At 41.4% G+C, this 57,671-nt stretch carries 44 protein-coding genes (1 of these 44 running past the window's edge); 32 read left to right on the top strand and 12 right to left on the bottom strand.

Features of this window, described 5'->3' with window-relative positions; all coding sequences use genetic code 11:
- From PBF_RS16155 to PBF_RS16130, 6 genes are all read left to right on the top strand, one after another.
- On the top strand, positions 1-920 hold the 3' portion of the coding sequence (locus PBF_RS16155; RefSeq protein WP_051488908.1) for a M20 family metallopeptidase. It extends 232 nt beyond the left edge of the window; only the last 920 of its 1,152 coding nucleotides appear in the window; its start codon lies off the left edge, out of view; its stop codon occupies positions 918-920.
- A 5-nt stretch (positions 921-925) separates the two neighbouring features.
- The gene (locus PBF_RS16150; RefSeq protein ID WP_035330983.1) at positions 926-1,354 is read left to right on the top strand and encodes a tripartite tricarboxylate transporter TctB family protein; all 429 of its coding nucleotides are present in this window, start codon (positions 926-928) and stop codon (positions 1,352-1,354) included.
- 19 nt (positions 1,355-1,373) lie between these two features.
- Positions 1,374-2,882 carry a tripartite tricarboxylate transporter permease gene (locus PBF_RS16145; protein ID WP_035330982.1) on the top strand — a complete coding sequence of 503 codons (1,509 nt, stop codon included), beginning with the start codon at positions 1,374-1,376 and terminating at the stop codon, positions 2,880-2,882.
- A gap of 48 nt (positions 2,883-2,930) precedes the next feature.
- On the top strand, positions 2,931-3,923 hold the full coding sequence (locus tag PBF_RS16140) for a Bug family tripartite tricarboxylate transporter substrate binding protein (RefSeq protein ID WP_035330980.1): 993 nt from the start codon (positions 2,931-2,933) through the stop codon (positions 3,921-3,923).
- Between the two features lie 94 nt (positions 3,924-4,017).
- Complete coding sequence (gene nfsA / locus PBF_RS16135) at positions 4,018-4,761, top strand: oxygen-insensitive NADPH nitroreductase (RefSeq protein WP_035330979.1); 744 nt, start codon at positions 4,018-4,020, stop codon at positions 4,759-4,761.
- 68 nt (positions 4,762-4,829) lie between these two features.
- A complete protein-coding gene (locus PBF_RS16130) occupies positions 4,830-6,242 on the top strand; it encodes a hypothetical protein (RefSeq protein ID WP_035330978.1) in 1,413 nt (470 codons plus the stop codon).
- A 35-nt stretch (positions 6,243-6,277) separates the two neighbouring features.
- On the opposite strand, the gene PBF_RS16125 is transcribed toward PBF_RS16130, so the two are convergent.
- Positions 6,278-6,550 (bottom strand): transposase, encoded by a 273-nt coding sequence (locus tag PBF_RS16125; RefSeq protein WP_035330976.1) that lies wholly within the window; start codon positions 6,548-6,550, stop codon positions 6,278-6,280.
- A 54-nt stretch (positions 6,551-6,604) separates the two neighbouring features.
- Here PBF_RS16125 and PBF_RS26825 point away from each other — a divergent pair, with 54 nt between their 5' ends.
- The 5 genes from PBF_RS26825 (at position 6,605) to PBF_RS26175 (ending at position 9,914) form a co-directional block, all read left to right on the top strand.
- Entirely contained in the window at positions 6,605-6,772 is a 168-nt protein-coding gene (locus PBF_RS26825; RefSeq protein WP_235192276.1) for a hypothetical protein, read from the top strand.
- 341 nt (positions 6,773-7,113) lie between these two features.
- Complete coding sequence (locus PBF_RS24965; protein WP_051488907.1) at positions 7,114-8,205, top strand: transglutaminase domain-containing protein; 1,092 nt, start codon at positions 7,114-7,116, stop codon at positions 8,203-8,205.
- A 224-nt stretch (positions 8,206-8,429) separates the two neighbouring features.
- On the top strand, positions 8,430-8,729 hold the full coding sequence (locus PBF_RS16115) for a hypothetical protein (RefSeq protein WP_035330974.1): 300 nt from the start codon (positions 8,430-8,432) through the stop codon (positions 8,727-8,729).
- A gap of 467 nt (positions 8,730-9,196) precedes the next feature.
- The gene (locus PBF_RS16110; RefSeq protein WP_035330973.1) at positions 9,197-9,649 is read left to right on the top strand and encodes a hypothetical protein; all 453 of its coding nucleotides are present in this window, start codon (positions 9,197-9,199) and stop codon (positions 9,647-9,649) included.
- A gap of 118 nt (positions 9,650-9,767) precedes the next feature.
- On the top strand, positions 9,768-9,914 hold the full coding sequence (locus tag PBF_RS26175; RefSeq protein ID WP_160169264.1) for a hypothetical protein: 147 nt from the start codon (positions 9,768-9,770) through the stop codon (positions 9,912-9,914).
- A 69-nt stretch (positions 9,915-9,983) separates the two neighbouring features.
- Here the strand turns inward: PBF_RS26175 and PBF_RS16105 are convergent, their stop codons facing one another.
- Positions 9,984-10,814 carry a hypothetical protein gene (locus PBF_RS16105; protein ID WP_035330971.1) on the bottom strand — a complete coding sequence of 277 codons (831 nt, stop codon included), beginning with the start codon at positions 10,812-10,814 and terminating at the stop codon, positions 9,984-9,986.
- A gap of 225 nt (positions 10,815-11,039) precedes the next feature.
- On the opposite strand from PBF_RS16105, the gene PBF_RS16100 reads away from it, so the two are divergent.
- The 3 genes from PBF_RS16100 (at position 11,040) to PBF_RS16090 (ending at position 17,534) form a co-directional block, all read left to right on the top strand.
- Positions 11,040-13,166 (top strand): ATP-binding protein, encoded by a 2,127-nt coding sequence (locus PBF_RS16100; protein ID WP_035330970.1) that lies wholly within the window; start codon positions 11,040-11,042, stop codon positions 13,164-13,166.
- A 369-nt stretch (positions 13,167-13,535) separates the two neighbouring features.
- On the top strand, positions 13,536-15,299 hold the full coding sequence (locus PBF_RS16095) for a methyl-accepting chemotaxis protein (protein WP_051488906.1): 1,764 nt from the start codon (positions 13,536-13,538) through the stop codon (positions 15,297-15,299).
- 618 nt (positions 15,300-15,917) lie between these two features.
- Complete coding sequence (locus PBF_RS16090; protein ID WP_035330969.1) at positions 15,918-17,534, top strand: M20/M25/M40 family metallo-hydrolase; 1,617 nt, start codon at positions 15,918-15,920, stop codon at positions 17,532-17,534.
- A gap of 166 nt (positions 17,535-17,700) precedes the next feature.
- Here the strand turns inward: PBF_RS16090 and PBF_RS16085 are convergent, their stop codons facing one another.
- On the bottom strand, positions 17,701-19,425 hold the full coding sequence (locus PBF_RS16085; protein ID WP_051488905.1) for a sigma-54 interaction domain-containing protein: 1,725 nt from the start codon (positions 19,423-19,425) through the stop codon (positions 17,701-17,703).
- Between the two features lie 224 nt (positions 19,426-19,649).
- On the opposite strand from PBF_RS16085, the gene PBF_RS16080 reads away from it, so the two are divergent.
- From PBF_RS16080 to PBF_RS16070, 3 genes are all read left to right on the top strand, one after another.
- Positions 19,650-20,531 carry a carbon-nitrogen hydrolase family protein gene (locus PBF_RS16080; protein WP_035330967.1) on the top strand — a complete coding sequence of 294 codons (882 nt, stop codon included), beginning with the start codon at positions 19,650-19,652 and terminating at the stop codon, positions 20,529-20,531.
- A 99-nt stretch (positions 20,532-20,630) separates the two neighbouring features.
- The gene (locus tag PBF_RS16075; protein ID WP_051488904.1) at positions 20,631-22,751 is read left to right on the top strand and encodes a hydantoinase/oxoprolinase family protein; all 2,121 of its coding nucleotides are present in this window, start codon (positions 20,631-20,633) and stop codon (positions 22,749-22,751) included.
- 75 nt (positions 22,752-22,826) lie between these two features.
- Positions 22,827-24,581 (top strand): hydantoinase B/oxoprolinase family protein, encoded by a 1,755-nt coding sequence (locus PBF_RS16070; protein ID WP_035330965.1) that lies wholly within the window; start codon positions 22,827-22,829, stop codon positions 24,579-24,581.
- Positions 24,582-25,147: 566 nt separating this feature from the next.
- Here the strand turns inward: PBF_RS16070 and PBF_RS16065 are convergent.
- Together PBF_RS16065 and PBF_RS16060 are read right to left on the bottom strand one after the other, a co-directional pair.
- Positions 25,148-26,287, bottom strand: coding sequence for a hypothetical protein (locus PBF_RS16065; protein ID WP_035330964.1), 1,140 nt, complete (start codon positions 26,285-26,287; stop codon positions 25,148-25,150).
- An 11-nt stretch (positions 26,288-26,298) separates the two neighbouring features.
- Complete coding sequence (locus tag PBF_RS16060) at positions 26,299-27,966, bottom strand: hypothetical protein (protein WP_035330963.1); 1,668 nt, start codon at positions 27,964-27,966, stop codon at positions 26,299-26,301.
- A 553-nt stretch (positions 27,967-28,519) separates the two neighbouring features.
- Here PBF_RS16060 and PBF_RS24960 point away from each other — a divergent pair.
- Positions 28,520-30,937, top strand: a complete 2,418-nt coding sequence (locus PBF_RS24960) for a PAS domain S-box protein (protein ID WP_430515287.1) — start codon at positions 28,520-28,522, stop codon at positions 30,935-30,937.
- A 286-nt stretch (positions 30,938-31,223) separates the two neighbouring features.
- Positions 31,224-32,924 (top strand): methyl-accepting chemotaxis protein, encoded by a 1,701-nt coding sequence (locus PBF_RS16050; protein WP_035330961.1) that lies wholly within the window; start codon positions 31,224-31,226, stop codon positions 32,922-32,924.
- A gap of 139 nt (positions 32,925-33,063) precedes the next feature.
- Here PBF_RS16050 and PBF_RS25510 read toward each other — a convergent pair whose 3' ends face one another.
- Positions 33,064-34,479: a PPC domain-containing protein gene (locus PBF_RS25510; RefSeq protein WP_081757294.1), complete on the bottom strand. Its 1,416-nt coding sequence runs from the start codon at positions 34,477-34,479 to the stop codon at positions 33,064-33,066.
- Between the two features lie 468 nt (positions 34,480-34,947).
- Here PBF_RS25510 and pgsB point away from each other — a divergent pair, with 468 nt between their 5' ends.
- The 6 genes from pgsB to PBF_RS16015 all read left to right on the top strand — a co-directional run bounded on the left by pgsB (position 34,948) and on the right by PBF_RS16015 (position 40,329).
- On the top strand, positions 34,948-36,129 hold the full coding sequence (gene pgsB / locus PBF_RS16035) for a poly-gamma-glutamate synthase PgsB (RefSeq protein WP_035330960.1): 1,182 nt from the start codon (positions 34,948-34,950) through the stop codon (positions 36,127-36,129).
- Between the two features lie 15 nt (positions 36,130-36,144).
- Positions 36,145-36,594 carry a poly-gamma-glutamate biosynthesis protein PgsC gene (pgsC, locus tag PBF_RS16030; protein ID WP_035330958.1) on the top strand — a complete coding sequence of 150 codons (450 nt, stop codon included), beginning with the start codon at positions 36,145-36,147 and terminating at the stop codon, positions 36,592-36,594.
- A gap of 13 nt (positions 36,595-36,607) precedes the next feature.
- Positions 36,608-37,798, top strand: coding sequence for a CapA family protein (locus tag PBF_RS16025; RefSeq protein ID WP_035330956.1), 1,191 nt, complete (start codon positions 36,608-36,610; stop codon positions 37,796-37,798).
- Between the two features lie 24 nt (positions 37,799-37,822).
- Positions 37,823-39,403: a gamma-glutamyltransferase family protein gene (locus PBF_RS16020; RefSeq protein WP_035330954.1), complete on the top strand. Its 1,581-nt coding sequence runs from the start codon at positions 37,823-37,825 to the stop codon at positions 39,401-39,403.
- A 4-nt stretch (positions 39,404-39,407) separates the two neighbouring features.
- A complete protein-coding gene (locus tag PBF_RS26535; RefSeq protein ID WP_200870058.1) occupies positions 39,408-39,557 on the top strand; it encodes a CapE family protein in 150 nt (49 codons plus the stop codon).
- Between the two features lie 61 nt (positions 39,558-39,618).
- Positions 39,619-40,329, top strand: coding sequence for a poly-gamma-glutamate hydrolase family protein (locus PBF_RS16015; RefSeq protein WP_035330953.1), 711 nt, complete (start codon positions 39,619-39,621; stop codon positions 40,327-40,329).
- Between the two features lie 298 nt (positions 40,330-40,627).
- Here the strand turns inward: PBF_RS16015 and PBF_RS16010 are convergent, their stop codons facing one another.
- The 3 genes from PBF_RS16010 to PBF_RS24955 all read right to left on the bottom strand — a co-directional run bounded on the left by PBF_RS16010 (position 40,628) and on the right by PBF_RS24955 (position 44,549).
- The gene (locus PBF_RS16010; RefSeq protein ID WP_035330952.1) at positions 40,628-41,836 is read right to left on the bottom strand and encodes a C40 family peptidase; all 1,209 of its coding nucleotides are present in this window, start codon (positions 41,834-41,836) and stop codon (positions 40,628-40,630) included.
- A gap of 1,201 nt (positions 41,837-43,037) precedes the next feature.
- The gene (locus PBF_RS16005; RefSeq protein ID WP_035330950.1) at positions 43,038-43,244 is read right to left on the bottom strand and encodes a hypothetical protein; all 207 of its coding nucleotides are present in this window, start codon (positions 43,242-43,244) and stop codon (positions 43,038-43,040) included.
- A gap of 168 nt (positions 43,245-43,412) precedes the next feature.
- Positions 43,413-44,549 (bottom strand): diguanylate cyclase, encoded by a 1,137-nt coding sequence (locus tag PBF_RS24955; RefSeq protein ID WP_051488902.1) that lies wholly within the window; start codon positions 44,547-44,549, stop codon positions 43,413-43,415.
- 319 nt (positions 44,550-44,868) lie between these two features.
- On the opposite strand from PBF_RS24955, the gene PBF_RS15995 reads away from it, so the two are divergent.
- The 3 genes from PBF_RS15995 (at position 44,869) to PBF_RS15985 (ending at position 48,853) form a co-directional block, all read left to right on the top strand.
- Positions 44,869-46,095, top strand: a complete 1,227-nt coding sequence (locus tag PBF_RS15995; RefSeq protein ID WP_035330949.1) for an ATP-binding protein — start codon at positions 44,869-44,871, stop codon at positions 46,093-46,095.
- A gap of 241 nt (positions 46,096-46,336) precedes the next feature.
- The gene (locus PBF_RS24950) at positions 46,337-47,791 is read left to right on the top strand and encodes a serine hydrolase (protein ID WP_051488901.1); all 1,455 of its coding nucleotides are present in this window, start codon (positions 46,337-46,339) and stop codon (positions 47,789-47,791) included.
- 111 nt (positions 47,792-47,902) lie between these two features.
- Complete coding sequence (locus tag PBF_RS15985) at positions 47,903-48,853, top strand: DUF3298 and DUF4163 domain-containing protein (RefSeq protein WP_035330948.1); 951 nt, start codon at positions 47,903-47,905, stop codon at positions 48,851-48,853.
- A 41-nt stretch (positions 48,854-48,894) separates the two neighbouring features.
- Here the strand turns inward: PBF_RS15985 and PBF_RS15980 are convergent, their stop codons facing one another.
- The 3 genes from PBF_RS15980 to PBF_RS15975 all read right to left on the bottom strand — a co-directional run bounded on the left by PBF_RS15980 (position 48,895) and on the right by PBF_RS15975 (position 52,322).
- Complete coding sequence (locus PBF_RS15980; protein ID WP_035330947.1) at positions 48,895-50,004, bottom strand: acyltransferase; 1,110 nt, start codon at positions 50,002-50,004, stop codon at positions 48,895-48,897.
- A 160-nt stretch (positions 50,005-50,164) separates the two neighbouring features.
- Positions 50,165-50,314: a hypothetical protein gene (locus PBF_RS26170; RefSeq protein WP_160169263.1), complete on the bottom strand. Its 150-nt coding sequence runs from the start codon at positions 50,312-50,314 to the stop codon at positions 50,165-50,167.
- A gap of 142 nt (positions 50,315-50,456) precedes the next feature.
- Entirely contained in the window at positions 50,457-52,322 is a 1,866-nt protein-coding gene (locus tag PBF_RS15975) for an LTA synthase family protein (RefSeq protein ID WP_035330946.1), read from the bottom strand.
- A 210-nt stretch (positions 52,323-52,532) separates the two neighbouring features.
- On the opposite strand from PBF_RS15975, the gene PBF_RS15970 reads away from it, so the two are divergent.
- The 4 genes from PBF_RS15970 (at position 52,533) to PBF_RS15955 (ending at position 57,341) form a co-directional block, all read left to right on the top strand.
- Complete coding sequence (locus PBF_RS15970) at positions 52,533-54,386, top strand: bifunctional metallophosphatase/5'-nucleotidase (protein WP_035330945.1); 1,854 nt, start codon at positions 52,533-52,535, stop codon at positions 54,384-54,386.
- A 132-nt stretch (positions 54,387-54,518) separates the two neighbouring features.
- Positions 54,519-55,313 carry a DUF4309 domain-containing protein gene (locus PBF_RS15965; protein ID WP_035330944.1) on the top strand — a complete coding sequence of 265 codons (795 nt, stop codon included), beginning with the start codon at positions 54,519-54,521 and terminating at the stop codon, positions 55,311-55,313.
- Between the two features lie 146 nt (positions 55,314-55,459).
- Positions 55,460-56,122, top strand: a complete 663-nt coding sequence (locus PBF_RS15960; RefSeq protein WP_035330943.1) for a hypothetical protein — start codon at positions 55,460-55,462, stop codon at positions 56,120-56,122.
- A gap of 13 nt (positions 56,123-56,135) precedes the next feature.
- On the top strand, positions 56,136-57,341 hold the full coding sequence (locus PBF_RS15955; protein ID WP_152539690.1) for an efflux RND transporter periplasmic adaptor subunit: 1,206 nt from the start codon (positions 56,136-56,138) through the stop codon (positions 57,339-57,341).
- Positions 57,342-57,671 lie beyond the last annotated feature (330 nt).

The following is a 57,671-nucleotide window of genomic DNA, read 5'->3' as shown; positions in this document are numbered from 1 at the left end:
TGTTAAGCCATTTGGACACCGTTTATCCGAGGGGGACAATCGAACGCATGCCCTTTCAAGTAGAAGGGAAAAAGGCAAGAGGTCCGGGAGTCATCGACATAAAAGCCAGTTATGTTATGGTGTATCACCTTTTTGAATTATTATTGCAGCAAATGAATCTAAAAGACTATCAAATCGTCTGGCTCTTAACATCGGATGAAGAAGTGGGAAGTCCAACTGGAAAGCTTGCAGTAAAGCGGGAGGCAGCCAGGAGTGAAGCGGTACTGGTTCTCGAACCTGCAGCAGACAATAGAGCCCTGAAGACGGCAAGAAAAGGCGGCGGCAAATTTACAATTGAGGTGAACGGAATATCTGCTCACGCCGGCCTTAACCCGCAAGACGGTGCGAATGCAATTGAGGAGTTAGCTTTTCAGATTACAAAAATCATAAGTTTAGCTGACTGGTCAAAAGGCACTACCATAAACACAGGAGAAATAAAGGGCGGAAGCTTATTTAATGTCGTTGCGGATTATGCCCGTGCCGAGATTGATGTTCGGATTGAAGAAAGGGATGAAATCCAAAGAATTCAGCAGGCCTTTGATCAGCTAAGAGTCAGAAATCCACGAACCAGGTTAAACGTTACGGGATCTATTTATCGGCCTCCTCTGATTAAAACGGAATTGACAGGCCGGCTGTTCAAAATGGCTGAAAGGATTGGCCGGGATTTGGATGTCTCGGTTGAAGAAGCGATGGTTGGAGGCGGAAGCGATGGAAATTATGCAGCAGAGACCGGGGCACCCGTTCTGGACGGTTTAGGAGGATATGGCGGAGGTGCCCATTCTCCCGATGAATTTTTATGGATTGAATCGCTGGCTGAGAGGACATCCATTTTGTACGGCCTGATTCAGGAATTGATCCAATTGGATGGAACTTGGAGGTGACTGTAGTGAAAAAAGAAGGCTTTGTGAATGTCATCATGCTGCTCTTAAGCTTTTTTATGCTCTATATGGTGGGGAAACTGCCTGAGCCAAATGCAACACAAGAGCTGGGACCCGGCTTTTATCCAAAGCTAATTATATACATGATTATCGTGTTTAACGTGCTGCAGCTTGTGATGCTGTTTTTAACAAAAGTGAAGGCATCAGATGAAGCATCTGAATTTCAGTTTAGCAGATTTTTCATCATGATTGCTATCATGACTGGATATGTTTTGAGCCTTTCGTATATCGACTATAAGATTGGAACATTTCTTTTAATTTTCTCTTTAATGCTTTTGCTGGGTGTTAAAAGCTATAAGTTATTGCTCTCTGTCTCAGTCATATCTGTTGGTACCATTTATTTGCTCTTTGAAGTATTGCTGAATGTTCATATTTAAAAGAAGGGAGGTTGGTTAAATGGAACAAGTACTCGCACAAGTCTTTGAGATGCAAACTTTGGTCCTCGTATTTGCCGGTGTTTTCCTGGGAGTAGTCTTCAGTGCCATTCCGGGTCTAACTGCTACAATGGGGATCGCCTTATTGATTCCCTATACCTTTAGCTTACCGCAAGTACCTGCCATTAGTATGCTGCTGGGAATTTATATTGGAGGTATGTATGGCGGATCCATCACAGCCATCTTGATCCGGACGCCAGGTACTCCTTCGGCAGCAGCTACCCTTTTGGATGGGTATCCGATGGCTGCAAAAGGACAAGCGGGAAAAGCGCTCAATTATGCAACAATTGGATCTTTTGTCGGCGGTATTATTAGCTGCATAATCTTAATCTTGATTGCTCCGCAGCTTGCAGCTTTCGGATTGAAATTCGGGCCTGCAGAATTTTTTGCCCTTGCCGTCTTCGGTCTAAGTATTGTTGGAACCATATCAGGTAAAAACGTGGTGAAGGGCTTAATCGTGGCAGGTGTCGGCCTTTTTATTGCAACCATCGGAATGGACCCCATCGGCGGTGTAGCACGATTCACCTTCGGAAGTATAAATTTAACAAGCGGAGTTTCCTTTATCCCTGCACTAATCGGTCTTTTTGCTGTATCACAGGTTATAAAAGAGATTGAAGAAAAGGCAACAGGTCACAATAAAAAGAAAATTAAGTACAAGCGGGAGCGGATTTCACTAAAGGAAACATTCTCTTACTGGAAGGAGTTTCTGCGCGCCTCTGTAATTGGGACTTTTATCGGCATTATTCCTGGTACCGGTACATCCATTGCAACATTTTTAAGCTACAACGAATCCAAGCGATTTGCTAAACCGGAAAGACGCAAGGAATACGGGAAAGGGATTCCAGAGGGTGTTATTGCTACAGAAACCTCTAATAACGCAGTTACTGGAGGGGCATTAATCCCGCTTTTGACTTTGGGGATTCCTGGTGATGTGGTAACAGCCGTTATTTTAGGAGGACTTCTAATTCAAGGTGTTACTCCAGGTCCGCTCTTATTTCAAAACAATGGGCCTCTAGTGTACAGCCTGTTTATCACTTTAATTATTGCTAACATTTTCATGCTTTTAATTGGCCTTTTTGCAGTCAGGTTTGTTGGGAAAATTGTTGATGTTCCTAAGAATGTATTGCTTCCTATTGTTGTCACTCTATGTTTTATCGGAAGCTATTCTCTTTCTAACAATTTATTTGATGTATGGGTGGCACTTGCGTTCGGAGTGATCGGATACTTGCTGGAAAAATTCAATTATCCATTACCTCCTCTGATCCTTGGAATTATCCTTGGGCCAATCATTGAGTCCAATCTGCGGAGAACGATTATCGAGTCAAGCGGCGATCTTTCCGTATTCTTTACAAGACCAATCTCTGCTGTCTTTTTAACGATTGCTATCGTGAGCTTCCTGTATCCTCTTTTCAAGGATTTATGGAGAAAGCTGAAAGGCAAAGAAAGCATAGAAGAGGATATACCGGCTTAGGGGTCACTGGTTAAATACCAATCTATATAAAATAAGGGGGAAAAATTGATGAAACTAGTTATGAAAAAGTTAGCAGCTGTAGGATTTGCAGCCATGCTGGCAGCGGGGTGTTCAAACAGCAGTGCTTCCACTGATGAAAAAGCAGCAAGCTTTCCGGAGCGTGATATTGAAATCATTGTTCCTTACGCACCGGGAGGAACAACGGATACCGCTTCTCGTGCCTTAACATCTGTCATTTCAGAATACCTGCCGAATGACTACAATGTAAACGTAGTCAATAAAGAAGGCGGAGCAGGTGTAATCGGGACAACTGAAGTTTTCAATGCAAAGCCTGACGGCTATAAGATCGGGATGACAACAGTAGGGCCAATGACGATTAAGCCGCATACAGACAATACAGCTTATTCACCTGAAACGGTAGAACCGATTATTCAAGTTGTAGCGACTCCAAACGTTCTCGTTGTCAAAAAAGATGCCCCATGGCAAACATATGAAGAATGGCTGGAATATGTTAAAGCGAACCCTGGTAAATTCACTTATTCCACAACAGGTGCTGGATTGACACAGCATATTACAATGGAAGCTTTTTCTGCACAAACAGGAGTTAAACTGAAGCATGTTCCTTATGAAGGTGGTGCGCCTGCGTTGGCTGCTTTATTGGGTGGTCATGTTCAAGGTGCGGTTATTCAGACAGTAGAAGCCATGCCTCAAATTGAGTCAGGAGAAATTCGTGCTCTTGTAAATACCGGATCATTTAAATCAAGTGGCTTGGAAGATGTTCCATTATTAACTGAAAAGGATGTTGATGTGGCTTCTGATGTATGGACAGGGCTAATTGCACCGCCAGACACGCCAGAAGATGTCATCAAGGTTCTGCATGACTCGTTTAAAAAGGCTTTAGAGGATCAAAAAGTAATTGATACATTTGCAAAGCTTGGTGTGGAACCTAGTTATGCTAGTCCGGATGAGTTTGCTGAAATCATGAAGAAAGATTATGACCTTAATGAAGAAATATTAAAGGCAGCGGGGATTATTGAGTAATTAGTAAATGTTGACGGTAAGGAGAAAGAGCTGCTTTAGCTTTTTCTCCTTTAAATGTTATGGGAAGTAATCCACAGGCAGGAGGAGACATGAAGTGAACACTTTAATAGATGTAATGGAAAACCATCGTTCCGTTCGGAAGTTTATGGAAAAGGATATAAGTCAGGAATTATTGAGCCGTATTTTCGAAGCCAGTCAATGGGCGTCCACCTCGAATCATTTACAAGCCTATACGGTCATTGCCGTGAGAGAAGCAGATAAGAAAAGGAGGCTTTCGGAGCTATGCGGAAATCAGCAGCATATCCTGGACAGTCCTGTCTTTTTAATTTTTTGTGCTGATTTGAACCGGATCAAGATCAGTCATGACATGGAAGATAAACCTATTCACTTTCATGCGGTTGAACCTCTTTTAGTCGCAACTGTCGATACTGCACTGTTTGGGCAAAATGTTCTCTTGGCTTCTGAATCATTAGGGCTTGGCGGCGTATTTATTGGAGGAATCAGAAATAAGCCGGAAGAGGTAAGCCGCTTATTATCCATGCCTGATTATGTTTATCCCGTATTTGGCATGTGTTTGGGCTATCCTGATGAGGAAAAAATTAATGAGCAGAAGCCCAGGCTGCCCTTAAGTGCAATCCTCCATGAAGAAAAATATGATAATGAAAAGCTTCCGGAATTAATCAGTGAATATAACGAAAAAATGAAGCGTTATTATGAGGCACGAACAACAGGAAAACGGAGCCAGACCTGGACGGATTATGTATCTGAAATGTATAAGGGGCCCCGCAGACAACATATGAGTACGTTTTTGAAGGAGAAGAAGTGGGGGTTTGATTAATAAATCAATAGATTTGATATAGGGATGTTTTTTGTATATGGGACAGTGTGTTTAGAAAGGAGTTTACTGTGAAAGGACTAGCGACGGTGTCGGCCCAACAGGAACCTCAAAGTTCCATTAAGAGCGGGGAAAAGGTACAAGGAATTTTAATTGGCTTTCTTGCCATTGGCTTTATTCTTCTGCAGGTTTTTCCCGGTGATGCTGTTAATCTTTTCGTAAGCATGATTTCACTTGCAGTGATGATCTGGGTCTTGCCTGGAGTTAGGGGCTCAACCTTATTTATCAGCGTTTTTCTTTTAATTAGTGCTGTTTTTCTCATGATCTATCATCATGTCCCAGCTGAAGAATGGCTTAAATCGATTCGAATTAATATTACGCTGGTCGCCATTTTTCTCGTAGTCCCTCTACTTGGAATTCCTGTAAAAACAGGCGGATATGTGGAGGCTTTAAAAATCGTGCTGTACAAAAAAATGAATGAGCCGTATTTCTTTTATTTTGGCACAAGTTTTTTAACCCACATTCTTGGTGTCGTCTTAAACATCGGATCTGTATCCATCGTGAATCAATTAACAGCTGCTTCTAATATAAAAAGCCCACGTCTTGTAGCAAATGCTATTAACAGGGGATTTGTCACTACTATTTTTTGGTCGCCATATTTCTCGGCAATGGCACTGGTACTGAGCCAGCTGCCAATCAAATGGACCTCGATTGTTATGTACTCGATCGGGCTTGCGATTATAGGGATGTTGGTTAGCTTGCTGCTTGACAGGAAGCAAATAAATGCAAGCAAGCCAGTTGAAGCAAAAACGGTAAACGAGTGGGACGAAGCGCAATACACCTATGCCAGAAAAAAAGTAACGGAGTTATTTACGTATTTGATTGTAATAACAGCGGCAGTTCTGCTTTTGGAGTTTCTCACCGGGTATTCGATCGTTTTGATGATCTGCTTTGTTTCATTGCTATTCCCTCTCTTTTGGTGTGTTTTTTCCAAAGAAGGAACTCATTATATGCATGAATTTAAAAATCATGTGTATATTGGTATCCCCCGGATGAAAAAAGAGATTGTCCTATTTTTAATAGCCGGCTTTTTTAGCGGTGCTTTTATACATGCTGACTTGAGCAATAGGCTGGTCTCCTTCATTCAAACTGTTTTTGGTTCATTCCATTTGGGAACTTCCTTCTTCCTGGCATCAATTGTTTTTATGACAGCTTTAATTGGAATTCATCCAATCGTGGTTGTCACTATCTATGTGACCAGTCTTACACCTGAACTTATCGGGTTAAGCCCCGAATACTTTGCTATACTGCTGCTCGCCAGCTGGGGGATAACCAATACAGTGGCACCTGCCACGGCTGTAAACAACCTATTGGCGAATTTATTAAAAGTCGATTTGTTTGAGCTTTCAATACGCTGGAATATAAAATACGTTATTATTATGCTGATTATTATTCCTTTTTATCTGGAATTACTTGGGATTTGAGCGAAAGAATCTAGCTGGTTTAAGCTAGGTTCTTTTTATGAGTCTTTAAACCTGCTTCGAGCGGCCTTGATATCATCAGAAAACAACTTCAACACATAATCAGCATCCGTTGTTCTGTACTTCCAGTTGTAGTACCCGACATAGCTGACTCCTGACCGTTTCATGGAGGCAGAAATATCTTCATTGCCCTCTTTAATGAGGAGATGTACATGATTATTCATCATGCACCAGGCATAAATAAACAATTCACAGTTCTTTTTATATTTTTCAGATGTCGTCCTTAAAGTAACTGTTGAGAAGGGAGACAATAGAATCCTTCCTTTATTTCATAACATAGTGATTCTACCCAGGGGGTTATAATTGTGAAGAAGACATTAATAATTTTCGCCATACTATTTTCATTTATTGTTAGCCTGTCTCAACCTGCAAAAGCTGCAGAGAATGATGCTGTTTTTTGCGAACAGTATAAGGTGTTAAAAAAATATGGTGGGATGGAATTGAGCTTAAGTCTGGGCAAATTGGGAGATTAATCGTTAATAAAGATACCCCTTTATTTAAGCTTAATGGAGAAAAACGAGTAATTGAACGCGCTTTAAAGGCTGGAGAGTTTTACCGCATTTATGCCTTCAAACCAGGGCTTTTAAGTGTTGGCGGGGGCTTTTTCGTTGATCGCGATACAAAAGTAAAATACGAGACTCCCAGTAAAACAAAGTTAAATGCAGTTAAATGCATTAGCAAAGGGAAGGTTAGTAACGAAGTAAATACGGAAGGTGATGATTGCCGTAATAAGTCTATCATCCTGACCCCTCGTTATACCGATAAAACGGCAGTAATTAGTGTAGATGATGAAGAACAACTTAAAGCTTATTATTTGGATAAGCCCAAACAGGGGGAACAGCCTGCTGTTATTGAAATTGATACTCCCTATAATACAGATGTTCAGTTTGAAAGTGAAAATCCTAAAATTGCCCAAATTACTAAAGATGGATTGTTAAAAGGTATTTCTGAGGGGAAAACAAATATTACCATTACTTCCAATGATGGTAAGTGCCGGAAAAAAGCTCCAGTCATTGTTAAGCCGCTGTTTGAAGTACAGAAGAATAGTAACAGCAGTACAATTAATATTACAGGTTATAACGGCTCATTCAAAAGGATGGAAATAGTCGCCAGCAAAGGTAATAAGACCGTTAAGTACTTGTGGACTCCCAGTTATTTAGGTGAATGTAGACCCGATCCATGGCTGCCGTTTAATAAGCCAAAATGTAATAGCGAAAGTAAGGCTTGGGTCTCAAATTTTTTCGGTCTTGAAAGAAAATACAGCAAGAAAATAGATTTGTCTTTGGGGGAAGGTCATTACAAGATTGATATTTACAATGTTGATACAGAAACCAGAGTCCCAAAACAAGTGTTTAGTACAACCACTCAGACAACCGAAAAAGTGTATCTTCTGCCTAATGGAAAGGATATACCTAGTGAGAATAAAGAAATTGTGAACCTTGCTAAAGATATTACAAAAGGTATTACCGATGATTATCAAAAGGCAAAGGCAATTCATGATTGGGTTAGTCAAAATATTAGTTACGATTATGAAAGATTTCGGAATAAAACTGCAGGTCCTTATCAATCTGCTCTAACAGTGTTAAACACAAGGATAGCAGTCTGTGAAGGTTATTCAAATTTAACAGCCTCCTTACTCCGTTCCTTAGGTATCAAAACTAAAGTAGTTGCAGGTCTGGGAGGTTCAATCTATAGTCCCGGTTACGAACAGTTTGAGGATAGTCCTGGAATAAATATTCACGACTCTGCATTTGATGATTCAAGACATGCCTGGAACGAGGCATATGTTAACAATAGATGGGTTATTATGGATACTACATGGTCAAGCGGTAATGGAAATAAAATCTATTTTGACATGACTGAATCAGAATTTCGTAAGGATCATATTAAATTTTATACTTACTGAATTATTAAGCGCTCTGCCAAGTGTGCAGGAGGCGAGGCTTTCTGTTTGTTCTGCCTGATATTTCAATCAAACGTTTGATTGAAATATCAGGGAAGTAGTTTTAGTGTGCTTAAAGTATAACTGCCGGGTAAGGTGAAACAGGAGAACCGTCCCTTTGTGCCCCCGAGATTGTCACATTTATCTTAAGGAATTTGTTGTATACTATAGAAAAGGAGGTGTGAACAATGAATGAAGCTAAAATGGAGAGTATGCTTGCCCAATTAATAAAAATGGCTGGAAGTCTTCAATCTGATATGCAGGAAGTAAAAAAAGAACAACATGAGATGAAAAGAGAACAGCAAGAGATGAAGACGGAACAGCAAGAAATGAAAAAAAAGCTGCAGGAGCTGGAAACTAAAAGTGATCAGCGTCATCAAGAGGTATTAGAGCACTTCAAAATCCTTGAAAGAGACCAGGATTTTATATGGGAGAAGACAGCAAGAAATGAAAGAGATATTGGCAATATCAAAAGACAGCTTACGTGAGCAATTAAGCTCCTTTTGAAATTTAAACCCACACCCACCCTAGTCTATATTTTCCCCTTTTTTCTTCGTTGGTAATGGCTCACATATTCCCTGGTTTGCAAAACACCCCGCTAACAATTTCAAACATAAGGTGAAGCACTGTAGATGCAGGCATCTGGAGTGCTTTTCTGTGTTGTGCATATCCAGGTGCTTTCTCTTTTAATTGACTCCAAAAAGCACCGAAAAGTCATTATACCGGTCTAATATGGTGATTTTCCTGTATTTAAATGTTCCTTACAGGGTCTGAAAGTTAAGAGAACTGGAAGATTAATAGAGCTTATTTGGTATAATTGTAATATATAGGTATAAAGGCATAGTTATAAGGAACTAGATAAAGTATTACTTCTGAAAAATTAAGTTTATTCTTTATTTTGAGAAGCTTTTTCAAAGATAAGCCCCATTATATTATCTATTAGGAGTGACAAATCATGTCTAATGAGGATTTCCTGTTAAAGTTAAATGCTGAGCAGTTACTTATGCGAGTCATTAGATATAACAAGCTTGTACACCTTCAGGCGCCGGAAATCATCAGAGCGTCTGAGCTGCAGCTGATTCTTGAATCCTTATGCAAAGCAGTAGATGCTACGAAGGCATATCCAGTCGAAATGGATAAAACCAGTCATAAGGATTTTATTAAAAAGCCCATCTTAAAGAAATGGGTGAGATATAATGAAGAATTTTTTAAGAATGCTGATGAAAATACAATGGAAACCATAAGATATGCCGTCAATGAAAGTTTAACAAACAGAGCAGATGAAATATTTAGTATCAGAGAATTCAATAAAGAACAGGATGAGCTGGAAGAATTACATAGCCGGAGGGGAGTTGCAGACATAGAGCAATATAAACTAAAGAAAATGTTTAAAAGCATCGAAATTTGATGGTCAGGTACAGGAAGTTCCTGCCCTATGCCAAATTCAACCATTAGTTTATATTTTCGGGATAGGTATAAAGAACTATTGATGCTGCAAAAAGCAGCCAGATAGGAGGCCAGGCAGTATGCAGAACAAGAGACAATACGAATTCATCATTATCTTGATGTATGTATTAAACTTTGGAATAGTGTTTTCTTTAGGAGCTGCTATCTGGATTACTACTTACCATCCGGAGTATCTAAAGGTGTTGGAAATGATACACTTCAAATAAAACAAGGGGACAGCTCTTCCGTTCCCCTGTTCGTTTATTAAATACCTGTTCAGAGATACTCTCTAATTTTTACTCCACAAACACACCGCCGGCCAGACCGGATAGGAGCATCACATCGGATACTTTTTCAGCTGAGACGCCTTGATCCTCTGCAGTAGTTCCATCTCCATAAAAGGCGTTCAGTGCGTCCAAAAACCATTCGGGTCCTTCCGTAATTACGAATTTGCCTGAGGAATTGAAGGTATCAATTGCCTGTGAAACCATCAAATATTTCTCATCATCTGATAGCTGTACCCAGTCTTCGCCGTCTGCTGTTGAAAAATCAGTGTCCGGGTAGGAGGCAGTTTCCGCAAATGTTTCAGTATCTGTGCTTTCCGTCTCTGTGGTGCCGGAATCATCGGCAGCTTCTTCAGTATTTGATTCGGTCACAGCATCAGTATCCTGTTCAGCAGCCTCTTCTGCGGCAATTTCGGCTTCATCCTTATAAGGCTCCCCGTTTTTTGAAATAGCATAGACAGAAGAGCCATATTCGATTGAATATTCATTCTCGCTCGTGTAGTCAGAAAGTTCAAGGGTGCGGATGTTGCAAGTATAATCTTCTCCGCAATCTAAATCCCCGGCTGCATTATCGGATTCCGTTTCGAGGAATGAGATGATTTTTTCGAAGACTTCCTTTTGCTCTTTATAAGTCATATCATCGTAGGTGTCTTCCACTGTTAAATGGAGATCATAAAGTACATTTGCCCCATCATTTTCAATTTCAGTTACGAATCCAAAAGCTAGGATTTTACTGAGTTCCTCTGAATCTGCCATACGATCGATCATCTCTTCGATCCTTTGTTCGTCAGCTGAACAGGCAGATAGGAATAAAATGACTGATAAGATTAATAACTTTTTCAATGCTGTCTCCCCCTGAAGTATGTATCTTTTATATAGGGCTATTACCCTAGATAAATATACTAGACTTTTACTGGGGATAGTTTACAAATTTTCATTTGGCTAAAATTGGCTATTAGGCCCGCGTTTTTACAGCAATATCATCCGAGAATTGGAAAACAAAGGCGTCTAAACCATAGCAAACAGCTATGCTATAATTACAATAAAAAGCCGAGGGGGTATGTTCATATGCTGACCCTGTCCAATCATACTTTTCATCCGAGAGTTGCTTTATCCAATAATGTGGAAATCGCCAATGGTTCACATATTTTATACACCTTTTCGGATCAGGAGAAATATATTCATAACATTGTCTCATTTTTATCAGCAGGGCTGGAGCTTGGCCATGGTGTTATTTTCATAGAGGAAAAGGGGACGCTTGCTGCTGTGGTGGAGCGGTTGCGTGAAAAGGGTTTTTCAGAGGAAATGCTGGATGGAATCGTATTTGCTGAAAGCGACCTCTTTTACGGAACGAATGCGGACTTGAATTTAAACAACATTGTCAGCACGTTCTCGGGGTTAGTCGATCCCTATATCAGCAATAGAATACCGCTCAGAACATGGGCAAAAGTTAAGTGGAAGGAAAATCAGTGCTGTCTGCTCGAGAATTTGCGGAGGTTCGAATTGGAAGCGGATTCTTTTGTGGGCAGTGTGAAGGCTTTTTCAGTCTGTGCCTATGATGGCGGGGCTTTGCCGGCAAATATTCAGCTTGAACTTATGAAAAGCCATCCTTATGTGATGACCGACCTGGAGCTGTTTCCTTCCAGCCTGTATCAGAAGGATATCCAAATTCCTTCTTTTTTTATCGAGGAAAAGCAAGCAGAAACTATTAAATCCTTGAAAGAAGAATTTCAGCATATTCATGCTCATTATAAGAATTTGATAGAAGAAATGCCGGATGCTGTATTTGTTTCTGCTGCAGAGGAGATAGTATACGCCAACAAAGCCGCCGGCATCCTGCTGGGCTGTACTCCTGATGAGATTACAGGAAAGGATATGTATGATCTTTTTGATTGGGATCAGGATGTAAGTGAAAATCGCCTGGGAGAAAGCAGGCCGTTAACTGAAACAAAGACTCAGCATACATCAGGTCAAAAAATAGATGTTGAGATTATGAGTTTTCCATTTGTTTTCGAGAACGTGGGCAAAAAAGCTGTGATCTCACTGGTCCGGGATATCACCGGCCGAAAAGAAATGGAAAAGGACCTGAAGGAAGCAAAGCTGAATGCTGAAAAATCCAATCATCTGAAAACGGTTTTTCTGTCACAAATCAGCCATGATCTCAGGACTCCGCTAAATTCGATTCAAGGGTTCACTCAGATTATGCTCATGGAGAATCAGGAAGAAAAGGATAGCAGGCGGCTGCAGCGCATTTTGGATGCGTCCCATCACCTTTTGGAATTAATCGATGAATTGCTGGATTTTACGGCGATAGAGACAGGCAATATTAATATGAAGCAGGAAAGAATTCAGTTAAAGCCGTTTATTGAGGACTGCATCGGTTCGCTGGCGGTGAATCCCCACGTTAGCATTGAAATCGGGCCGATTGATGAAAAGCTATCCGTTACAGCTGATTCACTGCGCTTAAGGCAAGTTCTGAATAATTTGCTTGCAAATGCCCTGAAATATAACCGTCCTGGCGGGTATGTGCATGTATATACTGAGGTGGAAGGTGCCGATGTTAAGATAAATATTGCGGACACTGGCGTCGGCATCGCCCTTGATCAGCTTAGGGTGATTTTTGAACCTTTTTACCGTGCCAATAAAGATATGGATAAATGGAAAGGAAGCGGTCTCGGCCTTGCCATTGTCGCCAATCTTGTCGAAAAAATGAACGGGACGTATGGAGTACGAAGCAAAGAAGGTGTCGGGACCACGTTCTGGGTGAGCTTTAAAGCAAATGAGCTGCCTGAGAAAACCGCTGCTCATGAGCCGTTTGCCAACACTATGGATGAATATGAAAAAACCGTGCTATATATCGAAGATCATCATGGAAACATTGAATTAGTCAGAGAAATGCTCAATCTGATCGGAGACATTAAGTTTATGGCCGAGAGAAATGGAGAAAGCGGCTTCCTGAGAGCGGTGGAAATGAAGCCTGACATCATCCTGCTGGATCTCGGCCTTCGGGATATGAATGGACTTGAAGTCCTGAATCGGCTTGGGGAAAATGAAGCGACAAAAGATATTCCTGTGATCATCCTGAGCGCAGATGCTCTTTCAGCAAGCACAGAGAGGGCAGCTCAGCTGGGGTGCAGGGATTACATCACCAAGCCGGTCGATTTTGAGAAATTGAAAAGGGCAATCTTAGCATAGGGCTGAGGCGGATAGTCAGCATTATTAATGCAATGCCGGTGCCTCAGATCTTACCTTATGGGCAGATCTGCTATAAAAAGCCAGTTCCTGTATCAATAGCAGGTGCTGGCTTTTTTCGTATAGTTTCTTAACCGGAAAGCTGAACTGAACCCATTTGAGAGCAATCCTTATTTTCAATCAAACGTTTGATTGAATATCTTTAAAGCTTTGCGGCTTCTCTTGTTTTAAAGGTGACTGTTTTCTGTCTTCGTTTTTCCGCGCCTCCAGCCTGGGTTTCTTCTAATTTTCTAAATTTTATTAATTTAAAGCATTAATGAGTCGATATAATAATAGAAACCTAAAACAAACAGAAGAAAAGGGGGACAGAAAGTGAGGAAATTTAAACACAAGCTATTGCTGGTATTCCTGGCGGTTTTTGTGATATTGGCAGGTACAGTTAGCTCGTATAATATCATAGCTGCCATCAATAGCAACAGCATCCAGTTAGAGAACTTCAAAGAAAATTTGATCAAAGATTATGATGCCAATGTCAGAAACCAGGTGGAGTCTGCTTATTCGCTTTTGAATTATGCGTATGAAAAATACCAATCAGGTGAATTATCAGAAGCTGAAGCGAAATCACTTGGCGGAGAGCTGATCAAAGAACTCAGATATGGAGAAGCGGGTTATTTTTGGATTGATGATACGGAGGGCAATCTTGTAGCACATCCTATCACACCAGATGCTGAAGGATCAAACCGGCTGGAAATCCAGGACCCTGACGGCACTTATTTAATAAAAAATATCCTTTCAGCAGCTGAAAATGATGGATTTTCCGAGTATATGTGGGAAAAGCCGGGAACAGAGGGACTGGTGAAAAAGCGTGTTTACTCCAAACTGTTTGAGCCATGGGACTATGTAGTCAGTACAGGAAACTATCTGGATGATATAGATTCCATAGTAGCGGAAACAGAGCAGTATTTTAAACAGGAAATGATGAAAAATGTAAGAAACCAACTCATTATTATTGGCATTTTATTGATTGTGGCTGGCTCTGTCGCTTATATATTCAGTAATCGGGTGTCCAAACAGATTGAAGCGATTTCAGCACATGTCAAAAGAATTGCTAATAATGACCTCTCAGCTGAAGACCTTGCTATTTCAGCAAAGGATGAAATCGGCCAATTAACCACGGGTGTTAATGGCATGGCAGCAAATCTCAGAAAGGTCATTCAAGATGTCGTAAAAGCATCCGACGAAGTAAGCAGCCATAGCGGAGAGCTGAATCAGTCTTCAAATGAGGTGACAGAGGGAACGAGCCAGGTGGCCTCTACAATGCAGGAATTATCATCCGGTTCTGAGACGCAGGCGAGTTCAGCTTCAGATTTATCCGAGGCTATGAATGAATTTGTTGAGTACATAAAGACAGCCAATGAAAACAGCGGGCAGGTTTCGAACCTGTCAGAAGAGGTCCTGCATTTCACAGTGGAAGGAAACGAGGCAATGGCCACATCCATTCAGCAAATGAACGCAATTGACCATATTGTTAAAAGGGCTGTTGAAAAAGTCCAGGGGCTTGATATACAGTCACAGGAAATCGCAAAGCTCATTTCCGTTATTAAGGAAATTGCTGATCAAACCAACCTTCTAGCTTTAAATGCTGCTATTGAGGCGGCCCGGGCAGGAGAACACGGAAAAGGATTTTCGGTAGTAGCGGAAGAAGTGCGTAAACTCGCTGAGCAGGTATCTCATTCTGTCTCAGATATTACAAATATCGTAACCGGGATAAAAAATGAATCTAATGAGGTTGTCACATCACTTCAAAAAGGATACGAGGAAGTCCAAAAAGGAACAGAACAAATGAAAGTGACAGAAAGAACCTTCCAGCATATTGATGGATCTGTCACCGATATGGTTAGCCGTTTGCAGGCTGTTACACAGCAGCTCTCGCAAATTACCGAAAACAGCTCGAGGGTCAGCCAATCAATCGAAGACATTGCAGCCATTTCAGAAGAATCTGCTGCCGGAATTGAGCAGATTGCAGCATCCATCCAGCAAACAAACAGCTCTATGGAAGAAGTAACAGGAAGCTCCAGGAGATTGTCTGAATTGGCTGATGAGCTTAATGATATGGTGAAGGTATTTAAAATATAAGCGGGTGGACAGTGCCTGCCCACTAGCCTTGCATGACTGTTTTTCATTTGAATAAATTCAAAAATTTTACATCATAATTTGTAAACAATAAGAAAAAAGGGAAAAGGACTTTTAGTGACCTTGTTCCCTTTTTTTCTTATTAATAATTTCCTGGTTTACTCCTTACTTTTTAATGCTTTTTCTTTCACCAATGCGACATTACCATATGATGGTGGCTTCTTCTCTAGAGGAATAGGGACTTCTATCTTCCTTTTGACTTTCTTTTTTTCTTTATTCGCAATGCTTTCTTAAAAGCACTTACAGACTGAAAAAGATAAATTTGTAAAAGACGGAAGAATTCCCAAGGTGTCTTTTCTGACTTGGTTTGCAATTTAGATTCTATTTTTATGCTTAGGACCGTCCCTGTGTTTACTAATAGATTATAATGAGTTAATAATGATGGTATATACTGTTTTAATTAATAACAATGTTTCCCAGCAATAAAAGGATGCGAGCTGTATTTTCCTTAATTTAAGTAATCTTTAAAAAGGAAGTAAGTGCCCAATAATCAGTAGGACGTGAAGTGAAGGACATGGAAGTATATTTTATTCATCATTATAAGACAAAGGAGTCTTTTGCATGACACATACATTTTCATTTCAATCACCAAAGCAGCTGAAGGATACTTTATGCGATCTGGTATCTATCCCAAGTGTTACCTTAACAGAAGGGGAAAGGCATTTTCCACTGAGAGTGGAGCAGCTGTTAAGGGATATTCCTTATTTTGAAAAACATCCTTCACAGATTATGAATCATCCCATGGCGGATGGCAGGTTTGTTCTGACTGCTCTTTACAGGCATGATGAGGCCAGTAAAACCGTTGTGATGATTAGTCACTTTGATGTCGTGGATATTGATGATTATGGGGATTTAAAGCATCTTGCCTTTTATCCGGAAGAGCTGACCAGGGCAATGAAGGCACGTGCTGACCGTCTTCCTGCTGATGTAAGGGCCGATCTTGAATCAGGGGACTGGCTGTTTGGAAGAGGGACGATGGATATGAAATGCGGTCTTGTTCAGCATCTGTCGCTCATCGAGAAGGCTTCCAGTGAAGAATGGAAAATCAATCTGCTTTTGCTGGCTGTTCCTGATGAAGAGGTGAATTCAAGGGGAATGCGGGAAGTGATTCCAAAGCTTCTCGATCTTTCGGAAGAATATGATTTAACTTACTCCTTATTCCTTAATTCTGAACCAATGTTTTCCCAAATTCCGCAGGATGAGAAATACTATTTTTATACGGGATCCATAGGGAAAATTATGCCTGGAGCCCTTTGCTTTGGCCGTGAAACACATGTGGGCGAGCCGTTCTCCGGCATCAATGCGGGGTGGATGTCATCCGTACTGACACAGGAAATGGAATGGAATCCAATGTTTTGCGAAACGGTGAATGGAAAGACTAGTCCACCGCCGACTCTCCTGCTTCAAAAGGACTTGAAAAAAGAGTATTCTACTCAAATTCCGCACCGTTCTGTCAGCTTATATAATCTGTTATTAATGAAGAAATCGCCTGCTGATGTGATGGAGGAAATGAAGCGGGCAGCCGAAATCGCAGCGAAGAAAATGGAAAATTTTATTATAGAAAGATACCGTTCATTCAACCTGGAAATGAATGAAGCTCCTGATATCCGTGTATTCTTCTATGAGCAATTAAGGGACTTTGCTGTAAAGAAGACAAGTGAAGATTACATCGCCATTCTGGAGCAGTCCATTGCCAGGGACACACAAGGCGACATTCGTGAGCAAACCATTCAAATTGCAGACCAAATCTCCATGCTCTGCCAGGAACTGGGACCCATGATCGTCTTGTTCTATGCACCGCCATACTATCCGGCCATTAATACGGCTGATCATAAGGATATACAGTCTCTGTCCAGCACTCTTGTTCGCTTTACCCGGGAGGAGTTTGGCAAGGAGCTCCATGCAGTGGATTATTTTAACGGCATCTCAGATCTAAGCTATGCTGGATTACAGGGAGACTTATCTGAAATGGAATGCTATAATTCAAACCTCCCAGGAGGACAGGAGCTGTATTCCATACCTTTTGATGAAATGTCCCAATTCAAAGCACCGGTAATCAATGTTGGGCCGATCGGCAGGGATGCCCATCAAAAAACAGAGCGTCTCCATATGCCATTTGCCTTTGAGCAGCTGCCAAAGATTTTGGAGCATTTGATTTTGGAGCATGCGTCTTCTTAAATTTATAAGTGGGACAAGGGGACAGGCCCCTTGTCCTTTTAAGATCTGAGAGGTTTTCAGAGACTTCAAGTAAGCGATAGAAAGACTAAGTTCCGAGCTTTGACCTGCTCTTTTATTCTGTTATATTAATTTTTAACCGAAGAAGGGCACACCAAGCCAATGGGGATTACTTATACTTATTGATATGAATCCTATACTTTTTCAGCTTTTTGCTAACAGTGGACTGATTAATATTCAAAGCCTCCGCAATCTGTATGGTGGTGTTGTATTGGGCTGCAGCTTTTTCAAGAAGCTGGCGCTCCACGTTTTCCAGTGTCTTGTATAGGTCCATTTTTTCATCCGTGTTTAACTGAAAGGGAACTTCTGCGTTATAAATGGTATGAATATTAGATTTATCGTTTAGAAGACCAGCAACATCAGCCGCTGTGAGTTGGACGTTTGGCGATACAATCAGCAATCGCTCTACAAAGTTTTTTAACTCTCGTATATTTCCCTTCCATGGATGCTTCAAAAGTTCTTGTTTCGCACAGGCTGAGAGGGTTTTAGTTGAATCATATTCCTTATTAAACTGTTGTGTGAAATGGTCGGCAAGGATCGGGATGTCTTCTTTTCGTTCTCTTAATGGAAGGATTTCGATCGGAATGACATTCAATCGGTAGTATAAATCCTCCCTGAATTTTCCTTCTTTAATTAGTGTTTGGATATCGCGATTCGTGGAGGCGATAATGCGGACATTTATGTCAATCGGTGTGACGCTTCCCACTCTTCTCAGCTCGGATTCCTGCAGGACACGCAGCAGTTTTACCTGGAGAGCAAGCGGCATTTCCGTCACTTCATCCAATAAAATGGTTCCATGGTTGGCAGCCAGGAATAATCCTTTTTTTCCTTCCTTCACAGCTCCTGTAAAGGTACCCCTTTCATAGCCGAATAACTCTGATTCCAGTAAGCTCTCCGGGATGGCACCGCAGTTTATTTTAATAAAGGGCTTGTTTGAACGATTGCTGTGTTCATGGATCATGGATGCAATGATTTCTTTCCCGACTCCTGACTCCCCGGTTATGAGGACTGAGCTGTTGTATTGGGCTATGCTACGAACTTGTTTTGCGAGGTTTTCCATGATCGTGCTTGAGTAGATTAGCTTCTTATTCGATGAGAAGCTGCTCTTCATTTCCTCAAGTTCCCTTTTGTACCGCTCGGCAATTTCGCGGATTTCTTTTATCTCATCCTCCAGCTTCGTTACCTCGGTCAGGTCCCGGGAGGCATTAATCACCCGAATAATATTCCCATTCTTGTCCTTTATCGGTGTACCTACAACGAGCAGATTTTTTCCGGTAGATGTCTTTTGCATGGCTGTAATTCTGCGCTTTTCCTTTAGAACCATCGATGTGACTGATGGGGAAAAAAGATTTTCCTGTTCAAGCTCGTACACATTCTTTCCGATAAATTCCTCCTGGCTTTTTCCCCATAGCCGTTCACATGCTGAGCTGACCCTTAGCGTGTTTCCCTGGCTGTCTGACACAAAAATGACATCATAGGAGGAATCGAATAACACCTTAAAATCGGTTGCAATTTCCTGATATTCCTTGAATTTCATAAAGTCGACCAGCTGATACATGATGATGACCCCTGAAAACTCCGCTTTTTGCCCAATTGGCAGGATTGTGGCTTTGACTTCCATTTCTCCTTCATCATCAAAAGGAATCGTGCCTGTCCATGAAGAATGAGAAAGGTAAACATCATGCAGAGCCTGTGTAAGGCTAGCGTGCTGTTTAGGTATTTGGTGACTTAATTGCTCAAAGATCAAGTGTTTTTCCCGGTCGAATAATTGATAGGGAATTTCCAGCACATGTAATAGTTCTTTATTGATTGCCTCAGCAGAAAGAATGGACATCTTCAAAAAACCGCCCTTTATTCTAAATATAATAAAAATTATGAATTTAATAATAATTATGACATATGACATAATGAATTATCAACTATCAGTCACGGTCCAAGGGGGAAAGAGTCAGCTATCGCAAGGGATGTAACTTTTTATGACTATTTTTAAAGAGTTGGCATGATACTTGCTATATATAAGGTGTATATCAAAAAATAGAATGAATGGGAGTTTTCTATATGAAATCAACCGTAAAGGCGGCCCTTGTCCAATTTTCCCCATGGCCCATGCGAGAGATGGACAAGAATGTTGAGTACATTAACACACAAATAGAAAGGCTGTCCCAGGAAGGAAATGAATTAATTGTTTTCCCTGAGATGAGTGTTACCAATTTTTATGAACACCATGAAAATGGCAGAGAAGAATACTGGAACACCGGAACGATTACTCCGGATAGTGAACAGTTGAACCGCATTAAAATGAAGGCTAAAGAACACAATTGCTATGTAGTTGTTGGGTTTGCCGAGAGATCTGAAGTGGTTGGCGTGATTTATAACTCTGCTGCCTTAATCGGACCGGAGGGAATCATTGGGGTTGCACGTAAAATTCATTTTCCGGGACTTGAAAAACAATACTTCACAGCAGGCGGAAATATCGAAGTATTTGAAACGCCATTAGGGAAAATTGGGATATGCATTTGCTATGACTGCATGTTTCCGGAGGTTACTAGAATACTAGCCTTAAAGGGAGCCGAGATCACTGTGATAACCTCATCCATTTGGGAAGGCGGAGAAAAAGGCGGAATCGGTGATGCAGAGCATAAAAAGACCTTCTGGGATAAATTGCCCCAGGTAAAGGCCGTTGAAAACCAAACGTTTGTGATTGCCTGCAATGGCGGCGGCTCCCACATGATCGGAAAGGACATTGGGACATGGTCAAGGCTTGGGCATAGTAAAATCGTCAATCCAAATGGAGAAATCCGTGCAACTGCGGATCATAATGAGGAAGCTGTTTTATCAGCTGTCTTGAATCAAAACGAATTAGTAAAGTCACGCAGTCAATACACATTCCTATCAGATCGAAAGCCTCATCTGTTTCAGGAAATTTCCTTAAATAAATAGCCTAATTGAACCTTTTAAGGGGGGTGAGTACTTCCAAGGGGAGTTCTGAAGTTTAATTTCTGAATTTTAAAATAAATAGAAACTTAAGGAGGAATCATTGTGATAAGACTTGGTGTCGATGTTGGAGGAACGTTTACGGATTTGATTTTGATTAATGAGGAAACAAATGAATCTTGGGTACATAAGGTGCCGTCAACTCCTGCAGATCCTTCGGAGGCTGTCATTAATGGCGTGACCGAGATATGTGAAATGGCAAAAATTCATCCTTCAAAGATTGATCAATTTTTCCATGGAACGACCGTAGCGACAAACATTGTCCTTGAACATAATGGAGCGAATGTCGGAATGATTACGACAGAAGGCTTCCGGGACATTCTTCATATAGCACGCCATAAGCGTCCATATAATTTTTCCTTATATCAGGACCTCCCTTGGCAAAAGTACCCGCTTGTTAAAAGACGCAACCGGCTTGCCGTTCCCGAGAGAATTGGGGCCGGCGGGGAAGTGTTAATCCCTCTTGACGAAAAAAAGACAAGGGAGCAGGTGCGGAAGCTAAAGGCTGAAAATGTAGATTCCATTGCTGTATGCTTTGTCTTTTCTTTTAAGAATCCTGCCCATGAAGCCCGTGTAAAGGAGATTATTGAAGAGGAATTTCCTGAAGCGTATTTGTCCATAAGTAATGAGATCCTTCCTCAGTATCGCGAGTATGAGCGCTTTAGCACTGTTGCGCTGAATGCTTTCATCGGTCCTAAGACAAGCCGTTATATTAAGCGCCTGGAGGAAGTATTAGAGGATATGGAGGTTAAATCCAGTGTGCTGCTCATGCAATCAAATGGGGGCATCGCAACAGCTGAGGTTGCTGCTGAAAAACCGATTAACCTTCTCCTTTCAGGTCCGGTTGCCGGATTAATCGGCGGAATAAAGGCGGCCAAAAATGCCGGATTTGAAAATGTCATTACCCTGGATATTGGCGGGACATCTGCCGACATTGGCGTGGCCCCTAATGGCGAGATGAGAATGCGGCATTTATTGGATACACGCATTGGCCAATACAATGCGATGGTTCCGATGGTTGATATCGATGCGATAGGGGCAGGCGGCGGTTCCATTGCCCACGTGGACGAAGGGGGCATTTTCAGGGTAGGGCCACAGAGTGCCGGAGCAGATCCGGGCCCTGCTTGCTATAACCGCGGCGGAACACTCCCAACCTCTACAGATGCCCAGGTGATGCTGGGAAGAATTCATCCGAACAGCAGTCTGGCCGGGTCCATGGAAGTCAATAAAGAACTTTCAGAAAAAGCGTTTGAAGAGCATATCTCTTCCAAACTAAATATGACTCCATTAGAGGCTGCAGCAGGTGCGTTGAAAATTATGACCCATAACATGGTCAATGCCATTGAAATGAACAGTGTCCGTAAAGGCTATGACCCAAGGGACTTTACGTTAGTGGCAGCAGGCGGTGCCGGCCCGTTATTTGCCTGTGATATCGCTGAAGAATTAAATATTCCGAATGTCGTCGTTCCTCCATTTCCTGGAATTACGGCTGCTATGGGCCTCCTGGCTAGTGATATCGCCTATGAAAAGGTTCACACGCTATGGGGCAGCTTAACCCATCCGGAGGTCAGCCATATTAAATCCGTCATTGGGAAGCTTGAAAGTGAATCGATTCAATCCTTGAAGGCAGATGGACTGAGTGATGAACAGACTGTCCTCCGCCGTGTGGTTGACTGCCGCTATGAAGGGCAGGGCTATGAGCTTCGCGTGGATGCACCGGATGGGGAAATCAATGAAGCATGGGTGAACGAAGTCATCGAGAGATTCCATGAAGCACATGAACGCGAGTATGCAAGCAGGTTCCCGGATCAGGAGGTCATTGCCATTAATGTCCGGGTCATCGGGATTGGGCTTGTAAAGTCTGAGAAAGAGCAGTTATTTGTGAAGGATGCAAATGAAGAATTTTCTTTAGATTCCTATCCAAAATATCCGGTTTATTTCTGGAACAAGGATCAATTGGTGGAGGTTCAAACCCCATTTATTTATCGTGAGGATGTTCCTGTTGGAACCACATTAGCTGGCCCAGCCGTCATCCAGCAAAAAGACAGCACAACCATTCTTCCTCCGGACAGTACGGCCACTTTTGATGCTTTTGGCAATATTGTCATAGATATGCGTACAAGGATTCAAAAGAAGTTTAACGCTTATGCTGCAGCTGCGAAGTAATCTATTGTTTTTGTTTCCTGGTTAAGAAGTAACGATATGAATAGATTTTTACCTTGGAAGGGAGATTGTAAATCTATGACAAATAAAACATTAACAGCTGAAATTGATCCTGTCACATTGGGCGTAATCGCTGGTTCCTTTAATGCCATTGCAAAAGAAATGGCTTTGGTTCTTTACCGGATGGCATACTCGAGTATTATTCGCGAATCAGAAGATCTGGGAGCTGGCCTGTTTGATCCGGAAGGAAATGAATTATGTGAAAGTGATTCAACTCCTATGCATATCGGTTCACTGCCTGGCTATATTCAAGGGGTCCGTCACTTTCTAGGGGATGATATCAATGATGGGGATATTATTTTACACAACAATCCTTATTATGGAGCATCCCATACTCCGGACTTAGCCATCATCCTCCCGATTTTCCATGAAGGAGAGCTTGTTGGATTCGCTGCCAACACAGGACATGTACTGGATGCGGGCGGAATGTCTCCCGGCCTTATGGTTGATGTAGTGGATGTTTATGCTGAAGGAAAGCATTATAATGCTGTAAAGCTTTATAACAAAGGTGTAAAAAATGAAGACATGTGGAGGCATATTTTTGAAAATGTCCGTACACCAAAAGAAAACAAGGGTGATGTAGAAGCGATGATCGCTTCTGCCAAGCTCGGGAAGAAGCGTTACCTTGAGCTGATCGAACGCTATGGCAGAAAGACGATCCAGGCTGCTGAAAAGCGGTGGATGGATTATTCGGAAGAAATGCTCCGGAAGGAAATCGAGAAAATTCCGGATGGCGTCTATAAAGCGCCAACAGGCTGGCTGGATGATGATGGACGTAACTATGGGGAGCGCCTGAGGATTGAGACAAGCGTGAAGGTAGAGGGCAGCAGCCTTACAGTAGACCTGACAGGAAGCTCCGACCAGGTAGAAACAGCCTATAATGTTCCATATTCCGGCTCCACTTTGCCGGCAACCTATACAATCGTCCGTGCCATTTTGCTCGATGAAGCCAACTCTGATGTGTTTATCCCGCAAAACAGCGGAATCTTCAAGCCTATTAAAGTGGAAGCTCCTTACGGAAGCATCTGGAATCCAAAGCCGCCTGCCTCTTGTACAGCAAGGATTAATCAAGTACAGCGGCTAGCAGACCAAATAAACTTGGCGCTATCAGAGGTATTGCCGGATAAAACAACGGCCGGTAACTCCGCTCATGTTCACTTTAACTCCTATGCCGGAGTCAATGATGAGTCCGGAAATTACTGGGTTTATATTGAAGTAAATGAAGGATCATATGGCGGGCGCTATGGAAAAGATGGTCTGGATAGTGTCGATAATCTTGTTGCCAACACCCGCAATAATCCAATCGAAGAGCTGGAAATGAGGCTGCCGATGCGCTGTACCCGTTATGAGCTCCGGGATGAAGGGGCTGCTGCCGGAAAATGGAGAGGCGGCAAAGGGATAGTCAGAACCTGGGAGTTCCTCAGTGATACACTATTCACTGGAGAAGGTGACCGCCATACCGATCCTCCGCGCGGCGTCTATGGAGGACAGGACGGATTAACAGGTGCCATGACCCTTAACCCTAATACGGAAAGGGAACAAAGCCTTCATGCGAAACTGACAAACTTCAAAATTAAAAAAGGTGACATATTGGAAATCAGGACACCTAACGCGGCAGGATACGGCAATCCTTTGGAGCGGGAAATCAATCAGGTGCTTGAGGATGTGCTGGATGATTATATTACGGTCGAACAGGCGAAGGAAGTTTATGGGGTTGTTATTAAGGATGATTTGACTGTTGATTTTGAGGAAACGAAAGAATTGAGGAATTGAGGGGTTAACCGCATAAGGCGGTAGGACTGATCTTAGATGGGTGAAATATAAATAAGAGTGCAGGACTTCGCATTTTTCCTATGCATAATAGTCCTGCACTTTTAGTTTGCCAATTTCCTTGGAGAGAAAGCTCTGAGGCTTTCCTTTCTTATCTCATACTAGCTGTTTTTTAGAAGCGTTATAAATGTTCCGTTAGATCCGGAAACAGATGTTTCAGCATTTAATCGCTCCTAGGGAAGTGGTACGTACACTTGGCTGGATTGAGGAAGCCAAGCAGAAAGGCCCCAAGGTTGCAAATACGCCATTGCTGAGATGACGGAGATGAAGCTGGTTATTATCCATAATAGCTAAATGCAGCAGGGGTGTCAGGCCCACCCCGAAATTTGTCTTAGCGGTGTGAAGTAGTACATGCCATCTGTGTGCATCAAATCTTTTGGTGTGCTTGGTGGATATTCCGAAATCAATCAAACGTTTGATTGAACACTTTCAATTGTCTGCCGCTGCTGGCTTTTGGCCGGATTGAAACGGGGCTCTCCGATCAAAAGCCCCGTTTTTTTCCATTAAGTTCAAAGCGAAGCTGCCGCTGCAGCACCACTGTGAAGTCTCACTTTTTCAGATTCCTGTACCACCCTTAGGACTTCAGCCGAATTTACTTTAGCAAAGCCCTGCTCAGAAACTTCCTCAACATTAAAAAGGTGTGTGTTGAGAAGCGATACAATGATTTGGACGAGCTTAATATTGGTGTCCAGAACGGTAGTGTCGTTTTGGCTGAATTGTTTAAAATCTGTTTTTTCGGCCACTATGGCAGAAAGCTTTTGAACCTGCTGGCTGAAGATGGAATCGAGTGCTTTCAGTTCTCTGGCCATTTTGGCAGATGTCAGGTTCAATTGGTTTAAGTATTGTACCAGAGGCCTCATGCTTTTAATGCATTCATTTACTTCTGACCGGACATTATCGATTTTGTTCATCAGCGTTTTTTCTCGGAATTTCAATATGGCCGCAAATACAGGGGTGCGCAGCAAACCTTGCAGAATGCCGGCATTCTCCTCATAGAGATTCACCAGATATTCATCAAACCTGGCGAAGTCCGCCATTATTACAGGTGTATCGAAGTCCTCGTCGAACGAAATCAGGCCATTTGATTCCTTAATCCCATAAGTTGGCCGATTGTGAATCCGCTCAAAGCATTCCGCAAACAATTTCAGCTGATCCTGGAGCTGGGCGCTGACAGATTGAATCCCGGAAAAATGGTGCTGTATTTTTTTCTCCAGTTCCGCACCGTGGCTTTGCAGGCCATCGAGTACTTTAACCCGTCCGGCTAACTGATCATTTTTTGACTGGATGTTGGCAGCTGCATTTTTTCCGACAGAACTCATGATAAACTTTAAAGGGATCTGCTGAGGGAACAGTACATAAGATACCGCTTCAGCTACATCGCCTTTTGATTTTATCTTCAGTTTATCCTCCGCGAAGTCTTTTAGATCTTCGGCTTTGTCGCTGACAAAGTATTTCATGTCATCTGCCTTCTCGCCAACAAAATACTTCACATCATCGACTTTATCCTCAACAAAGAATTTGACATCATCCACCTTGTCTTCAACAAAATATTTCACATCTTCAAATTTATCACTAACGGCATATTTTAGATCTGATGCTTTTATTTCCACATCCAATTTTAAATCTCTTAATTTATCAAATAGACCCATAGCTGAAACTCCTATTCAAAATGTAATACGGCCTGTTTATCCTGCATGAATTGCGTTAAGCCTTCACGGTCCTGATATGGCAAATTGAGGCCCATCGTTCTTATTGTATTAGTCACAATCTCATTCAGCTCATCATCAGTGCCAGCCAGCTTCATTTGCTGTGTCATCATCTGAACATGAGCCAATTGTTTATTCAGCTGATCGATCGGAAGGCTGGATAACTCGCTTACCTTTTGTTTTATTTGTTCATTAAGCTGTGCATAGTGCTGCCTCTTTAACTCCAGCTGGTCAGCAAATCCATCCAGGAATTTCACCAGTTTCTGAATTTCTTTTGAATGGTCAATGAAATATACGAGCGAAATGCTGATGACACCGGTTGTAAGGCCGCTTAAGAATATGGTCAATGCTTCTCCTATGACAGGAAGATCGCCGATGCCTGTGCTTTCAAGCCTTTCTGCCACAAGAGTCCCCGCAAGCACGGCTGCCGCTAAGCTGACAACCTTTGAAATTTCCCGTGCTAATTCTCCCGGTGAAAGATTTTGGCGGTTAAAAACCAGGAGGTCAAAAATTTGGGTAATACTACCCCAGAACTCCCTGATCATTTTCACTGCGTGCTTGGCTGTTCCTGTGAAGAAGTTAATGATAAATGTTGATATAGAGGAAAGAATTCCTGCCAGCATGCCGTTTGCAAAAGCAGTAATCAGCTCCTTGAACTTCTCCCTCACAGCCAGGAAAGCTTCTTTAAATGCCCCGGCCGCTTCCAAAAGAAATTCCTTTAGTGAAAATTTTCCTTTCATTTTTTCCATAATGAGAGGAAAGCGCTGGCGGGCAATGATCCAAACTTCAGCCAGGATCAGCCCAAGCGTTTGGCGGGCGCCCATTTTCCAGCCGGTATTCAGGGCATCTTTCCCGGCATTAATATAGGTCTTTTTGTCGCTTAAATAGGCTTTCGTAATGGTTTTATTGTATTCTTTCCGTGCTTTCGCGTCGGCTTCCTTCATTTTTTCTGCATTGGCCTGGCTTAAATTTGTCAGCTTATTTAACTCTTTTCTCTCTTTGTCCGTTAAGTTCTTCTCCTTTTTCAGCTGGGTTATCCGGGTTTCATATTCATTCTGTTTCTTGTTCAAATCAGCTAAAAACTGATCCATTGTTTTTTTGCCTTTTGCCCGGTTAATGGATTGGTTTGTATGGTTTAGATTGGAATCGGCAACCGCTAAATCCGCTCCGTTTAAATTTGCCAGGTATACGGCTCGATCATCATGAATTTCTTTTGCGGAAATGGTATGATCCAGGTCATATTTTCCGTTTGGGGCAATCTTCTGTCCTGTATAGGCATCAGTAAGTTTCCCTTGCTTTTTTAATTCGGAAGCTTCTCTGTTTCGATCTATGAAGTTATTGCTGTGGTATTGCTTTCTTACATTCTTGTCCGAATAATCACCGCGATTTTTGAGATCGTAGCGCTTTTGTGCATCCTCGTCCTTCAAACCATATTGTCTCGCTGTCAATGGCGTGTCCACATTCCCGCCATTCTGGTCTTTAATCATAAAATCGAGTGCAAATGAACGCAGCAGCGTTGTGACAATCATCTTTTCATACTGCTGCATAAGGTTTTGCGATGGAGGGAGTTCATCATTGAAGGCCGCGTGATTTAATAATTCAATTGCCTGTCCTGCTGACATAGGGAATCTACCTTTCATGGGGGAGTGATTTAGTAAAAATATACTATTATATAAATATTTTACTATATTTTTGAGGTGTGTGAAGTGCAGATTTTTAACCTTGCTGAAAATTTGATGGGGTTGGAAACGGACAATATGCTTATAATGGCAGATTTTTAGTTTGAAATGGGGAAATATGGACTTTATATGCTCTTTTATTTAACTGATATAACCTGAATTTCAATAGGTTCTTTAGACTCATTTGGTATAATATCTCATTAGAACATTTTGTGGCGAATTACTTATATAAAAGGAGGCATTCAGGAAGATGTCCATAATCAAAGAGCAGTTCAGTCGCTTTATTGCTGCTAACCGGTTTCCATTAATGATGACCATTTTTTATTCCTTGTTCGTCATTATATGGATATTATTCTCCGATTCAATTATTGAAAGTCTGTTTGCCCATTCTGACATGCTTCCCCTTCTTCTGACAGTAAAGAAAACCATATATATATTTGTAACATCCATCCTGATCTTTTTTATAGCGTCCAGAGGAAATAATAAGGACAAGAGAATGATAAAAAATGCCTTGGCTGAGAGTGAGAAGGCTTTGCAGGAGTCACTTGAAGAGTTAAGTGATGTAAACCGGGCGCTGAATGATTCCTCGATCATCGCCATCACTGATCAAAGAGGCATCATTCAATTCGTAAATGATACATTCTGTGAAATTTCCGGATATTTAAGAGAAGAGCTGCTTGGACAGGACCATCACATCCTGAATTCCGGCTACCATTCCAAAGACTTTTTCAAGGAGATGTGGAAGACGATTGGAAGGGGGAACACCTGGCGTGGAGAGGTGCGCAATCGGGCAAAGGATGGCAGCCATTACTGGGTGCATACTACGATTGTTCCTTTCCTGAATAAACAGGGGAAGCCTTATCGGTATGTTTCCATCCGGAATGATATTACCGAACAAAAACAGGCTGAGGAAGCATTGAAAATCAGCCAGGAAAAATATAAATCTTTATTTAAGTATAATCATAATTCTATTTTTTCCATGGATGTAAATGGTTCTCTTATCAAGGCGAATCCTGCTTTTGAAAGGGTGACCGGATTTTCACAGGATGAGCTTCGCGGCATTTCTTTTGAGGAACTCGTTGCTCCGGATTGCCTGGTGCAAAGTAAAGCGAAATTTGCAGAAGCTGTGAAAGGGAATACTCTGCAGTACAGGTGCGCTGTAATTCATAAGACAGGAGACAGAGTTCCTTTGCTGGTGACAAAGGTGCCAATCATCGCAGGCGGCAAGATCCTTGGGGTATATGGGATTGCTCTGGATTTAACGGAAGAACAGAAAGCCCAGAAAGCCCTGATTGAAAGCGAAGAAAGAAACAGGAAGATTGTCGAGCTGTCTCCGCTGGGAATTGTCATTCATCATGAGGGGAAGATTCTTTATGCCAATCAGGCTGCGGCAGATTCGCTTATGGTCGATGATTTCATGGGAAAATCAATTTTCTCCTATATTCATCCCGGCTATCATGATGAAACAAAGGAAAGGATCTTGACGGCATCAAAAGGCCAGACAATTCCTTTTACAGAAATTCAGCTGCTCCGCAGAGACGGATCGATCTTTGACGCTGAAGTCGGTTCTGTTTCCCTGAAATATGATGGCGAATGGGCCACATTGACAGAATTCAAGGATATAACCGATCGTAAAAGAATGATAAATGAATTGAAAAATAGTGAAAAAAGATACCGCCGGCTGGTTGAACATTCTCCTGAAGGCATTGTGGTGCATATAAAAGGAAAGATTGCGTATGCCAACCCGGCTTGTATCGAGTTGCTCGGCGCTTCCTCACTCGAGGACTTAATGGGCAGATCTGTTCTTGACTTTGCGCATAAGGAATCAGCTGAATTGGTCCGGAAGCGTATTGCAGAACTCAGGGAATCGGGGGAAACCATTCCTCCGGCAGAGGAGAAAGTCATCAGGCTCGATGGAGAGGTGATCGATGTTCAGGTGACTGGGATTTTCCTGGAGCATGAGGGTGAACCCGCTGTGCTTATGATGGTGCAGGATATTTCCAGAAGAAAAAGAGCGGAATTGGCCATGAAAAAAAGCGAGGAGCAGTACAGGCTCATTGCAGACAATATGACCGACTTAGTAACTACAATCGATGCGGCAGGCAGGATTTCATATGCTTCGCCATCGTATGAAACGATCCTCGGCTTTCCGCCGCATTTGCTGGTGAATCAGCTGGGCTTTGACCTTGTTCACCCTGAAGACCGCATGAATGTGGAGAGTCAATTTGTCAAAGCGCTCATGACAAAAGAAAGCCAGGTGGCAGAGTTTCGGTTCAAGCATGCCAATGGATATTGGATTTGGGTAGAAGCCCATGGAAAACCAGTCATAAATGATGAAGGAGAAGTACTGTACCTTCAGGTGGTTTCCAGGGATGTGTCTGAAAGAAGGATGCTTGAAGAAAAACTAAGCTATATGGCGTTCCATGATATGCTTACCGGCCTGCCAAACAGAAGTCTGTTTCAGGAGCGGGCTGAACAAGCCCTGAAAGAAGCAAAGCGCTACGGGCGCAAACTGGCCATCATGTACCTGGACCTGGATAAATTTAAACACATCAATGATACGCTGGGCCATGATATAGGGGACGCACTGCTTCAGCAATTCTCTGAAAGAGTGAAAAGCTGCCTGCGGGAAAGTGATACGCTTGCCCGTCAAGGCGGAGATGAGTTTACCATTCTGCTGCCGGAAATGAACGATGTGGGAGATGCCGCCATGATTGCCGAACGGATACTAATGAAGCTGCAGGATCCGTGGGTCATTGGGGAATATGAACTTCATACCACTTCAAGCATTGGCATATCCCTTTATCCTCATGATGGTGCTTCTTACAGAGATCTTTTGAAAAGCGCGGATACTGCCCTTTATGAGGCGAAGAGGTGTGGCCGGAATGGTGTGAAGGTATGTGGAGCATACTGAGAAACGGATGAAATTTTGTTAACCATCCTTCCAGCTTTGTGAAAGAGAATGGCAGTGTCCATTCTCTTTTTGTTTTTCTTTTAACGGATAATTGTATTTCTTTATATGCAAATCAGGAGAGTTGTCTAATGTACGAAATATGGCATATTATGCCGGAATTTCGGACTAAATAGTCTGTTTTTGTACCTTTCATGCCTGAATATAAAAAACGAAAAACGCTTAATATTGTAAAGTATATATAGGGATAAAGGACTATGCGATTTTATGATATACGGGAGGTTTACAGGTGAAAAATATCAGAATTGGTAATAAACTTTTAATGTTAATATTTGTTTCCCTGCTCTTTATTATCGGAGTTGGATTAACAGGATTCCTTTATATGGAAAGGATGGCCGAGAACACTGAACTTATGTATGAGGAAAGACTCATTCCTATAAAACAGATGGAGACAGTTCAGATCAATAACCGGAAGATTGATACATATATTATGGAAATGATGGTAACAAACGATCCGGAACGCACAAAGAAATTAGTGGAAAATATCGAAACGAATCAGGCTGATAATAATAACATTATTGAAGAATATGGAAAAAACCGAAGCGATTATGTGATGGGGAAGCTAAAGAATTATGAGGAATTAATTGAACAGTATTCCGCTGCGCTAAAGAAAACCGAAGAACTGGCAATATCCAACAAGAATGAAGAAGCATATGCCATGTTCACCAATAGTGTCAAGCCTCTCCGCAGCGAAATAGGGGCAATTGTGGATGAATTGACTGCCTATAATGATCAGCGTGCACAGGAATTAAATGAAACAAATTCCAAGAGTTTTCAGACAGCATCTTTTATGATGCTGGGATTGCTTGGGCTGGCCATTCTTATCTGCGGTCTGACAGGGTTCATAATCTATAAATTGATTGTGCCTAAGGTGAAAAATCTGCAGGAGTTAATGAAAACGGCCGAAGAAGGAGATTTGCGGGCGGAATTTTCATATTCTTCAAAAGATGAGATCGGTCAGTTGGGCGCTTCTTTTAACAGCATGATGAAGGGGCTCAGAAGTGTTATTGCCCATATCCAGGAAAGCTCAGAACTGCTGGCATCTTCTTCAGAAGAAATGACAGCCAGTGCCACACATACAAGTAAAGCAGCAGAGCATATTGTGGCAAGCATACAAGAAGTGTCATCCGGTGCTGAGGATCAATTGGTCAGTGTTGAAAAGATGACACAGGTAATAGAGGAAATGACGGCTGCCATACAGCAGGTGGCTTCAGGTGCACAGGAAGCCTCTTCCATCTCAATCCTGGCTGCAACTAATGCAAACGATGGAAGTGTTACGGTAAAAGAGGCAGTTCTTCAAATGCATTCTATTAATAGCATTGCTGAAGAATTAGTCCATTCCGCTAATAAGTTAGGCCGCCGTTCTGACGAAATCGGCAGCATTATTGAAGTGATCACTGCAATCGCTTCCCAGACGAATCTGTTATCATTAAATGCCGCAATAGAAGCAGCAAGAGCAGGAGAGCAGGGAAGAGGCTTTGCCGTAGTGGCCGGCGAGGTAGGGAAACTTGCTGACCAATCTGCATCTTCAGCCAAGCAGATTGAGGAGCTCATTAAGACGATTCAGGAAGAAACCAGAATGATGATCACTTCAATGGATGCTGTTAAGAAGGAAGTGCTGAAAGGCATCGACATGGTATCGACAGCCGGCCAATCATTTGAAAGCATTCAGAACTCTACTGAAAATGCATCCAATCAAATTCATGAAGTATCCATTGCAGCGCAGCAAATCTCAGCAGGGACAGATCAGATGGTTCAGTCATCAAATGTAATTGAGGAAGCCACAAAATCAGCAGCATCCGGTACACATGATATCTCAGCTGCCACCCAGGAACAGCTGGCAACTATGGAAGAAATGTCTGCAACCGCTGCTTCCTTGTCGGATATGGCGGATGAGCTTCAGCTAATGATTAAGAAGTTCAAGATATAAAAAACAAGGACATGAAAACAGAAAACAAAGGGACGGTTCCTGTGTTTCAAGTAAATTACAAAACGCAAGAACCGTCCCCATGTCTCCAAAAAGAAAGTCCTGCAGAGATTCCATCTGCAGGACTTTCTTTTTTATTAACTTATCGGTTCTGAATACATCTAACCGCTTCTAGCTTTGCCTTGCTCGGTGTTTCATATGTGACTTTTGCATCGCGGTCTACATAATATCCGCCGCCGACGCTCAGCATTCCAGGTTTAAAAGCATAGATGCGGTAAAATTCGCCTGCTTTTAGGGTGCGGGAAGGCGACTTCTGTTCACCGTTTAATTTAAATAATGTTGTATCTTTCTTTACGATTAACCGTCCGATTTGGCCTGGCTTCAGCTCAATGCCATCCCACCAGATCTTTGAAACGCCTTTATAACGGTCACAGGCATTTGCCGGTGCCGGGAACGAAGCATGCAAACGATACGAAGCACTTGTAATACCATTCCAGTTATAAGGCTTAATCTTTACATAGTATGTGCCTTTCTTCAGGTCTCTATCGATAACGGCTGTGCTGCCGGCATAACTGAAATAATCAGAGCTTACTCTGGTTCCATTAGCATCATAAAGATACATATAAAATCCGCCTTTTGCATTATCCAGGGCAATTCGGACGTTACCATCACGATTAGTTGTAAATTGGTAGGTATCCTGATCAATGCTGGAGTAACTGCTGGAGCTGTAGCTTTGTCCGGAATTGATCGGCATTGCCGTCTCAAATGTTTCATTTGGTTCAAAGGAAGATGAATTACGGTTAATGGAACCAGGGTAAGTGGCTTTGAATCTATATTTGGCACTAGTGATGCCATTCCAGTTATACGGCTTTATTTTCACATAATAGGTACCCTGCTGGACTTTCTTATTAATTACGCTTTTACCGCCGCTGTAGCTAAAATAATCTGAAGCTTCTCTATTTCCATTTTCATCATAAAGGTACATATAGTATCCGCCGCCGGCTTCGTCTAAAGTAATATAAACCTCACCGTCTTTATTGGTTGTAAATTGGTATACATCCTGGTCGATATTTGATTCGCTGGCTGATTGATAAACCTCACCTGATTTTACGGGCAGGCTTGTTTCAATCGTATCATTTGGCTCGAAAGAGGAAGCATTGCGGTTAATATGGGAAGAATAGGTGGCTTTCAGTTTAAAGCTGGCACTGGAGATTCCATTCCAGTTATAAGGCTTTACTACTATATAATAACTCCCTTTTTGAATTTTTTTATCAATAACAGCTTTTCCGCCGCGGGAGCTGAAATAATCCGAAGATACTCTATTTCCATTCTCATTGTAGAGATACATATAAAATCCGCCAGTACTTTCATCAAGTGTTATATAAACTTCCCCATCTTTATCAGTTGAGAAATAATATGTATTCTCAGCTTCCTCTGAAGATAAAGTACCCGTCACCGGAACCCCTGAAGAAATGCCAGAGCTTTGCGCAAAGGTTAACTGGCCGAAAAAGAACGCAAAAATAAATACGACAAACCCTGTACCTAAAATCTTTTTCATTTTCTGATAAAACCTCCTAAAAATTATTTATTTAAGTGCAGTTCCTCAACTCAGCATACTCATGGGCAACTGAGTCTATTATCCTATTACCTCCTTTCGGTATTATAGTATAAATTTACCACATTTTCATGTTGCTTTTAAGAGTAATTGTTGCTAAGTAACAAGCCCGGCGAACTCAGGATGGATAAATCTTATAATTATTTACAAATAAGAACACTAAATCCAAATTATATAAAAATAGTAATTTTACTTACATTAAATGAAATTTACACATACAAAACCAAAGTATCCAAACTATTGCCCCTTCTGAAAGTACTAACGAAAAAGGGTTGAGGGTCCTTGTGGAAATTCACAAGCAGTTAAAGAAGACCTATAAGATATTTTAGTATAATTTTCCGGTTGTACGGAGGTTTGAAACGTTGTAGCCTTGTACAGTGTTAAAAAAATATTTAAAGAGAGGTTGTTCAAATGGCTCTCATCATTATATGTGCGTTATTTCTCGTAATCTATGGAATCGTGGAGCAGCGAAAGCATCAGAAAAGGCTGGATTCCATCCCTGTTCGAGTAAATGTGAACGGGATTCGCGGGAAATCGACCGTTACCCGATTGATTACGGGTGTCATTCAAGAAGCTGAATATAAAACGGTCGGGAAAACCACGGGTACTTCAGCCCGTATGATTTACTGGCATACAGATGAAGAAAAACCGATTAAGCGCAGGCCGGAAGGTCCGAATATCGGTGAGCAGCGCCGGGTTGTCAAAGAGGTTGCTGAGCTTGGAGCAGAAGCGCTTGTTTGCGAATGTATGGCTGTACAGCCGGATTATCAGCTGACATTCCAGAACAAAATGATCCAGGCAAATATCGGTGTGATTGTTAATGTGCTCGAGGACCATATGGATGTAATGGGGCCTACTCTTGATGAGGTGGCGGAAGCTTTTACAGCAACCATTCCTTATAATGGCCACCTGGTTACGATCGAGAGTGAGTATCTGGACTTTTTCAGAAAAATTGCGTCTGAACGGAACACGCAAGTGATTGTGGCTGACAACTCCAGAATTACAGAGGAATTCCTGCGCGAATTTGATTATATGGTATTCCCTGATAATGCGTCCCTTGCACTGGCTGTGGCAGAGGCGCTTGGAATTGATGAAGAAACGGCATTCCGCGGGATGCTGAATGCTCATCCAGACCCGGGGGCAATGAGAATTACCCGTTTTGGCGACGATGCAAATCCTTCATTCTTTGTAAATGGTTTTGCAGCCAATGATGCGTCATCCACATTGAGAATCTGGGAGCGTGTGAGCACGCTGGGGTACAGCACAGAATCACCTATTGTTATCATGAACTGCCGTGCAGACAGAGTGGATCGCACGGAACAGTTTGCCCGCGATGTTCTTCCTTATATTAAAGCAGAAGTGGTCGTAGCAATTGGTCAGACGACTGACCCCATTACAGATGCTCATGAGGAAGATAAGCTGGATACAAAAGTGTATTTGGATCTGGAAGATTATACAACAGAAGAAATTATGGCTGAACTTGAACCTTATCTGGAAAACAGAATTGTCTATGGTGTCGGAAATATTCATGGTTCGGCAGAGCCGCTGATCGATGCCATTAAAGAATTGGTCATAAAAAGAAAAGCAAGTTAAGGGGGAGGGATAAGAATGTTTGGTGCCGATTTATATGTTGCCCTTGTATTGGGTGTAACGCTAAGTCTTATTTTTACAGAAAAAACAGGTGTCTTGCCTGCAGGCCTTGTCGTGCCTGGATATTTAGCACTGGTTTTTAACCAGCCTGTTTTTATGATTGTGGTCTTATTGATTAGTATCTTAACTTATTTAATTGTTACACACGGCATTGGCAGATGGGTGATTTTGTACGGCAGAAGAAAATTTGCTGCCATGCTGATTACAGGGATTTGCTTAAAGCTGATTCTCGATTATTTTTACCCGGTTATGCCATTTGAAATCTTTGAATTCCGCGGAATCGGGGTCATTGTTCCGGGATTAATTGCCAACACAATTCAAAAACAAGGAATGCCATTAACACTTGGCAGTACGCTTCTGTTATCCGGTTTAACGTTCGGAATCATGAACGTGTACTACTTGTTCTAGGGAAGTGAATGGAATGAAGCGAACCTTAAATTTTCAGGAAAAACTGCTTATTTTTATCAAAAGGACGAAGTATAAGAACCTTCGCTATATTGCTGTTATTGTGCCGATTCTGGTCATCTTTCTGGTTGCATCGACCTGGATCGGGAGAACAGATGCAGTGAAAGATGTAGAGCCAAGGAAGAATCAGAAGCTGACAATGACGATGGTCGGGGACGTTATGATGGGGCGCCATGTTAAAGAAGTAACGAACCGGTATGGAGCCGATTATTTGTTCCGCCATGTAAAACCTTATTTTGATGCTTCTGATTATGTGAGCGGGAACTTTGAGCACCCTATTTTAAAAAACGATGCTGCAGACTATACAGAAACTGAAAAAAGCATTCATCTGCACACAGACATGGATGCCATTCATGCGGTTAAGAATGCCGGTTTTACCGTAATGAGCCTTGCCAATAATCACTTAATGGATTATGGCGAAGAAGGCTTAAGGGATACATTGGATGTGTTTGACCGCTACAACATGGATTACGTCGGTGCAGGCGAGAATCGCAAGGAAGCCAAAGAACATATCAACTATCAGGATGTTAATGGCGTGCGTGTCGCAACGCTTGGATTCACTGATGCATTTGTGGAAGGCACAATCGCTACAAAAGATCGAAACGGTCTATTGAGCGCAAATCCTGATGTGTTATTTGACATGATAGAAAAAGTGAAAAATGAAGACCATGGAAATGCTGATTTGGTAGTGGTGAATGTCCATTGGGGACAGGAGTACGATACGGAAGCTACTCCCCGCCAAAAAGCACTGGCTAAAGCCATGGTCGATGCCGGGGCTGACATCATTATCGGGCATCATCCCCACGTACTTCAATCGTTTGACGTCTACAAAGATGGAATCATTTTCTACAGCCTGGGCAATTTCGTGTTTGACCAGGGGTGGACGCGTACAAAGGATTCCGCAATGGTCCAATATAACCTGACCGAAGATGGAAAAGCAACGATCGATGTGATTCCTTTTCAAATAGAAGAAGCCACACCAAGACTGGCCACCGGCTATTTCGACCAGCTTCGGGTGTACAGGCAATTAACAAAAGAAACTGCTGAAAATGTTTATTGGTCCAAGCAGGATAATAAGATTGAAATTATTGCAAATCATAAGCATGTAATTGATCACATGAAAAAACGTCAAAATAAAGAAAACTAATCACTTTTTTAAGGGGGCACGGGATTGAGAAACCGAACTTTTTGGCAGCTGATTGTTTCCGTTTGCCTGCTTACCGGTTGTACGGGTGTGTCCCCTGAAAAAAATCTTCTTACACCTTTTAAAAAACAAACTGACGCATTCTATGGAGTGAGCGCCTCCCATCCGATTGCGGTCGATGTAGGGATGAATGTCCTGAAGAACGGAGGCAATGCAGCAGACGCTGCCATTGCCATTTCCTACATACTCGGCGTTGTTGAACCTTTTGCGTCAGGAATTGGAGGAGGCGGGGGAATGCTGGTCATTCCTGCTAAAGGTGAACCTGATTTTATCGATTATAGGGAAACCTCTCCTTCGACTTATAGCGGCACCGGCGTCTCCGGTGTTCCCGGACTGGTTGCCGGGATGGAGGCAATCCATCAAAAATACGCCACTAAGGATATGAAAAGACTTATCGATCCGGCCGTTGAATATGCGGAAAAAGGGTTTGCGGTTGACCGGGGATTTTCCCATCGGCTGGAGACGGCCCGTTACAGGGTGAATTCAGGCAGTACCCGAAGATTCTACCCAAACGGTAAAGCGATTCTGCCCGGTGAAATTCTTGTCCAAAAGGATTTGGCTAAAACACTGAGGACGATTCAGACAAAAGGAAGTGCTGGCTTTTATCAGGGAGATATTGCGAAAGCGGTCCAAGCGAAGACCGGCATTCCGCTTGATGATTTTAAGCGGTATAAGGTGAGGCACTCGGAGCCGGTTCAAGGATCATTTGCCGGCTATGAAGTGTTCACAGCTCCCCCGCCTTTTTCCGGAACAACTCTTCTTCAAATGCTGAAGCTGGCAGAGGAGACCGGTTTGGATCCGCGAAACCAGGCAGAATATATCGACAGGATCGGAAAGATCGCGAAAGCATCCTATGAAGACCGAAGAGTTCATATAGGCGACGGTGTAACTGCAGAGGAAATTTCCAAATATATCAGCGATGATCATATTTCACTTCTTAAAAAAGAACTGGCAAAAGATAGCGGGAATCGGTATGCGGAGGAAGAGGAAGAACATGAAAGCACGACCCACTTTGTTGTTATGGATAAAGAGGGAACTGTGATTTCCGCGACCAACACATTAAGCAATTATTTCGGTTCCGGGGCGTATACAAATGGTTTCTTTTTGAATGATCAGCTGAAGAATTTCGCAGATGGCGGAATCAATGGGCAAGCACCCAACAAGAGGTCCAGAACTTTTACGGCACCCACCGTTATGATAAGCCCTGAAGAAGTCATCGGCATCGGTTCACCAGGCGGAAACAGAATTCCTCAGATTCTTATGCAGGTGATTTATTCCTACACAAAAGGAGAAGGAGATCTTCAGGAAATCGTAAATCGAGACCGTTTTACATTTGAAAACAGTACAATCCATACGGAATCACCATTCCGGAAAGATGTATTGACAGAGTTAGAGGCCAGGGACTATCAGGTCATCCATAAAGTTTCACCCATGTTTTACGGGGGAGTTCAGGGGCTCATTATGAGCCAAAAAGAGAAATCGATGTTCGGAGCGGGCGATCCGCGGCGGAACGGCATTTGGAGAGCACAACACGAAAAGGGGAAATAGGGAAATGAACACAGTAAAAAAAGTAACAGGATGGATCCTGCCAATCGTACTTGTAGGAGCACTATTAACAACACTTAACACACTTAAACGCACGGATACGTTAACACCTGATGAACAGAAAAAAATTGAGCAGTATGAAAATGCACAAGCATAAAAAGTCATAGAAGTAAGCGGAACGATCTGCTTGCTTCTTCTTATAATAAGGAGTTTTTTCCATGTTGCGCATAAGTCTTTTTAGCATCGTTATTATATTACTGATTCTAATAATCAAATCATTGCTGCCCGGCAATACGGGACCTGAAGAATATCGCAGCTTTGCTGAATTGAAAAAATATGAAAAAGAGAATATCGATTATCGGATCAAAATCTACGAGCGCAACCCCGAAGTAGCCATTTTTGCGATACATGGAGGCAATATTGAGATCGGGACCGGCGAATTGGCTGAGGATCTGGGTGAAAGGCTTGATGCCAGCACCTATATCTTTGAGGGGCTGAAACCGAAGAATAACAGTATCCTTCATATTACCTCGACTCTTTATGATGAACCGGCTGGTGTTCAAATGGCAGAGGAAGCGATAACAAGTCTGTCCATTCATGGCTACCGTGATGTGAATGACGAAAAAGTCTATGTTGGCGGCAGAAATAAGAAGTATAAGCGGCTTGTAAAGGATGCTCTTGAAGATGCAGGCTTTGATGTGGAAAATGCTCCTGACCGCCTTGGCGGAACAGGCAGGAAAAATATTGTGAACCGCGGCAAAAAAGGCGGGGGAGTTCAGCTGGAGCTTTCAACCAAGCTGAGGAAAAGCTTCTTTAAAGATCGTGATTTTGCCATGAACAACCGAAAGCAGCAGACAGACAACTATAAGGACTTTTTAAAGGCACTGGAAAAAGCGACAAATAAATATAAAGAAGAAGAGTTGGATTAAAGAAGACTGCCTGGTGATTATAGGCAGTCTTCTTTGGCTTTTATCGAAGTCTAACGGGCAGTAACCCCCCACATCAAGATTCAGAGAAATCAAAGGAGGATAAGTGGGGGTCAAACTGCCCGTAAAGGCCGATTGGTGAGATACAGTGAAACTTGCCGACGCGCAGGCAGAGGCTTAGTTGAACCAATCGGGATCGTAGTGTCGATTGATCTAAGCGCTAGCGGAGATCTTAGCGACACTAGAACGTGACTAACAATCAGTGGGGGATAAGGAACCCCCCACTGATTGAAGTTTCATTTTATTGAAAAAGAGAGGCGCTGTCTCCGTAACTGTGAAACTTCTTAGTGAAAAAGGATGATGATAGATGAGAGATATGCACTCCGGCTCTCTCTGTCGTATTAATGAAATAGCCATTTCCGAGATAGATGCCCATATGGGTAACTCCTGTGCGGGTGCCTGTATTTTCAAAAAATACAAGGTCTCCAGTTTTCGGCTCTGAAATTACTTCCAGCAAACTTGAGTAGGATGCCGCAGATTTACGGCTGATTGCCAGATCATGCTGTTTCATAACATAATAAACGAGTCCGCTGCAGTCAAAGCCTTCTTCAGGGCTTTCTTCGCTCCATACATATTCATAGCCTCTGAATGTATAGGCATACTTGATAACATCAATGGCTTTGTTATAAGCAGCATCCTTTTCAGAATAGAAAGGAAATAGCGGTTCATTGTATACCTGTAAAAATTGTCCTTCAAGGATGGTGTCAGACGGAAGTCCATTTAGTTTTTTCAGTGCAGATGGTGTTTTATTGTATGTCGCGGCAACACTTTTTAGGGTATCACCCTTTTGGACCACATGCTCTCCTTTAGGAGTAAAGGTTTTAAAGACATAACTGTAATCTTTGAACCACTTGTCAGTTACTGATTTTACTTTAACGGAAGAAGATCCATATCCGGAATGGACAAATTGCTTATCACCGAGGTATATTCCGCCCGTCAGCACTTCTGTTACTTTTCCGGTCTTATCTTTTTTTACAAAAAATATAAGATCTCCGGCTTTTGGTGAGTCCGTTTCCATCCCCAGCTTATAAAATCCGTCAATGGTCGTGCGATCCAAAGGGATCCCTTGCTGTGACAGTGTCCAATAAATAAGGCCGCTGGAATCAAACCCTTTTTCTGGTGACTCTTCTCCCATTTCCTTCTTAAATCCGTCAAATGTTTTGGCATAGCTCGCAATTTGCCTGCCTCGCTCATACCATTGGTATTGGGCGCTTTTATATGTGGCAGAATTGATTTGCAGTTTCTGGCCAGGATATAATTTTTCATCAGGCAATCCATTGTGCTTCAAAAGTTGGGCAGGCGATATCTTATATTTGGCAGCAATGGATTTAACCGTATCATTTGACGAAACTGTATGAACTTTACTGGCTGCCTGTGTGCTTGGCAGGAAAAAGAAGGCTGTGATCAGCAGGGCGATCACTGCAAATGAGCAGATGCGTATTTTTTTCATGTCGACAACTCCCTGTACTTGTTGATGAACCTCATGCTTAATAAAGATGCCGTTTGGATATGCAAAGCAATTCTCCCAGTAACACGGAACATGCTAAAAAGTCTCCGGGTTAGGAAAAGCGAAAGTCTTCTTACCCTCCTCTTTGTATGACTTAAAAATCAGTGCTATGGTCTTACTAATGTTATCGGAGGAGTTACCTATATTTTTAGTAGTTATTGGTATAGAAGGGAAGAAAATTTGAAAATATATAGGCTGCTTGAGGCAAACGTAGTAGAGCTGTGTTTTGTGCGGAAAATTATTAATCAATCAAACGTTTGATTGAATTATGGTGAATTGCAAATAGAACGTGGAAAGTGCAATTAGATCTGGAGAATCTGGCAAATAGATTGGAATCTGCAAATAGACCAGGGGAATCCGCAAATAGAACAGAGGGATCTGCAAATAGATCTGGAGAATCTGCAAATAGATAGGAATTTGCAAATAGACCAGGGAATCTGCAAATAGAACGGGGAAAGTGCAAATAGATTGGAGAAATCTGCAAATAGAACGGGGAATCCGCAAATAGAACAGAGGAATCTGCAAATAGAACGGGGAATCCGCAAATAGAACGGGGAATCCGCAAATAGAACAGAGGGATCTGCAAATAGAACGGGGAATCTGCAAATAGACAAGGGGAATCCGCAAATAGATCTGGAGAATCTGGCAAATAGATGGGAATCTGCAAATAGACAAGGGGAATCTGCAAATAGACAAGGGGAATCTGCAAATAGATAGGGAATCTGCAAATAGAACAGAGGGATCTGCAAATAGATAGGGGAAATCTGCAAAATAGAACAGAGGGATCTGCAAATAGATCTGGAGAATCTGGCAAATAGATGGGAATCTGCAAATAGACAAGGGGAATCTGCAAATAGATCTGGAGAATTTGCAAATAGAACGGGGAATCCGCAAATAGAACGGGAAATCTGTAAATAGACCAGGGAAATCCACAAATAGACAAGCAAAATCCGCAAATAGACCAGGCTTTTCACCTGAGCGGAGCGGGCTTGCCCAAGTGCCAGGCAATAACAGCGCGGGCCGCTGTAGGTTTATGAGCTAAAACTGTAAGATAGTGAAATTCAGCGGGACAGGCGGAAGGTCCTGTCCCGTGGAAAGGATAATCGGCGGATTACCGGTGCTTAATGAAGTGGTATGGAGCATGCTATAAAAGGGTTTTAATAGAAGAGAGTTCAGAAATCTCCAAGGTTTCAATCCGTTTTTCTTCATCTATATATAAGGATATGCATTGTTCCTTTTCATCGTAGTTAATGAGTCTGCCTACTAAGATTTTTTTTTCAGTGCTTTTGACGACCAGCACTTCATTTTGTTCAATCCACTCTTTGTAATAATCTGCTAATTCATTTGTCATCTATATTTCTCCCTTTACTATTCTACTGTTTTTATTTTTTGTCATCTTGTGCATCTCTAGGGAGTAATAAAAAACAAAACCGTTTTCCATCATACTAAAAGAAAAAATGGTTTTCAATTATTTTGCACTTATCCTCCGATAAAAAAAGGGCAGGAAACCTCCCTGCCCCTAAATCGGTTGTATATGGCACTGATTCCGGCCATTTTCCTTGCTTTTGTATAGCATATCATCGGCCATCTGTGTGAGATTCTGAGGCAGCATATCCGCGGCTGGCTTCCCGATTGCTCCGCCAAGGCTAATGGTTAGTACCTTATAAGGAGACTGGCTGTGTTCAATTGAGAGGGTCATTATTTTGTCATTTAAAGTTTGCCCAAGTGATTGCATGCGGGCTTTAGTTGCTTTTGGCATGATGATCATGAATTCTTCTCCGCCATATCTGCCGGCAAAGCACTTTTGCATTTTTGCTGTTTTATGTAAGGTTTCCGCAACTTTTGCAAGCACGTCATCTCCAAGGATATGTCCATATTCATCATTATACTTTTTAAAAAAATCAATATCCAAAAGGATAATGCCGAGGTTTCCTTTACTTGCCAGATGCTTTTTCCATTGTTTTTGAAGCTGATGATCCAAAGACCGCCGATTTGGAATTTTTGTAAGTCCATCCAGGGATGCAAGCATCATAAAATGTTCAGCTTTTGAAGATTTGCGGTAGGTGGACAATAGAAGAATTACCGATACGCCGGCAATAATAATAGCAAAAATTAAAAAGTATTTCGCTCTTTGGCTCGCACTTTTCTGATGTTCCATTGCTAGTTCCATTTCCCCGGTCACCAGGTTTAGCAGCTCTTCATGCTGAATGCGATAAATGTCCATTTCTTTCTTGGATGCCAGAATGCTGATCCCAAAATCTGATGGAGCAGCACTGACTGCGTTGATCTCATTTTCAAAAGCAGATTGTATCTTCTTGATCTGCGGCAAAGAATGGGTATGGAAATAATCTGAAATAGCCGGGTAGTCCTTGCTCAGGACTTTTATTTGAGCTATGTTCCAGTCAAGTCTTTCTCTCCCTGCATTATACGGATCAAGAAATTTGATGTCTTCTGAATAAATGTATCCCCTCATTCCTGTTTCCTGGTTTAATAGATTTTTGAATATATTTCCGATCGTCATTTCTAAAGGAATTAACCGATTAATGAATCGATCAGACTGGTTCTCCAGACTTTGAAAAGCATAATAGTTCCAAATGCTTGAAGCCAATAGGGATAAAACTACAAAACCAAACAGGGCATTCTGATAAATCTTCATTTTTTTGACCTTCTCCATGCAGATTTTAAAATTTATTATACGAAGCCGGTTGGGTATATTTACCCAAAAAATCTCTTCCGTAAACTAATAATATATGGATAAACAGCAAAGAAGATTGTAAAGTCTTAAAAGGCTTTAAATCCTGTCTAATATGTCTTAAAACGTATTTTAAATGTCCTTAAACCGGCTTGATAGAAGCATCATGGAGAAACATTTAATTAGTTCTTTTGATATAATAAATATATCAAAATATTACCAAATCTTTTAAAAGGATTTTAAATTTATAGTAGTATTTTTTTACTATCCAGGCGGTGATTAGATGATTCAATGTGATTCATGTCCAATTAATGCAGATTGTGATAACTGTTTAGAGCTGATCGAAGGCGGATCCCTGCGGCGGAAGCTAGATCCTCCGACTAGAGTTCAGCTGGTTGACTTGGATAATAAGGAAGAATACTCAGGTTTGCTTTGCGGAATCAGCCGTGTAGGATTGCTCGTTGAAACTTCTGCACCCCGCCGTGAATATTCCCTTGAAATTGGAGACGTAAAGGTCCATGTTTCGCCAGTGTATCATAAGGATTTCGAAAATTTAATTGCTTTTGACATTATTAAAGTTGTGAGAGAGACAGAATCGGATAATCGGCTTTCAAGAGATGAATATGAATTTTTATATATGGATAAAAAGGATGTCATCAACAGCCTGACAGAACATTTACAGGATGATATTAAAGAAAAGCTGAGGGAAGACCTGCATAATGAGCTTTTAAAATCAGAGCTTTTGGACCGTTTAGTCGTCGGCTCAACATTTAAATATGAGAAAGGCCGCCTGAAACAGATGAGCGGCGGGCCGTTTACCTATCTTAACGAACCGGAAATGATTTCTTTAATGGAGAAAGCCATTAAGGCCAACAAACCGGAAAGAGAACTTATAATAGATGCAGACAACGAAAGATATATCGATATTCACTCCATTCCCTTGGGATTTCAGACAGGTGGATTTCTTTCATTTGATGTAACGGAAGTCGTCCAAAGAGAAAAACAGCTCCTTCTCAAACAATGGGAGACCTACAAAGAAGTAATCCGCTCTATTACAAAAGGAAAAATGATTTTAACAAACGACCAGGAAATTAATGAACTTTTACATAACTACCGGAAGAAGAGCGTCTTTGAACTGGTTGAATTAAAGCAGCTGCAATATATGAGGCAGGATATCAAAAGAGATTTAACAGAGGAAGGAATTGCGGAAGACAGGCATCTCCAGATTACACTCGCGATCCAGGAAGCTGCTACAAATGCCCTCAAACATGCTGCAAAGGGAACAATGGAAACATGGTGCTCAGACCAGCACATCATCTTTTTGATAGATGACCGAGGATCAGGAATCCAATTGAATGATCTGCCCAAGGCCACATTAATCCAGGGGTTTTCCACCACCTCGACTCTTGGCCAGGGTTTTCACCTGATGTCACGTTTTAGCGACAGAGTGTATATTAAAAGTGATGCCAAAGGTACAAGGATCGGTCTGGTTTTTAATAAGAAGGAATAAATAATGATGGATAGCCTCTATGGTTCAAAAAATCAATCAAACGTTTGATTGATTTTTTTGTTTTTCTATAATCTTCAATAAAGTTAATGAAGGAGGCGGTGAGCATAAGAGATAGAACATTAATTCAATACAAAGACTTTATACCGTTGACTCAGTGAATCCTTTGAACTTAAATTAATTATAGAAAACTTTTCCATTTTATAGTTTAATAGAACTAAAAAGTATAGAGCGGAGAGAGGAAATGAAGAAGTCAGCTTGTTTTTTACTGGCATTCATGCTGTTTTTTCAAAGCATGGGTGCTTTTGAGGCTAAAGCCGCAGGCACGCTTGAATCTTATGTTAAGCCGTCAATTAAAGCGTATCCCAATATTTCAATCTATTATGAGAACTTGAGCACAGGGGAGACGTATTCCTATAATTCTTCTAAAATAAGGCCTGCGGCGAGTACAATAAAGCTTCCGTTAGCCTTGTTTGTTTATGATTTGGCTTCCAAAGGAAAAATTAATTTAAGTGAAAAGCTTACATATCGTTCCCATCACTACTACGGAGGAAGCGGTGTCATCCAAAAGGACCGGGTGGGGACTTCTTATACGATTCGCGATTTGCTGGAAAAGTGTATCGTGTACTCTGATAATATAGCCTTCATTATGCTGCGTGAAAAAGTTGGTAAAAGCAATTTTATTAATTATGCAAAGTCATTGGGAGGTAAAACGGTTTATCCTGCCGGGATGAATGTCACTACGGCTAACGATTTATCTGTCTATTTAAAGCATGTGTGGAATTTTGCTGGGAAGAACCCGCAGTATGGAAATGAGCTATTGAATCTGCTTGCAAATACAGTGTATAAAGAAACAATTGCTCCCGGCCTTGCTTCAAAGAAAGTCGCCCATAAGGTAGGCTACATTCCCAAGGATTTAATCTATAATGATGCTGCTATTATTATGGATGATCAGCCATATATTCTCGTTATCATGACAACCGGAATTCCAGTAAAAAAAGATGTTAAGTTCATATCTTCGCTGGCAGGCAAGGTGCATACCTATCATATTAATTCATCTGTCAATCTATTTTTGAAGCATCTTGCTGATGCGGAAAGAGCAAGCTCGGCACTTCATAGACAAATCTATGTGGATTATGAAGGAAAAGCAACTGTTAAGCCCTATGCGGCTTATAATCAAACCGGAAATAGCCTGATTCAGGCAAAGAAAGCTTATGCTGATTTATCTGAAACCCATAAAAAAGCCTATTCGCCAAAACTTAAGAATATAGAACTTACCAGAGAGCGTGCTATGAACTTTATAGATGGCATAACTGCCGGAGAAAAACTTACCGTGAAGCAGCGGGAACTTGAATCTCACAAGAGGGCAGGGGACCTGGATAAGATGGAAGCCTCTTATCACTCATTGTCTTCTCTGATCAAGAGGCAGGCTCAGTATTTATATAGGGTGCATGGAAAAACAACTCGGGACGCGGTTCTTAAGCAGTATAAAGACCCATCGGAAAAAATACTTGAGGAAACCAGGATGGCTGTCACACTAAATATGGTCCTGGATCAGATCAAAGTGGATCACACTGCGCAAAATCAATCAGGTGCTGAAAAAGGGATACTATATTTTGAGTCAAATCTGTCAAAGGTTTCTGATCCTGTTGTAATAAAAGCTTTGCAGAATAAATACAATGAATTATATGTTCAATAAATGGGTGAATAGTGAATATTATTTGAAAAATAAACTGATTTCTAATAGTTCTATATACCTATTGTGTGATATCCTAAAAAGGAATTAATTTCTAATTTCTGGAGGTATCCGATGAAAAAAGCCAAAATAGCTGTTATGGTATTAGCTTCATTCTTACTTTTTTTCATTTCTATTCCCAGCGGGGCAAGTGCCAAGGTAATGTGGGATGGAGCAGAGCTGAAAAAAGGCCAGATTGGGAGATTGACAGTTTTAAAGAACACGGAGTTATACAAATGGGATGGATCTAAAAAGACTCCGTCCAGAACACTGAAGGCAGGAGAAAATTATAGAATTTATACGTTCCTTCCAGGAAAGCTTGGATTAGGCGGCGGCTATTATATAGACCGCGATAACAAAGTGAAATATGAAACACCATCCAAGGTGAAGCTTCAGGCATTGGGTGTTAACTTCACGAACAAGAAAATTGGGGATTTCACTTATCCGCAAATAAGCAGTTTAGTGGATAATGCCGCAAAAGAGCGTATTAATGCGATTATTAAGAGTCATTTTGAAGGGTCTTATGAGAATGCTCAAAATCTCGAGGATGAAGAGGAAGAGCATCGATGGGATTATTACTATGACTATGGCTACCACGTGCCAGAAGATGAAGACTGGATGTACAGCTACGATTATGATGTATCTTATAAGGTGAAATATAACGAAAATAACCTTCTGAGCATTTTAGTTTACGATTATATGTACACAGGCGGAGTTCATGGAATGTCAACGGTAACCTCGTATAATTTTGACCTGATGAAAGGTGTTGAGCTGCAGTTGTCTGATGTCGCAAAAACGAGCACCGCAAGAGGCAAGATTAAGAAGTATGCCATCACTGACTTGAAGAATCGTGCTGCCAGAGGGGAAATGATTTTCCCGGAATATTTGGATGAAATCACGATAGATAATGAACGTCCTTTCTATTTCACAGGAAGCGGTATTGCGATCAAATTCTTTGAATATGAAGTCGCGCCATATGCTGCCGGTATGCCGGAAGTAAAAGTGCCAAACAAAATTTTCAGATAAGCAAAAGCCCTAATTCCATTTGAGGATTAGGGCTTTTATGATCATGCCGTATTCGATTCTGCTTCCAGTTTCTTCAGTCGTTTTACCTTTTCAGGCTTTTTATCCTTAACTTTAGGCACTGTAAGCAAATACTGGTTATAAGGCAGAAGCTGTATCAGCTTAACCACTCCAATGGTTCCTGACAGGATCAGTGCAAAAACAAACGGAAAATTAACTGTACTCCAAATACTTTTCGGTGCCAGGGATTGGAATGTTAAAAGAACAAACGGATGGACGAGATAAATGGCCATTGAAAGGCTTCCAATTTTTGAAAGGCATATTTCCAGCCAGTTGATCTTCCTTATATCTTCCCCAATCCCCATCATAAACAGAGTGATAATTGGGATATTAATCATATTAGTAGCCCGGTTTGATGGGATGGATCCGATAATTTTATATTCCACCACAGCCATTACAGTTAAAATCACGACACCCGCACCTAAGAATTTCTTGTTTTTCTTCGAGAACTGGCTAAGCGGTTCCCAATAATAAGCTGTGAATCCCCCGAAAATAAAGAAGAAGATCCAGCTTGGCAAAAAGGCGCGCTGGCTGAGAATGACCTGCCAGATTCCTTCGAACTGTCCCGGGTTATAGACTTTTAATGAATAGATATTAATTAAGATTGCACCTGCTAATAAGAATATCCAGCTCTTTTTTGAACGGAACAGCTGAAGGAGCGGAAACAGCAGGTAAAACTGAAAAACGATTGACATAAAATATAGATGGTAAAAGCTATTGCCGAAAGCAAAGTTGATCAGGAACAGTCTTTTCCCTGATTCAAAAGGATTCGCACCTTGAACGAAATACATAAATAGAAGATAGAAAATGCTCCAAAATATAAAAGGTACACCAATTTTCGTAAAACGGCTCACAGCAAATTTTTTTAGCTTAAAGCCTTTTGTCCGGGTTTGGTAGAAGAGCAGAAATCCGCTGATCAGAGCAAAAATAGGTGTACCGAATCGGCTTATTTGATTGATGAAAAGGGTAAGTTCATTATAAGTTTCGCCGTTCTCAAAGTAGAAGGAGGCTGAAACGTGAACCAATAGTACCCATATGCAGGCAATAGCCCGTAAATAATGAATCTCTTGGATATGTGCTTTTGGTTTACCCATGACTTTCACATCCTTGCAGTAGTAACGGAATTCATTTACCACTACATCGTATATGAAATACAGGGGCCCGTCCGGATTGTTATCGTACTTTAACCATAAAGTAGCGTGTTGTTAATAATACATCCAAAGATAGGGAAATAGTTAAAAAATTTACAGACACTTATATATCAAATGATAATTGGATATACGATTCTTGAGATGGAGCTTGCTCTTCCTGTTTCCGGTTTTTTGAGCGGCTGCTTACTGCCTCCAAAATAAACAATTTGTCCTGAGGGGTTAATAGGCTCCAGCTGCCTGCTTTAATTTTCATTCGAAAAACAACTCCTTTTTATATATTTTTAATCCCAATTTTTAGTTATTACGTATATACCGCCTTTTTAATTGATTAAAACAACAAAAATTCCAACAAATTCTGCGCTGTTATACACAGGTTTTGTTGGAATCCCTCGAAATTATTTAAACAATTCCGCAATTAAATTGTTTTTCAGAAGAAATTCAGAAAGCTGAACATCATTTACTAGCTGATCATACGTTTTTTTACAGGCATTAACGGACACTTTTTCCCCGGTTTTGTTATCTGTGCAAATACCGTCCTGGAATACTCCATTATGTGAAGCGGCATAATCATATGGCCCCGAATAATACGAGTATGGTGTCGTTTCATAAGCAAAACCGGCAAAACCCTCTTTTTTGATATCAAGTGATGCCCCAAGATGTGCAATCGGCTGTTCGGTGCCAATCAGAGATGCAAGAGTAGGAAAGATGTCCAGCTGGCTTCCAATAACCTCATTTTTAACAGCTGTGGTCTGTCCTGGATGGTGAATGATCATCGGGACATTGAATTGCTCTTTCTGATTGAAGCTGATGCCGAGAAGCTGGTCAATCTCATCCTTATCTTTTGGAATAGGCCCGTAATGATCTCCATAGACGACAAAGATCGTATCATCCCATATTTGTTCTTCTTTTAATTTCTCGATAAAGTAACCCATTGACTTGTCAAAATAATGGGTAGCCTGCAGGTAATTTCCTGTTAATGTATCTGTAAATTCTGCAGGAAGGTCCAAAGATTGATATTTACCCGGCAAGTCAAATGGCCGATGATTCGTCAGACTGACTATAAAACTGTAAAATGGCTTTTCTTCTTCCTTATAGATATCTATCATTTGTTTAAACATGCTTCGATCCGAAACGCCCATTCCGATTACTTCATCTTCTTTAATTTTTAGATGTTCAGTACTGTAAAAGTTATCGAAGCCCTGGTTAGGATATGCCAATCTCCGGTTCCAGAATTCAGGTGAATTTCCATGGGCAGCACTCGTTGCGTATCCTTCTTTTTTTAGTACTTGCGGAAGCGAGATGAAATTATTTTTTGGATAAGTTTTATAAACCCCCATATCTGCAATGGGATATAAAGAATTATTTGCAGCAAATTCAGCATCTGACGTATTGCCTCTGCCAATTTGAAGGTAAATATTCGGATAATAGTGGCTGGTGCTGATTAATTCATTCAGATGCGGGGTTATTTCCGCACCATTTACTTTTAAGCCGATTGGAAAATCATTCAGTGATTCAGCCTGCACAACAATAATACTCTTCCCTTTAAACTTTCCGTAATAGGGAGATGTTTTTAGAAGATCCTGTTTTCCTTTGAAATAATCCTTCAAAATCTCCAATTCTGTCTTTTCCTCAGCAGTTATTTCTTTGGCTGCAGCATGGTTATGGTAAGTTCTCGAAAGATCATAGATATGGGCTGGCAGGATACCCGTAAGGGAAACTTTATATTGATCAGAAAAGGTGTCCTTCAGCGGATAAAAGGCCGCAAATAAAATAAAGACAGTGCCGGCAGCAAACATGGCTGATCCGATAAAAGGATTCCTCAGGTTCCGTTCTTTCCGTGAAAAAACATAAAGAGCAAGAAGAGCGGCTGGGATGTCTATCCAATACCAGGTATCACTAACGTAAACAAGTGATGCAATCGAGTCCTTCACATCTCCAAGCTGATTCGCCTGCTGCAATAGCTGGATATGAAGAATGGCATCATAATAACGTTCATACAATACATCTGCATATAAGAGGAAAGAGAGAAGCAGGTAAACAATAAAGGCCAAAACTGCCTGGACTCTTTTTCTGCTGAAGTATATTAATCCTGCCACTGCAAATCCAAGCCCGCAAGAAGATAATAATATCAGTTTCTTATGCGGGTTAAGCTCCAATTCATAAATAAAGTAAAAGGTTTTAAACGCCCAGCATAAGCTGAAAAAACCTGTCAGTAAAGCTAAAGACAGGAGAGCCGGATAATGCTTCTTTATTAACTTCATTTTCCCCCACCCTCAAACGCTTTTTACAAAATCTTAACACTTAATTAACAGAAAATTAATAAAAATAATCTGACACCATTCGTGCGGGGTTTGTCGAATCGATTAAAATAGGACTTTTATACGGTTTTTTTACAAACTAGCAAACAAATCTTAATAGTTTTAATATATAATATTTTTGTAATAATAAACTTTAAATTCAGGAGGTTTATAATGGGAATTTGGAAAAAGGGCTGTATTGCCTTGGTATCTGCCATGGTTATTTCATCCGGGTTCAGCGGGGCATTCACGGTTAATGCTGAAGGGAATGCGGACGCAAATACAAAAAAAATCACTATTCTTCATACCAATGATTCTCATGGCCGTGCTGTTGAAGGCGAATATGATGGCATGGGATTCGCAAAACTATCCACTCTAGTAAAGCAATATGAAAGTAAAAATCCAAATACATTGCTTTTAGATGCTGGGGATACCCTGCACGGGACCACTTTTGCCACACTGAGCAAAGGAGAAAGCATTGTTAATGTGATGAATAAAGTTGGCTATGATGGTATGGCTGCCGGAAACCATGATTTCAACTATGGCTATGAGAGATTAATGGAACTGAAAGACAAAATGCTGTTTCCGCTTTTAAGCGCGAATGTTCGCAAGCAGGATGGAAATCAGCTACTGAAGCCTTATGAAATAAAAGAGGTTGATGGTTTAAAACTGGGGATCTTTGGACTGTCGACACCAGAAACTCATTATAAAACTCATCCAAAAAATGTTGAAGGCTTAACTTTCACTGATCCGGTAAAAGAAGCACAGGCGATGGTGGCGGAACTGAAAGCTCAAAACGTTGATATGATAATTGCGGTAACACATTTAGGAATTGATGAGTCCAGTACAGATACTTCCATTAAAGTGGCAAAGGGCGCCCCTGGGATTGATCTGATTGTTGATGGGCACAGCCACTCTAAGCTGGTTGAAGGCCTGGAGGGTGAAAATGATACACTGATTGTAAGTGCCGGAGAGTATACTAAAAATCTTGGCGTGGTGGAACTGACTTTTGAGAATAATGAACTGAAGAGCAAAACAGCCGGCTTAATTACAAAAGAACAAACTGCAGCAGTTGAAGAAGATCCGGCTGTTAAAGAAGTAATTGATGAAATTCAGACAGCTCAAGAAGAGATTCTGTCTGAAGTCATTGGTGAAACGGCTGTAAAACTCGATGGAGAACGTGAACAAGTCCGTGCAGGAGAGACAAATCTCGGCAACTTGATTACCGATGCGATGGTGGACATGACGGGTGCAGATATGGCTATTACCAACGGCGGCGGAATTCGTGCCTCAATCTCTGAAGGGGAAATTACAAAAGGCGATGTTATTACAGTACTGCCTTTTGGAAACTATATTGTCACAAAAAAGCTGACAGGTGCCCAAATTAAAGCAGGAATTGAGAATGGTGTGAATTCATATCCTGACGCTAAAGGAGCCTTCCCGCATGTTTCGGGTTTGACTTTTGTTATTGATGAATCTAAAGCAGCTGGAAATCGGGTACAGGACATGAAGATCAAAGGTGTGCCTGTCGATATGAACAAAGAATATCTTGTTGCCACAAATGACTTCATGGCAAGCGGCGGTGATGAGTATACCTCATTCAAAGACAGTGCAATTGTTAATGAATTTCCTGCACTCGATGAAGCGCTCATTGCATATATTCAAAAAATCGGCACCGTGAATACAAAAGTTGAAGGGCGTATTACAGCAAAAGCGCCTGAAGAGCCTAAAGAAGATGACAATAAGCCTGCTCCTAAGGTTTATTGGAATGGCGTACTGATGAACAAAGGCCAAATCGGCCGCATTACGGTTCAAAAGCCTATTAACCTATGGAAACGCACAGCTGATAACAAGCTTCAGTTTGTACGTGTGTTAAAGCCTGGTCAGGTTTACCGTGTCTACAACTATGACTACAATTACTTCGGCCAGTATGGAGTCGGGTCCGGACATTACATTACCAATGTGAAAGGGTATGTGAAGTACGAAACTCCGTCTAAAAAGAAACTTGAAGAATTGAATGGAAAATAAATGATAAGGAAGCTGCCAAATAAGGCAGTTTTCTTTTTTTTATAGTAGTATATGCCTGTTTTACAAAATATGGGTTACAATCGTAATATTTTTGTAATATTATTGAAACATAAGTAATGAAGGAGTGGGATAATGAAAAAGACTTTGATTGCAGGCATGATTATGGCTGCTGGTTTTTTTGGTATTATGGGGGATTCTGAGACAGCTTCAGCAGCCTCTAAGGATATAAGGCCATCAGTGATTTGGGATGATGCGAGATTAGTAGAAGGTCAAATTGGCAAGGTGACTATTCTGAAAGATACAAGCCGGCTGATTAAAGAAAGCAACGGAAGTTTTAAGCCGGCCGGCACGTTCAAAAAAGGAAATACATATAGGGTATATTCCTATGAAAAGATCAATGGTGTCTATTTTTATGGCGTAGGTGCCGGTGTTTATGTAAAGAACTCATCTGATGTCTTTTACAAAACTCCTTCGGTTCTAAAGAAACGGCAAATGGCTGATCTGGTCATGATAAAATCAGACCTTCTTACAGATGCGGAGAACGGAAAGCTGAAAGGGCAGGATATTATTATTAAAAGGAATACGATTGACGATGTAAAGAGCAAGCTGGGAGAGCCAACTGATGAAGGGTTGTTTGAAGGCTCAAGGTATTATCAGTACGGAAAGAAATACGTTTATTTTACTGAACTGCCGGACGGAAAAGAAATATTTACTTCTAAGTATTTAGTTGACTCTGTAACCGATATCTCGCCTCTTTATGTAATAAATAGGCTCGGTACTGGCTCCCTTATAAGAGAAGGATTTTTTGAAGAAGACCAGACCTGGAAAATAATCTATAAAATGGGGGACAATCTTGTATACTTTGTTTTCGGTGTAGAGACAGGCAGAGAAAGATTAATATATATACAACTGCAGCAGCAGAATTAGTTCGAATGGGAAAAGTGCCATCAGCGGCACTTTTTCTTTTGCTTGTGAGCAATTGACTAAATTCTAGAAATTCCGACTCTATACTGGCAATTATTACAATCTCTTATATAATAAAAGAAAGTTCATTAACGGAGGAAGAAACAGCCATGTTTTATCATGTTCAGCTTATAAAAGGAATTCTAAGTCCAAATACATACCTTTATCAATTGACAAAAGCAGAGAAAATTACAGGGCTTTATATAAGATTCCTGCTGCTCATGGCTGCCGGAGCGATTTTATATCTGGCGGCAGCTTATACAGGATATGGCATGGATATTGTATCTAATGAAATATCAAATGTATCCCATCAGGAATTGGAAACGAAAAAGCTATTTTTAGGCATTGGGAAAGTATTATGGGGAATCGTTTTTTCTCTGCTGATCTTTTTTGTCCCAGCCATTTTTTATTGGACCACAATGGATACGGAATTTGCGAAATTGCTGGTTATGCAGCTATTTGTGTTAGCGGTTTTATTAATAGAAAAAGCTTTAACGCTTGTTCTTCAGATTAGCTTTGGTCTTGAGAGAGTGTCCTCGCCTTTCAGTTTGGGTGTAATGGTGCAATATTTAACAGATAACCGTTTGCTGATTCAACTGGCCGGCACGATCACACTTTTTCAAATTTGGGTAATTTTCTTCCAATATATGAATCTTAAAGCATTTTCACAGCGAAGCCCAAAATGGATTCTGCTGATCGTGATAATTGTTAATCTGGTTGGATGGATCATGACATCTACCATTTACTATCTTGAATTTGAGAAACTTATATAATGGCGGTGTTATTGTGAAAAGAGCTTGGGTGCTTAGAATCCTGGTTGCGTGTATAGGAATCTTTATTGCTGCAAATCTTTATTTGGCCTTAAAGCCAGGAAGTAAAGTGGATAAGACAGCATACATAGATAAATGGCAGGCCGTTTCGAAGGAGAATCTTATAGATTCCTTTTCGAAAAAAGGTGTGGTATCACCTGCGGAAGAATACCAGGTCTATTATGATGAGAGGCAGGGAGTTTTTAATCAGTTTTTGGTTAAAGAGGGAGATACGATTACACCTGGAACGGGTTTGTTTGAATATCAGCCTGAAGACCTTGATGCCGAAAAAGAAAGACTGAATGCTGAAACAGAAAAGCTTGAAAACCAACTGGATGATTTAGAAGATCATATAGATGATTTAGAAACATACAAAAGAACTCTTATTTTTGCTGAAGAAGAAAAAGACAGTGAAACAGCTGTAACTTCCAGTTTAGACAGAGACATCCATGAAAAGGAGCTGCAAGTCAGCATGCTGGAAAGGGAGCTCGAAATGACTGAAAATCAGCTGGATTATCTGGAAGATCAGCCAGGCAGTGTAACCGTTCAGAGCAATTTTTCAGGAACAATCAGTGAGATTGACCGCTCTCTTGAAAATCCTATTATTACGATTACTTCAGATGCTTCACTGATTAATGGGGAATTAACATTAGATGAGAGAATGGAAACTTCTATGGGCCTTAAAGTATTTGTCTCAGCAAAGGGCTTTAAAGGAGAAGGAAGCATTATTAACCTTGAATCCCTTCCAAAGAGCGGAGCTTCTCTGAATAAGGAAAGCACTTATCCCTTCTCGGTTCAGTTAAATGAGGACGCAACAGAGATCTTAAAGGGGACCCCGGTTCATATCGAAATTGTCACAGACGAGATTGAAGGGGCAGTAACAGTTCCCTCCAAAGTGATTAAAAAAGACAAAGATGCTTCATCTTTATGGGTGATCTCAAATACCGGGAAGCTTGAAAGAAGACAAATAGAGAGCGGACTGCAGGTAAATGGGAGAACAGAAATTAAAGATGGCCTCGAAAAAGGCGAATGGATTATTATGGACAATGGCATCCATAAAGATTTTGATGGAACAGAAGCAGCCACCTCCTTCAAAACAAAACATTTAAGTAAAAAACACCTCAGCAGCCTGAAAAATAAGACAAAATGGAAGTATATCTTAAGAGGATTTGTATCCAGATAATTGGACAACCCCTGGGCTGAATAGCCCGGGGTTTTATTTTGGAGTTTTTTAGCTTAGGCTGTGAGGCATGGAGTTGAAATATGAACCATGCACATAGAATTGGGAAACTTGCAAATAGAGAGGGGGTTCCTGCAAATAGGGAGAGGAAACTTGCAAATAGAAGCGAAATCCTGCAAATAGCCAGGTGAAACTTGCAAATAGGAACGAATTCCGCAAATATGCCGGGGGAACCTGCAAATAGAGAGGGGGTTCCTGCAAATAGGGAGAAGGAACTTGCAAATAGAAAAGAAATTGGTCTTCCGTCAAGAAAGTGGACATTTTAAAATAAGA

Origin of the sequence: Cytobacillus firmus DS1 (assembly GCF_000565285.1) — a bacterium.
Lineage (GTDB): Bacteria > Bacillota > Bacilli > Bacillales > Cytobacillaceae > Cytobacillus > Cytobacillus firmus_A.
This window is presented reverse-complemented; position numbering and strand designations above follow the sequence as displayed.

Excerpts from the sequence above, each read along its gene's own strand:
- PBF_RS26535 (WP_200870058.1), top strand. The coding sequence starts at position 39,408 with ATGAACACAGTAAAAAAAGTAACAGGATGGATCCTGCCAATCGTACTT.
- PBF_RS25510 (WP_081757294.1), bottom strand. The coding sequence starts at position 34,479 with ATGAAAAAGATTTTAGGTACAGGGTTTGTCGTATTTATTTTTGCGTTC.
- PBF_RS24960 (WP_430515287.1), top strand. The coding sequence starts at position 28,520 with ATGATAAAAAATGCCTTGGCTGAGAGTGAGAAGGCTTTGCAGGAGTCA.
- PBF_RS16060 (WP_035330963.1), bottom strand. The coding sequence starts at position 27,966 with ATGTCAGCAGGACAGGCAATTGAATTATTAAATCACGCGGCCTTCAAT.
- PBF_RS16140 (WP_035330980.1), top strand. The coding sequence starts at position 2,931 with ATGAAACTAGTTATGAAAAAGTTAGCAGCTGTAGGATTTGCAGCCATG.
- pgsB (WP_035330960.1), top strand. The coding sequence starts at position 34,948 with ATGGCTCTCATCATTATATGTGCGTTATTTCTCGTAATCTATGGAATC.
- PBF_RS16065 (WP_035330964.1), bottom strand. The coding sequence starts at position 26,287 with ATGGGTCTATTTGATAAATTAAGAGATTTAAAATTGGATGTGGAAATA.
- PBF_RS24955 (WP_051488902.1), bottom strand. The coding sequence starts at position 44,549 with ATGAAGATTTATCAGAATGCCCTGTTTGGTTTTGTAGTTTTATCCCTA.
- PBF_RS15985 (WP_035330948.1), top strand. The coding sequence starts at position 47,903 with ATGAAAAAAGCCAAAATAGCTGTTATGGTATTAGCTTCATTCTTACTT.
- PBF_RS16080 (WP_035330967.1), top strand. The coding sequence starts at position 19,650 with ATGAAATCAACCGTAAAGGCGGCCCTTGTCCAATTTTCCCCATGGCCC.
- PBF_RS16025 (WP_035330956.1), top strand. The coding sequence starts at position 36,608 with ATGAAGCGAACCTTAAATTTTCAGGAAAAACTGCTTATTTTTATCAAA.
- PBF_RS16010 (WP_035330952.1), bottom strand. The coding sequence starts at position 41,836 with ATGAAAAAAATACGCATCTGCTCATTTGCAGTGATCGCCCTGCTGATC.
- pgsC (WP_035330958.1), top strand. The coding sequence starts at position 36,145 with ATGTTTGGTGCCGATTTATATGTTGCCCTTGTATTGGGTGTAACGCTA.
- PBF_RS15975 (WP_035330946.1), bottom strand. The coding sequence starts at position 52,322 with ATGAAGTTAATAAAGAAGCATTATCCGGCTCTCCTGTCTTTAGCTTTA.
- PBF_RS16070 (WP_035330965.1), top strand. The coding sequence starts at position 22,827 with ATGACAAATAAAACATTAACAGCTGAAATTGATCCTGTCACATTGGGC.
- PBF_RS26170 (WP_160169263.1), bottom strand. The coding sequence starts at position 50,314 with ATGAAAATTAAAGCAGGCAGCTGGAGCCTATTAACCCCTCAGGACAAA.
- PBF_RS15980 (WP_035330947.1), bottom strand. The coding sequence starts at position 50,004 with ATGGGTAAACCAAAAGCACATATCCAAGAGATTCATTATTTACGGGCT.
- PBF_RS26175 (WP_160169264.1), top strand. The coding sequence starts at position 9,768 with ATGCAGAACAAGAGACAATACGAATTCATCATTATCTTGATGTATGTA.
- PBF_RS15965 (WP_035330944.1), top strand. The coding sequence starts at position 54,519 with ATGAAAAAGACTTTGATTGCAGGCATGATTATGGCTGCTGGTTTTTTT.
- PBF_RS16015 (WP_035330953.1), top strand. The coding sequence starts at position 39,619 with ATGTTGCGCATAAGTCTTTTTAGCATCGTTATTATATTACTGATTCTA.
- PBF_RS16090 (WP_035330969.1), top strand. The coding sequence starts at position 15,918 with ATGACACATACATTTTCATTTCAATCACCAAAGCAGCTGAAGGATACT.
- PBF_RS15960 (WP_035330943.1), top strand. The coding sequence starts at position 55,460 with ATGTTTTATCATGTTCAGCTTATAAAAGGAATTCTAAGTCCAAATACA.
- PBF_RS16100 (WP_035330970.1), top strand. The coding sequence starts at position 11,040 with ATGCTGACCCTGTCCAATCATACTTTTCATCCGAGAGTTGCTTTATCC.
- PBF_RS16085 (WP_051488905.1), bottom strand. The coding sequence starts at position 19,425 with ATGTCCATTCTTTCTGCTGAGGCAATCAATAAAGAACTATTACATGTG.
- PBF_RS16110 (WP_035330973.1), top strand. The coding sequence starts at position 9,197 with ATGTCTAATGAGGATTTCCTGTTAAAGTTAAATGCTGAGCAGTTACTT.
- PBF_RS15970 (WP_035330945.1), top strand. The coding sequence starts at position 52,533 with ATGGGAATTTGGAAAAAGGGCTGTATTGCCTTGGTATCTGCCATGGTT.
- PBF_RS15995 (WP_035330949.1), top strand. The coding sequence starts at position 44,869 with ATGATTCAATGTGATTCATGTCCAATTAATGCAGATTGTGATAACTGT.
- PBF_RS24950 (WP_051488901.1), top strand. The coding sequence starts at position 46,337 with ATGAAGAAGTCAGCTTGTTTTTTACTGGCATTCATGCTGTTTTTTCAA.
- PBF_RS16115 (WP_035330974.1), top strand. The coding sequence starts at position 8,430 with ATGAATGAAGCTAAAATGGAGAGTATGCTTGCCCAATTAATAAAAATG.
- PBF_RS16145 (WP_035330982.1), top strand. The coding sequence starts at position 1,374 with ATGGAACAAGTACTCGCACAAGTCTTTGAGATGCAAACTTTGGTCCTC.
- PBF_RS16005 (WP_035330950.1), bottom strand. The coding sequence starts at position 43,244 with ATGACAAATGAATTAGCAGATTATTACAAAGAGTGGATTGAACAAAAT.